This is a genomic window from Pandoraea sp. E26 (assembly GCF_000681415.1).
Lineage (GTDB): Bacteria > Pseudomonadota > Gammaproteobacteria > Burkholderiales > Burkholderiaceae > Pandoraea > Pandoraea pnomenusa.
Window position 1 is genome coordinate 57,672 of the sequence record NZ_AYXJ01000013.1, and the last position, 57,671, is coordinate 115,342.

Below are 57,671 nucleotides of genomic sequence, written 5' to 3' on the forward strand. Positions count from 1 at the left end.
GATGCGTTGGGCGCAGCCGAATTGGGCGCGGCAGCGGCATTGGATACGCCGGGTACGTTCACGGCACCCGACGTGCGGGGCCCACCCTGGGGCGCTGCTGCCGGCGACGCGGTACGCGTATCTCGTGCGGGCAAGCCGGGTTCGCGACGCACGAACTCGGACACGCGCAGGGCATCGCCAACGCTGTCGTCCGATGCGTAACTGCCTCGTGACGGCACAGCACGCGCGCCTGCGGAGGCTGAAGCACCGACACTCGCCACTGCGCCGGTCACCGCCGCGACGCCCGGTCGAGTCGCGGACACGCCCTTGCCCGGGGTGGCCACGCCCCGAGGTGTCCTTGCGAAGGCGGGCTCCGCACGCGGCGCGCCGCGCGGCGCCAACGGCGGTGGCTGCATCGCGTCCAGACGCGCGCGCTCTTCGTCGGAAAGCTTCCATCGCGGCTGCGCGGCCAGACCGCGACGACGCGGCACCGGCGCTTCCGTCAGGCTGCCGACGTTGTGGTGCCCTTGCCCGAGTGTCGGTTGATACCGCTGCGCGCGCTCGCCCCGCTCGCCGATATCGAACGCCGCGCGCGACATACCGCGCACCGGTTCACGGGTCGCGCCGTCGAGACGTGTTTCGTAGGACGGCTCGTCGACGCCGCCGTCATCGGGACGACGGCGCATGAACATGCCCCACCAGGTGGTGCCGAAGACCATCGGAATGGAAAACAACAGGACGAGGCCCGCAACGCCCATCGCGAGCGTACCGCCCAATGCGACGTGCAGGCCGTGAGAGAGCGATTGGCCGACGCTGCCGCCAGCCGTATTGCCGTCGCCGCCCGTGAGCGCGGCGAGCGTGGCGCTCGACACCATCGCGAGCGGAACGCCAAGCAGCATGCGGAGTGTGCCGGGGCCGAAGATCCGTATCTCACCGCCAAGCAGACCCCGTACGCCAGGCCAGCAAAGTGCCAGCAACCAAAACGTCGACAGTCCGAACCAGCCAAACCCCATAATCGCTCATGCTTCAGGAAAACCCGGAGTGCGATTGTATCAGGTAGGCCGCGGCGCGGCGGCCCTGTCACCCTGGGGCGGCAACATGGCTGAGCCCGCAGCACTTCGTTACGCGTGACCGTGCGTGCCGGTGGAACGACGGGGCGATGTCGTGCCGGCGTCCGTCGCGGCCATCGAGGCCAGTACCGCCTCATTCGGCACGACCAGGCTCAGATTGCGACGACGCAGCGAGCGCCAGTCGACCTTCGCAAAAATGTCTTCGCCCAGGGCGCTGGTGCTCGAGAGATTCTCGACGCGCACGCCGCGCGCACGCAGAATTTCCGACGCATGACGGAAGGACGGTTCGATAAGATCGGCGAATTCGGCGTCCAGCTGGGTCGGTGCGCGGGTTTGCATCGTCTCGTAGAAGCGCGGCGTTTGCGCGGCCTGCCGCAAGTCAACGCCGTGGAGATAGATTTCGGTAAAACCGAGCCACGTCGCCACCTGAAGCGCGAAATACGCCACGGTGCCGCCATGAAAGAAACCGTTGTCGATGTCGAAGCTGAAGCCGAGACGGCCGTCGTCGCCGAGAAACGTCGAACTCGCGGCGACCCGCGCATTCGCGCGTAGCGTGCGGGGGGTACTCGCCGCCTCCATGCCGCGCTTGAAAATATCGTCCACGAGATAGAAACGGCACCCGAATGCCGACGACGGAAACATTTCCAGCAAGCGGGCCAACACCACCGGCGTGACGAACAGCACGAGATCGCGTGCCACGATGCGCCGCGCAAGATCCGGGCGCTGGCGCACGAAGCCCGCATCGAGGATGCAGTAGTAATCGAATTTGACCGCGGCGCGCTCGGTAAGCGCGATGGCGCCATTCACGCCCATGACGTGATGCATCGGCAACGCGTCGTAATCGATCTCGGCAATCGACGGACCGCTGGCGATGAGATGGCAGGGAAAACGTCGCAGGCGCTGCAGTTCGGCGCGCCGCGCGAGCGGCACATTGCGCCCGCGCCACGTAAAGCGCTCGATGGCTCCCATGGCGTCGCGCTCGATACGCGCGTGCGGCCACAGCCGCTCGTTATGCCGCCACTGCGCCGAATGGCTGTAGCGGTAAACGAGCTTCAGAAAAGTCGAGATCATTGTCATTGTTCTTGGTTAGGTCATCCGTTTGCGCCAACGCCATCGCATGGATGACGCCGGTCCTAACCCCGTTGCATATCGCGTGTCTGTCTTGATGGAACCCCCGACGAGCCTTGTCGAATTTCACGTTTCCCCCCGCATGCGGAAACGACTCGTCGGTTCATGGAGCGTTGCCCCATCACGTCGATGGACAAATTCTGCCACCCGAGCTTCGCCCCGGACAAGATTTATTCCAACTGGAAATCTTACTTCGGGTTACGTCCCAACGACGTCCACGGCGAAATCGCTTGACACCGAAACCCTGTGTACATGCGGGTTTTCGCCAGATTGTACGGCACGTCCCCACGCAAAATGGGCAATTGGCGGTGAAATACAGCATTGTGGGAAATACAGACAATTCGCCACGCGGATCACCGATCGATGCACCAAACGACGGGATCCGCGGGGTCGCTCAATGCAGCGTTGCGCTGCTGCCAGGGCGCGGATAGAACGCCTGACCCAGTTCGACGAGCAATGTGGCGAGTTCCGGATCGCGAACGAAACTCGCCGCCGAATCCGCCGCCAGAATGGCCTCGGGCGTCTGCGGGCGGGCGATGAGAAAGCCCTGCACATAATCCACACCGAGTTCCGAGAGGGCTTCGAGCGTCGCGGCGTCTTCCACCCATTCCGCCACGCTTCGGATCCCCAAATTCTTGGCCAGCGCCACGATCGCCTCGACGATGGCCAGGTTGGCCGGGTGCGCCGCCATGCTCTTGACGAAGGCGCCGTCGATCTTGATGGCGTCGACCGCGAGATCCTTGAGGTAGGAAAACGAACTGAAGCCCGCACCGAAGTCGTCGAGCGCAATGCGCCCGCCCAGTTGATGGATGCGGTCGACGAAGCGGCGCGTATTGTCCAGATCGTGCAACGCCACCGTCTCGGTGATTTCGATGCACAACAGGGCAACCGCGCGCTCGTGCGCGGCCAGCGTGGCGAAGATGTCGCGTACGAAATGCTCGTCGTTGAGCGATGCACCGGACAGGTTCACACAGACGAACCGCGTCTTGCCCAACTGCTCGCGATGCGTATCGATCCAGGTCAGCGTGTTCGTGAGCACCCATTTGTCGATCATGCCGATGGTGCCGTTCTCCTCGGCCGCACTGATGACGCGCGAGGCAGGCACGATGTTGCCGTCGGCGTCACGCATGCGCAGCAACACCTCGAAGTTGAGGGAGTCGCCCGGCGACGCCATCTCCATGATCGGCTGCATCTCGAGAAACAACGTGTTGGGCGTCAGACCGGCGTCGAGCGCGTCGATCAGACGCAATTCGGCCAGCCGCTCCCGGAACGCCGCGGCACCGCGCTCGTACACGACCAGTTCGCGACGCCCCTTCTTGGCTTCGCGGCAGGCCCGGTCCGCGGACGAAATCGCGTCCGGCACGCGCATGTCGGCAGTGAGCTCGATCACGCCGGCCGACGCGCGCACCTGGAACGCGCGTTCGCCGATTTGATAGGGCTCTCCCGCGATGGCATCGACCAGACGCCGGGTCACGGCCGCAGCTTCCTTGATCGTCGCATCGCGAAACACCACGATGAACTCGTCGCCGCCGGTGCGCCCCACGCTCTGATCCAGCGACAACCGTGCCCGCATCCGGTCGCAGGCCTGGCGCAGCACTTCGTCGCCCGCCGCATGCCCGAAGAGGTCGTTCACCAGCTTGAAGCGGTCGAGATCCAGATACGCCAGCGCCGCCGGTCGCGTATCGGACAGCGTCCGGATCGCCTCCGCAAGCGCCTTCTCGATCCCGCGCCGGTTCGATACCCCCGTGAGCGGATCGTTCTCGGCGAGATACCGCAACTGCTCCATCGTGCGGGCGCGTTCGGTGATGTCCTGCAACGAGCCTTCGATGCGTCCGGCGGAGAAGATGGCCTTGACGAGGTACCGGCTCACCCGCCCGTCGTCGCGCGGCAGCGACAGGATCTCGAGCTCGGACTCGTCGCTGTTCTGCGCCATGTCGAGCAGCATACGCCATGTGTTCTGGCCGAAGTACTGGTCCCAGCGATACGCGCGCCCCTCGGTGTTCGGAATGCCCAGCATGGTGTGCAAAGCGGCGTTGCCACGCACGAACACGCCTTGATCGTTGAGCGTGAACAGACCGACAGGCGTCACGTCGTAGGCATTGCGCAGTTCGGTCTGCGCCTCGAGCTTGCCCTTGTGTTCCAGTCGCATCTGCTCCGCGATGGCGAGTGCCGCCATCAGGCTCGAGAACAGGGCCGCCGTCACGCTGTTGAGCGCAGACGACAGCGCCCGCGCGTTGAATGCGGCGGCGATCACTTCAGAGAAAGTGGCAAACAGCACGATGGCCAGCGACGCGCTGTACCAGACCGCCACGCGAGAGCGCGTGAGCACCAGAATGCGCACGAGCAACGCCAGCACGATCGCAATGCCAAGCGCCGCCACGGTCCAGAGCACGGGGATGAAGTGTGCGTAAGGCAGCGCAATGGCAGCGCAGCACAGCACCACGCCGGCCCATTGCAGCACCATCACCATCCAGCGCAGCCCGATCACGCGCAGCTCGCGTTTGAAGAGCTGCGTGAACAGTGAGTACGTCAGGACGTAGTAGATCGCGAAGGTCGCCTTGCGCACGAGGGCGTCCCAGTCCGTCGGGATCGCGCGCTCGAGCCATTGCGTGTCGGCGCCGAGCGAGTTGGCGGCCAGCCGCAGGTTGCCGATCAGCCAGGCGGCGAAGAGCACGTACAGCCATTCCTTGTTGATGATGGCCGTGACGAGCACGAATGCCGAAAGTGTCAGCAAGCCGCCTTCGAGCAATCCGTTGCTGCGATGGAACTCCCGCTCGGACACGCGCAGTTGCGACGCCGGCCACGCGACCAGCGTGAGATGCGCCGGACCGGAGAACGTGCCCTCGCAAAGCAGCGACACCGGACTGGCGAGACGACCGAGGTCGATCGCGAACCCGGCCTTGGACATGCGGATCGCCCCGCTCACTTCGCTTCGGTCGGCGCGGCCGATCGGCGCGGCCGCCGGATCGCGCCAGCAGGCCAGCGTCTGCGCGTGGCGCGACGGGAATTCGATGACAGTGTGTTCCGTGTCGCCCACCGGCGGCACGCTCACGCGGAACCAGACCGGGGCCTCGGACAAATGCGTGCTGAATTGATGGACCGCGCCCGCACGCTCGAGCGAGCCAAGCACCATGGGCGGACCGAGCGTGGCCGGCACGTCGCCGAGCGCCTGGAAGCTCAGTGGCGTCGCGCCGCGCACGGCATATTGGCTCTCCTGGAATAGCAACACGATCCCCGAGAGCAGCATGATCGCTGCGGGGACGGCGTAAAGGGAAATGCTGCGAAAGAGTTCGTCGAGCCGCGCGGTGATGCGCCAACGGCGTCGCTTACCGGTGAGCTCAGCCAACTCGTCGGCGAAATCGTTCGCATTGCGGCCGTGATCGTCACGCTCGTTGCCGAGTTCCCCCGCCATATGACTCTTATGCCCTTATCTCGTTGGTCACCCCCGCCTTCGGTGCCGCGCAAGGCCTCACCTTTCGGCAAGTCCGCCGGCCGGGCCCGCCCTGTCCCGTGCCGCCGGGAATCCCCGGCAGGCACGGGCAGGTGTCTCTTGCCCGTACTGCTCGCTACCGCCGTCGCCGCAGAAGTTGCCGAACGCATGCGACGGGATAACGTTTTGTCGTATAACGGCATTACACCGCCAGGCTGTAGCCTGCTGCTACGCATCGTACCTCGTCGGCACTAAAAGATAAATCCCGCAAATGCGCGCCAACACTGGCTTCAACCGGCGATGCCCCGTCGCCACGAACGATGCCCGGCAGTCCCAGGCGCAAGTCGGGGTGATGGGTGAGACACATGTAGGCGAACAGCGGATGCTCCGCCGCCTGCCAACGTGCGCGCGCCTGCCCCACGTCGAGCGCCAGGACCCGGTGCCCGATGTCGCCCACGTGCGCCATCGGAATCAGTCCCTGTGAGGGGAAAACATCGACGAACATCAGCGCTTCGTACTGCCGATGCAGCGGCGGACGCGCCGTGATCACCATCCAGTCGATGCCGGAAAGCAGGCAGTACTGATAGAACGCCTTGAAAAGCGCCGTCTTCACCACCCGCCCGACCGGACCTGCCACCACACCCAGGCGGGTTGCCTCGGCCAGCGCGGCCGAGCCAAGCCATGCCGGCAGCGGTGCCGAGTCTTCGAGGTGCAGCGGGGCAAAACGGTTCGTCTGGATACGCATGGTCCCCAGGACTGCGCCGTCGAGTCGCGCCCGAGCCACCAGCACGATGGCTCCCGGCTCCCGGTCGCTCTGCTCCGGTTCGCCAAGCGTGGCCGCAAGCGCCGGCAAGTGCCGGCCGTAGGCCGCCTGGCGCATGGCGACGGCATCACGCAACGACGCTTCGTCGCTCGCAATGGTGATGGTGAAAGGCAGACGCTCCTCGCGCATCGCGTCGAGCGACGCCGCGGCGACGGGCGTGTGCACCGGCGCGCGCGCGGCGGCCGGCGAAGCCACCGGGCGCACGTCGGCGTCGGTGATCGACAGGACATCCGAGGCTTGTGAAAGGTCAAACATGAGTGACACTCCTTAGTAAGGTCAATAGAGGGCTGGTGCCATGTCCCGGCGTTCTGCCGGTGCATCGCACAATGCCTTTCTTGATCCGCCGAGGCGAAGTGTCAAGTGCTTATTTTTGCTGGCTTTTTCACATTTTCCCGGACGGACCCGCCGGGGCGGGGTGGCCGCCGTGTCGCTGCGCCGGCCAACCACCCGGGAAAGCGCATCGCGTCAGGCGAAACCACCTTCCCGCCGCGTCCCGCGGCCGCCCCCGCCCCTTCGGTGTCACCTATTTGCGACAGTTGCCGTCCGAAGAAAGACTCTGGCAAAATGATAAACCTGTTTATCAATTAACCCTGCCGACCGGCCCGAATGTCCCGAATGGCCCGGCCGGCATGCCATGACCTCATGCCGAAAATCGATTGGTCTTCCCGCTTCGGCACGTTGGTGCACGACGTGGCGCGCGTGTATTCGCGCCTGTTCGACCGGCGCGCACGAGGCAATTTCGATCTCACCCGGGCGCAGTCCCGCGTGCTCGTCATGCTGCACCGCTATGGGGTTCAGACCCAGGCCGAGCTGGCCGAACGCATGGAGTTGACGCCGATGGCGCTGGTCAGACTGCTGGACCGACTCAGGGAAAAAGGACTCGTGCGCCGTGAGCGCGATCCGAACGACAAGCGGGCCCACCTGCTCTACCTGACCGAGGCGTCGGAGGCAAAGATCGACACCATCGTGGCCTTTGCCAATGTGACCGAGCGCGAAGCGCTCGCGGACCTCACCCCCGACGAACGCGCCGAGCTGGCGCGCCTGCTGGGCAAGGTACTGGTCAACCTGACGCGTGCCGAGGCGCAATGCCCGACGCCCGTGCGGCGTCAAGAGCCCGGTCCGGAATAAGGTCGCCAATAAAGACGCAAAGACCGACGCGACAATGCGCGGCGCGCCCGGACGCGCCGGGACAGGTGCCCGGGCGCGAACGCGATGTCCGCCGCCCCCGCAATAACGACAAGCACTACGACCCACCAGAGGAACTACCGTGGCATCCCCCGAAAAGGCTGACGATCCCGGCAAGCACCGGGCGCTCGTCAGCATGTCCGTCATGCTTGCGACAATCCTGCAGACGCTCGACAGCACCATCGCCAATGTGGCACTGCCTCACATGCAGGGCAGTCTGGCCGCCTCGCAGGACTCCATCACCTGGGTACTGACCTCCTACATCGTGGCGGCCGCCATCGCCACCCCGCTCACCGGCACGCTGTGCGCGCGCTTCGGCCGCCGTCGCGTGTTCCTGTGGTCGGTCGCCGGCTTCACGATTGCGTCAGCGTTGTGCGGCATGGCGCATTCGCTGACGGAGATCGTGGCGGCGCGTCTTCTGCAAGGCATCTGTGGCGCGGCGCTCGTGCCGCTTTCGCAGGCGACGATGCTCGACATCAATCCGCCACACAAGCACGGGTCGGCCATGGCGGTGTTCGGCATGGGCGTGATGGTCGGCCCGATCCTGGGTCCGTCGCTCGGTGGCTGGCTTACCGACAGCTACAACTGGCGCTGGGTGTTCTATATCAACCTGCCGATCGGGCTGATCGCGTTCCTCGGCATTGCCGCCTACCTGAAAGAACCTGCCGAGCAGAAGGCGGGGAAATTCGACGTGCTGGGCTTCGTCACCCTGAGCCTGGCAATCGGCCTGCTGCAATTGCTGCTCGATCGCGGGGAACAGCAGGACTGGCTGAACTCCACCGAGATATGGCTGGAGATGCTCGGCGCGATTGTCTGCTTCGCCTACTTCATCGTCCATACGTGGACGGCCGGCGAACACTCCTTCTTCAACCGCGCCTTGCTGCGCGACCGCAACTTCAACACCGGTGTCGTCTACATCTTCGTCGTCGGGATTATTCTCTACGCAACGCGTGCCCTGCTCCCACCGATGCTGCAAAGCCTGTTCGGCTATCCCGCGATCCTGACCGGGCTGGTGACGGCGCCCTCCGGCGCAGGCACGATGGCGGCCATGCTGATCGTCGGGCGGCTGGTGGGCAGGGTCGACGTGCGTTACCTGCTGGGATTCGGCTTCGCGCTGACCGCGTACTCGCTATACATGATGGCGGGCTATCCGCTCACGCTCAGTCCGTCGGACATCGTGTGGCCCGGCGTGATTCAGGGTTTCGGGCTGGGCTTCGTGTTCGTACCGCTGACGACTGTCACCTTTGCCACGCTGCCCGGCCAGTTGCGCGCCGATGGCGCCGCGATCTACAGCCTGTCGCGCAATATCGGCAGCAGTATCGGCATTTCCGTCGTGCAAACGCTGCTCACGCAGAACACCCAGGTCAATCACGCCGTGCTGTCCGAGCGAGTCACGCCGTTCACGCAAGGACTGGAGAGCTACCTGCAGACGTACGGCAACGCGGCAATGGCCGCGATCAATGCCGAAGTGACCCGTCAGGCGGCGATGATCGCGTACCTCGACGATTTCCGGCTGATGATGGTTCTCACGATCGTGGTCATGCCACTGCTGCTGTTCATTCGCATGAAGAAGAAGGTGCCAGGCGAAGCCGAGGAGATGGTGCACATCGCAGCCGATTGAACGGATCGCGGCGAAGGGTGGCGGATGGCGGCGGACGTTGGCGCATCGCCGCGTCGGCGTGCCGCCATCGCCGGGTGCCGGCCCGGCCTGGCCGCGCGCCCGCGTTCACGGCAACGGCCGCGAACGCCTCGCAGCCTTGCGTGGCTTGCGTGGCCGGGGCTCGATGCCGATGCGCGGGTCGCCCGCCAGCACCAGCGCCACGACATGCTCGGCCACGGCCTCGAAATCCGGGTCGGACTGCGACACGTAGAGCCATTTCCCCAATACGGGATGCGGACGCAACGTCGGTATCTCCTCGCGCAACGACGCATGGTGCTCATGCGACGTGCAGACCAGCAGGCCATCCCACGGCGCATCGCGGTCGATCACCCCAAGGCATTGCAACCCGTTCACATACGCGGCGTCCGAGCCGAACATCCGCTTTCGCAAATACGTTTCGTTGCGCTCGAGTGGGTCGAAAACCCAGAGAAGTGAATTGCGAACGGTGGGCGGCATGGCGAAAAACGTCGGCGGCGGCGCAGGGAAAGCGTTCACTTTACACGACGCTCAGGCCGCTTCTCCGACCGCGTCGGGCACTTCGTTTGGAACACCACTGAAAACGGCCCGAATCCAGCCGATCCCGCTGAAATCCTGAACGCAACACACCTATCTCGAGACGCGAGCGAACCGTAACAATTTATTACATTCGTCGATAAAACAACGTCGATATTTGTCCAGGAGTCATTCAATCCCTTATTTCAACGCAATTCGGATGAATCAAATGAATTAAAACCGTCATCCTCAGGAGCGCAAAATGAGAAGACCGATGCGCACAGCGGCATCCGCGAATGCCGCCCCCCGCCCGTTGCCGCTCAAGCCGTTGATCCTGGCCGCGTCGCTGTGCGTATCCGCCCAGGCCAGAGCCGTTTGCGACAACGTCGCCCCCGCGAGCAACACCACGGTCACCTGCACCGGCACGGATACGACCGTCACCGCGCAAGCCGGCAGCACGGGCGTCACGGTCAACGTGGCGCCGGGCGCGACGGTTTCGTCGGTGCGTAGCGCGGCAGACGTGGCGACGATCACGGTCGATTCGTCGAGCACCATCAGCAATTCGGGCACGGTCGGCATGAGCGGCACCAATACCGCGGGACGCGGCGCCGCCATGCTCGGCGCGCATGACGGCAATACGCTCATCAACACGTCGACGGGCGTCGTCACCACGACCGGCTACGAAAACGACGGCATGGCCATCAACGGCAACCGCGGCACGCTGACCAACAACGGCACCATCACCGTCAATGGCCCGAACGCCTTCGGCATGACCGCCGCGTGGGGTCAGTCGTCGGGTCTCGGCCTGAACAATACGTTCATCAACACCGGCACCATCACCGCCAACGGCGGCGGCGGCCGGGCCATCAGCGTCGTGGGCGGCCAAAGCACCGTCGCCAACAGCGGCACCCTGATCACGACCGGCGGCACCGCCTCGAATCGCTCGTTCACGGTTTTCATGCAGGGGAACAACAACCGGCTCGCCAACAGCGGCTATATCGAAGCCCGCGGCGTGAACAGCGACGCCGTCGTGTCGAACACCGCGTCGGGTTTCACGTCATCGATCGTCAATCAGGCCGGCGGCCAGATCATCAGCCGCCAGGGCTACGGGGTGCGAACCGTCAACGGCACGATCACGATCACGAACGCCGGGCTGATCGAAAGCGATGTCGGCACCGCGATCGCAATGAATGCGGCGGCGCGCTCGAATACGCTCATCCTGCAGACCGGCTCGCAGATCGTGGGCACGGCCAACGGGGGATCGAGCGCCGCGAGCCGACTGATCCTGCAAGGCTCGGGCACCGCGAGCAACGCATTCGTCAACTTCGGCAACCTGCTCGCACAAGGCGACAACTGGACATGGACAGGCAGCGGAGACTTCAACAACGTGCAGTTTCAAAGCGGCGTGTTCAACCTCGCGAGCACGCTGGGCGGCGCCACGACCACCGTCGCGTCGGGCGCTACGCTGACCGGCACCGGCACGCTCACTGGCAACGTCACCAATGCCGGGACGATTCACCCCGGCGACGGCAGCGGCAATGGCTCGCTCACGCTCGTTGGCAATTACACCGGCAACGGCGGGACCCTCGCCATCGATTCGGTGTTGGGCAATGACACCTCGCGCGTCGCGCCGCTGACCGTGAACGGCGGCACGATCGCCGGCAATACCACGCTCGCCGTCAACAACATGGGCGGTCTCGGCGCCCTCACGACGGGCAATGGCATTCCGATGGTCCAGGCGGTCGGCGGCGCCACATCGACGACGGATGCGTTCACGCTTGGCACGCCGGTGAGCGTGGGCGCCTATACCTACTATCTCTACAAGGGCGGTACCACGCCAGGCAGTACGAACAACTGGTTCCTGCGCTCGACGGTGCCGGTCGCCACCGCGCTCACGTACGTCGACCCTGTCACCGGACAGGTCGTCAGTACCGTGCTCACCCCGGTCGGTGCGGCAGGCAGTCCGCCCGCGGCCGCCCCAGGGTCGACCTCCCTGCCCATCTATCGTGTGGAAGTGCCGGTATATTCGGTGATGCCGGAGATCGCGCGCGCGGCAGGTTTCGCGCAAATGGGCACGTTTCACGAGCGGCAAGGCCAGCAGGGGCTGCTCACGGAACGTGGCTGGCTAAGCGCTGGATGGGCGCGTGTGTGGGGTCAGACGGAACAACTGCGCAGCAAGGGGGACGTATCGCCGCAGTTCGACGGCAACCTCGGCGGCGTGCAAATCGGACACGACCTCTTCGCCCGCCAATCCGACAGTGGGCACAGCGACCACATCGGGGTTCTGGGGGGCTGGACGCGCGCCTCGGGGGATACCCAAGGGCTGGCGCTGGGCGCGATGGATACGCACACGGGTTCGCTCGGCCTGGACATTTACAGCGCGGGCGCCTATTGGACCCACGTGATGCCGGGAGGCGCCTATACCGATGCCGTCGTCCTCGCCTCGAGTCTGCAATACGAGTCGAAGCCGATCAGCGGCGCCGCGCGCAGCACACACGGCAGAGCGCTTGCGGCATCGCTCGAGACCGGCGTGCCGATCCCGCTGACATCCACGCTTTCGCTGGAACCGCAGGCGCAGGTGGTGTGGCAGCACCAGTCGCTCGACGACCTGACGGATAACGTCTCGACAGTGTCATTCGACAGCACCAACAGCTGGCTCGTACGCATCGGCGCGCGGCTCGAAGGCAACTACGATGGCGCGCGCGGCCTGTTGCGCCCCTACCTGTTGTTCAATCTGCTGCATACCTTCGGCAGCGATGGGCGAGCCGTTTTCGGCGGCACCACTCCCATTGTCACCAGTGCGAACAGCACCGCCGCACAGTTCGGCGTGGGGGTGGCCGGGCGCTTCAACCGCCACGCAAGCGTATATGCCACCGTCGCCTATCTCACGCAACTCGACGACACGCGTCAGCAGAGTGTGTCAGCGACGTTGGGATTGCGCTGGCGCTGGTAAGGCAACACAACCTTGGTCACCCGCCCGCCGCGCTCCGCAACGGCGGCACATCGACGCGCGCTTCCACGGATGGCATGGCGGTCTCGGGCGTGTAGCGCACACAGCGGTTGCGGCCGTCTGCCTTGGCCTGGTACAACGCCCGGTCCGCGCGCTGCACGAGCGACGAGAGTTCGCCGCGCGAACGTTCTTCGCAGGCGATCCCGATACTGACGGTCGCCGCCACCGGCTCGCCTTGCACCGTGCGTGCCGCGCGCTCGAATGCTTCACGCACACGCTCGGCGATTGCCTGCGCTTCGGACGCGCCCACGCCCGGCAGGAACAGTGCGAATTCCTCGCCGCCGTAGCGGCCGAAAATGTCGTCGGCGCGCAGTTGCTGTGCGGCCGTGCGGGCGAACAACCGCAGCACGGCGTCACCGAACGGATGACCGTAGGTATCGTTGATTCGCTTGAAGTGATCCAGATCGAGCAGCAACAGCGCGACCGGCGCGCCATGCCGACGGATCTGCTCGCGCGCGCGGCGCGTAAACTCCGGCCGATTGAAGGTCTGTGTCAGACCGTCGCGCGTGGCGGCACGATGCAAGGCGATTTCGGAGCGCTCCTTGCCGAGCGAAACCATGAGAAAGCTCGCCACCACGATCAACACCAGCATTTCGGTCGTCGAGACCTGTGGGCCGAACCACGCGAGGAAAACCGGATCCGACGCACCGAGCCACACCAGTGCCACCGCGCGTGCCGTATAGAATCCGCCATGCAGGACAGCCACGACCGCCAATACCGCACTGCTCGGCAGGCGCAGGCCCGAGGCCTGCCAGAACTCTCTGGCCGCCATCAGGCTGTAGCAGGCCAGCAGCGCGTAGAACAGTACCCCGCCGCTCCAGGCATCGAGCGGACGCGCGAACAGCCAGGTCCCCCACAACAGCACCGCCGGACCGCCGAATACGGCCACCCACTGCACGTCGCGCGCGTAGAAGCGTCGTGCACCGCTCCATACCATGGCGAACGCGAGCGTCGCCACGGCATTGCCCAGCGGATACAGGATGGCAAGCCGTGAACTTCGCGCGGCGAGCAGATAGAGCACGGGAGAAAAGGTCGCGAGCAGAAATGCCAGGCTCCACCATCGCGGTGATTCGGCCTCATCGCGACGCAACGCGTCGAGCATGAAGAGAATGCCTGTGGCGATACTCAACAGGAAGGTCACGAACTGCAGTGTCGGCAGATCCAATGCCGGCAACGACAAACCAAGAGCCATGGCTCCGTCCCCCGTACGCATCGGCGAGCGACGAGCTGAACAGCCCTCGGCGCGACGCGCAGTTTGAAGTGCGGGGAATGAGAACCATTCTGAAAAATCAGCGGTTGCGTGTGCTGGATGGAATGTCTGGCAGTAACTCGCGCACCGTGTGCGGTGCACCGTCTGGCCGCCCCGGTCCGGCCATCGGTTTCTCCTGGAATCCGGCACCTCGTGCCCCAGCGCACGTCGTCCCTGCACACCCGGTTCAGAGGTGCCGTAACGCGCGATGTCCGAATTCCGGGAATCGGTCCTGCCCCATACCCATGCGGCGGGATTCTAGCACGTCGATTTGAGAGGGCAACCGGTCGACCAAATGATCGGATGGTTGGACGAAGCAAGGCCCGGGGCTGCGGGGCCCTACATCTCCTGGCGGCGCCGCGCGGACAACGCACCCGCCGTCTGGATGACGAGATCGGCGAAGCGGCGCTCGTCGCGCCCGGCGTTCCAGCGCACGCGCGGCACGGCGATGTTGATCGCCCCGATGGCACGGCCGTCCTGATTGACGACAGCCGCCGCAGTCGAAATATCGCCCATGAAGAACTCGTCTTCCGTATGGGCGTAGCCCTGCTTGCGAATTCTGGCCAAACGCTCCTTGATCTTGCGCGGTTGCGCGACAGTCGCCGGCGTGAACTGCACGAGGTTCGTGCGCGACAGGATGTCGTCGATCTCGGCATCGTCCAGTGTGGCAAGCATCGCCAGCCCGGGCGCCGTGCAGTAGGCCGGCAGGCGCGATCCGACGATGACGTTGGCATTGAACACACTGCGACTCACGATGCGCAGCACGAATACGATGTCGGTATCGAGGCGCACCGTGAGGTTCGTCGCCTCTTCCGTCTCGGCCGCCAGTTGCTGGAGATAAGGTGCCGCACGGCTCACCAACTCATTGGACACGAGGTAGTGGTACGTGAAGTCGAGCAACTTCGGCGAGAGTTCGTACTTTTTGCTCTGCGGATCCTTGAGCAGATAACCCAGCGCCGAGAGCGTGAACGTGAAACGCTGCGCCGCGCTGATGTCGAAGCCCGTAGCCGCCGCAATCTCGGACAGCGAGAGGTGCCGCTTCGAGCCGTCGAACGCCGTGAGCACCTTCATCGCCTTTTCCACCGACTGGACGTAAAGCGTGGATTCGGTGGACGCGGCAGCCGCCGTCTCGGCGGCAGCGGCCGCTTTGACGCGGGTGCGGGGGGTCTTAGTGGTGGCCACGGTTGATATCGGATTGAGGCGATTGAGGCAAATAGAGACGAATTATCTCATAAAAATAACCATCTATTTTTATACGATAAACCTGAAATCCTTGCTGTCATCGTTACCGACGCCTCGGCTGTCGCGCCCCCCCCTCCCCCCGGCTTGCACCTGCTCAACGATTCTACTTTGTCGACGACAACGCCCAAGCGCCTGCCGTCTCGCGCGACAAAAGGTGCTTCCGAATCCGCTCCGACGGCGTGGTCTCGAACCGCAACGCCTCGCGATAGTAGCGCGGCCGCTGGTAACTCGCGAGTTTGTCCGCCGCCCACGCCGATAACTCGTGCCAATCGACGGCCTCGCCCGCACGGAACTGGACGTACAGCATGACGTCCTGCTCACCGATCTCGCTGTCGACCCCCACGGCCGCGCACGCCGCCACCGCCGGATGCCGCGCGAACACCCGCTCGATCTCCCACGCCGAGACATTCTCCCCGCGCACACGCATGCTGTCCGTGCGACGGCCGATGAAGACCAGACTGCCATCGGCATTGCGCCGCGCGCTGTCGCCCGTGTACAGCTTGCCGCCCCGCAAGGCCTTCGCTGTTGCCTCCGGATTGTCGAGATAACCCGGCAGGAATACCCCTTCCACGTCGCTCGACAATACGATTTCGCCCGGCTCGCCGTCGGCGACAGGCTGCCCCGCATCGTCGAGCAGTTCGACGGTGAGCCACGGCAAAGCCCGGCCGATGGAGCCCGGCACGTCGGCGTCGTTCAGCGTGGCAAAGCTCGAGCATTCGGTCATGCCGTAACACTCGCGCAAGGCGCACTGCAGACGCTCGCGCGTCGCTTGCCAGGCGCTTGCCGACACGCCAGCCCCCCACGCCACGCGCAGAGAATTCCGTACCGGCTGGGACTCGCGCGGCAATTGCATCAGGATGTCGAGAATGCCGCCGAGATAGTGCAGATGCGTGGCCTGCGCCTGCTCGCATTGCTGCCAGAAGCGGCTCGCAGAGAAGCGCTCCACGATGTGCATCTCGAGGTCCGCGAGAAACGGCAGCAAAAGCATCTGAGCCCCACCGATATGGCATAGCGGCTCCCACAGGAACAGGCGGTCGCCATCGTGAGCATCGGCCACGCGCAACGCGGCTTCGCTCGCGATGCGCATCATTCGATGGGTGAACAACACACCCTTGGGGGCCCCCGTCGTGCCGGAGGTGTAAATGATACAAAGCACCGAAGCCGGCGTGAGCGCCGCCGCGACCGGCTGCGCACCGTGGTATTCGCCCGCCTGCGCCATCACGTCCGCGAGCCAGTGACGCACCACCCTCGTGCCGTGATGGTCTGCCTGCTGGGCCGCCAGCGCAATCCCCGCGTCAAGCACGTCGCCGAACGACGGTTCGGCGATGAGCAGCCGGGGCTTGGCGTGGCCGAGCAGGTATTCGATGCCGTCGCCCTTCAGGCGCGTATTGACGGGCACCCACACCAGACCGGACAGCATGAGCGCGTAGATCAATGCGACCTGCGCCGAACTGTTACCGAGCATGACGGCCACGCGATCGCCGGGCACGAGCCCCTGCGCCGCCAGCCAGGCCTGCATGGCCCCCACACGCGCGGCCATCTGCGCGCGGTCGATGGCCTCGCCCTCGAACACGACGACCGGCTTGGCGCAAACGCCGCGCAGGCCCGCCATGAGCAGGGGGGCGACGTCGAGCCGATCGCCCTCGGCCCGTTGCGGAAAATAACGCGTGAAGGCGTGAGGGGCCGGATGAGAGGTCGGGCGGGAGGCCGGATTTGAGGCGGAACCCGCCCCCTGACGCGAATCTGACATCGACTGCGCGCCTGCCGGCGCGCATCGGGCAACGTTGGACTTGGACATTCGGTAATCCGCGGATATCAATAGCTTTTACGTTTGAAGATGGAAGACAGCCATACGATGAACACCATCAGGAAGACCAGCGATGTCGCCACGGCCGCCAGCGTCGGCGTGACCGCGAGCTGGATGTCGTCCCACATCTGCTTGGGCAGCGTGGTGTTGATGCCGCCGGAAACGAAGATGGCGATGGTCAGGTCGTCGAATGACACGATGAAGGCGAACAGGAACGCCGACCCGAGGCTCGCGGCAAGCAACGGCAGGAGCACGGTGCGAACCCGGGTGAAGGCCGACGCGCCGAGCATCTTGGCGGCATCGTCCAGACGCCAGTCGAAGCGCTTGAAGCTCGCGCTGAGCGTGACCACCACGTAGGGAATGGCCAACACGGTGTGGCCGATGACAAGCCCTGCGTTGGTGCCCGCCAGCTCCCAGCGGGCGAACAGATACAGCAGGCCGACGGCCACCACGATGCGCGGCACGATCAGCGGGGCAATGAATACGGCGAACAGCGGCTTGCGCCAGCGTGACGGCAGACGTACCAGCGCGAGGCTGGCGCCGAAGCCGAGCACCAGCGCGAGGGCCGCGGTCGCAAAACCCACGCCGAGCGAGCGCAGCAACGCCGCCTGCCACACGCTCGACTCGAGGAATGCGACGAACCACTTCATCGTGAACAACTGGGGCGGAAATGCCACGAACGACTGCTTCGTGAACGCCAGCGGCACGATGAACGCGATCGGCAAGACGAGCGCGAGCACCACGGCCCACGTGTAGGCCTTGAGCCCGAAGCCGCCATCGGCGCGTTCACGACCACGCGAGAATGAGAAGCGGCCCGCGAGACGCCCGATGGCAATGAGTGCGGGCAGCATGCGCCCCCCTGCCCCGGCGCGTCGCTCGGGCGCTTCGCCAGCGAGCGACGACAGCCCGACCACGCGGTCGTACACGTAGAACACGACGATGGAGCACAGCAGCAGCACGGTCGAGAGCGCACCGGCGAAGCGCAGGTCGAACAGCTCCAGCACCGAGGAGATGACGAGCTGCGCCACCATGGATTCGCGCGGCGAGCCGAGCAGCGCAGGCACGATGAAGAAGCCCAGACTGGAGATGAATACGAGCAGCCCGGCCGCCGCCGCGCCGGCACCCGACAGCGGCAGGAACACGGTGAAGAAGCCGGTCGCGCGATCTGCGCCGAGCGTCTGTGCGGCCTGAACGAGCTGCATGTTGATGCCGCGCATGATGGGCAGCATCGTCATAACCGCGAGCGGCAGCATGGCGTGCACCATGCCGATGAGCACGCCGGTGAGGGACGGTGCGAGCGTACCCGCACTGTCGATCAGCCCCAGATGGGTTGCCACGACGGTGAGCAATCCGGTCTTGGACAACAGCAACATCCAGGCGTAGGTCTTGACGAGATAACTCGTCCAGAACGGCAGCACGATCCAAAGCAACCAGCGCTCGCGCGAACGCGCCGAGAGCCGCGCGAGCAGATAGGCCACCGGATAGCCGAGCAATACTGAAAGCGCGGCCGTCAGAAAGGCGATCCAGAATGTGGAGGCCAGCACCTTGATGTAGACGGCCGAGTGCGTCATGCGCGCGAACTGCGCGACCGAGAGCACGCCGTCGGCATCGTAGAGCCCGCCTTGCAGGATCTCGACGACCGGCACGATGAAGAACACCGCAAGAAACAGCAACGCGGGCACCGCCGGCAACCACCGGGCCAGGTGCTGCGGCCAGGCAATACGGGGCCCCGCCTGAGGCAGGCGTTGAACAAGCCACATGACAAATACTCCTGAAGCGGATGACTGGGCGTCGATTACAGCGATGCGTCGTGACGCGTCGTGGTGCGTGATGGCGCGCCGTGATGCCGGCGGGCCGACTCAGCGCGTGAGCAACGTCGCGCGCCCGTGGTCCCACGCCAGCCCGACCTGCTCGCCGACGCGCGGCGTGAGCTCGCGCGGACAACGCACGGTGAATTCGGCAACGCCGTCGGCCTGCATGTCCGTCGTTCCCAGCGACACGATGGCGCGCGTGTCCGAGCCGAGGAATACGACTTCGCGAATCGTGCCGGCCAGCGCGCCCGCCTCGGGCGATGTCAGTCTCGCGGCCTCGGGACGCACCAGCAGACTGGCGTTGCCGGCGGCCGGCAGATCCGGGCTCGGGCCGATGGGCACCAGACGGCTGCCCACGCGCAGCGCCACACGACCGTCGGCCAGTCGCTCGACCACGCCGTCGAGCAGATTGGAATGACCGAGAAAGTCGGCGGCAAAACGCGTCGCCGGCCGGTCGTACAACTGCGCCGGCGTGCCGATCTGTTCGATGCGGGCCTGGTTCATGAGGCAGATGCGGTCTGACAGCGTGAGCGCTTCGTCCTGATCGTGCGTGACGTAAATGAACGTCGCACCCAGCTCCTGATGCAACCGCCGGATTTCCAGTTGCATGTGCTCGCGCAGCTTCTTGTCGAGTGCGCCGAGCGGCTCGTCGAGCAGGATGATCGAGGGACGGAAGGCGAAGCATCGCGCCAGCGCGATGCGCTGCTGCTGGCCGCCCGAAAGCTCCGAGGGCAAGCGCTGTGCGAAGGCCTGCATCTTCACCATCGCGAGCGCCGCATCGACAGCCGGCGCGAGTTCGGCGCGCGGCAGCCTGCGCATGCGCAGGCCGTAGGCCACGTTGTCCCACACGGTCATGTGGGGAAACAGCGCGTAGCTCTGGAAGACCATCCCGATGCCACGTTTGCCCGGCGCGTCGTGCGTGGCGTCGCGTCCGTCGATCAGCAATTGGCCGGCGCTGGGCTCGACCAGCCCCGAGATCATTTGCAGCAGCGTGGTCTTGCCCGAGCCGGACGGCCCGAGCAAGGTAAGGAATTCTCCGGCCGCGACCCGCAGGTCGGTCGGCAGGAGCGCGGGGGTCTCGCGATACGTCTTGGCAAGCCCGATGGTTTCCAGTTTGGTACTCATGTCTCGACTCATCCTGCTCTGTGGCTCCGACGGTTTACGACAACAGCCAGGCGTTGAAGCGCTCGGTGGCCTTCGTGCGGTTCTCGGCCCACCACTGCGGGCTCGGCAAACGCATGCCCTTCAGGTTGGCCGGCGCGGTGGGCAACAGCGGTACGCGATCTTTCGGAATGCCGTCGAACGCCTTCAGGTTGGTCGGACCGTACGCGAGGTCCTGCGTAATGAGCGCCTGACGCGCCGGATCGCCGCAGAAGCGCACGAACTGCTTCGCGAATTCGGCACGCGGGGTGCCCTTCGGAATGCCCCACCCCTCAATGGAATACAGCCCCTGGTTCCACACGATCTTCACCGGCGCCTTGTTGTCGATGGCCGCCTGCGCGCGACCGTTCCACGTCGACATCATGTCCACGTCGCCGCTCTGGATGGCCTGCATGGCCTGGGCGCCGGACGTCCACCAGAGATTGATGTGCGGCTTGATCCTGTCGAGCGACTTGAACGCGCGGTCGAGATCGAGGGGGTACAGCTTGTCGATGGGCACCCCGTCGGCCATGAGCGCCTGTTCGAGCGTGTCGAGCGGACTGCGACGCAGCGAGCGGCGGCCGGGGAAGCGCTTCACGTCCCAGAAGTCGGCCCAGGTCTGCGGCGCTTCCTTGGGGAACTTGTCGGTGCGATACGCCAGCACGGTCGAATACACGTCGACACCGAGCCAGTCGGGCGTGACGGCCTCGGGCATGATCCCGGGGAAGTCGGCGGCCTTCATGCCGACGGGCTCGAGAAAGCCCTTCGACTCGAGATACGGAATGTCGGCGGAGAGCGTGAGTGTCGTCACGTCCCACACGAAGTTCTTCGTCTGCACCATGGCGGCAAACTGCGCCACCGGCTGCGAATCACGCGCCACGCTCACCACCTTGATGCCAGTGGCCTTCTCGAACGGGTCGTAGAACGCACGGCGGTAAGCCGAGGTGTACGGCCCCCCCGGGTCGGAGACGATCAACTGGCGCGCCTGCGCGAAGGCGGTGCGCGAGGCGGCCAGCGGCAAGGCGGTGGCCAGCGCGGTGGCGCCAGCCATTTGCATCAGACGGCGGCGGGACGGATTGTGCGGGTCATGCGAGTGGGACATGGGGAAACTCCGCTAGCGTGTGGACAGACGCGGCGCGCTTGTCCTGTTCTGGTGACCGCCCGGTCTCACGCGAAGCGAGACGAGGCGGTGGGCATCGTCAGACGGTACCGGCCGCGGCTCAGGCCTTGACCGCCTCGGCCTTGGCCGCGCGCTTGGCAAAGAATGCCGCCATCATGCGCGCCGGCTCGCCCGACTCGTACGACTCGCGCTGGATGCGCATGCCGGCTTCGATGGCGTCCTGGAACGTGGCTTCGGTCATTTCGCGGAAGCGTTGCTTGTCCAGGCGCATCGCCACCGGCGGCTTTTCCGCCAGCTCCGAGGCAATCTCCATGGCCTTTTCGAACACCTTGTCCTCCGGCACGAGGTGATGGATGAGCCCGAGGCGATGACACTCCTCGGCATCCATCAGCCGACCGGTGAGCGTGAGCTCGATCGTGCGCGACAGACCCAGCATGTGATTCATGATCCACGGGCCGGTGGTACTGGCGATCCCGGCGTTGATCTCCGGTTGTCCCATGCGCACGCCCGGGTGTCCCACGCGAATGTCGCCGAGCAGCGAAACCTGGAACGCCGACCCCGCGGCGGTGCCGTTCAGCGCCATGACCAGCGGCTTCTTCAGGCTGCGGATCACGTCGTAGTAATGCTCCCAGCCCTTGATCCATTCGATCGCAGTGTCGCCATCGAAGTGCTTGGCTTCGGCCAGATCCTGACCGGCCGAGAACGCGCGCCCGGCGCCGGTCATGATCACGGCCGCCACGTTGTCATCGGCGTTGAATCGCTCCAGCGCGGCGATGATCAGCTCGCGCATGGCGATGGTCCAGGCGTTGAGCGCCTGCGGACGATTCAATGTGATCACGGCGACCTTGCCGACCTGCGTGAACAGCACTTCCTGCTCGGTTTGCTTACCTGTCTCGCTCATTTCAACTCCAAGGACCCGCACGCGTGACCTCACACGTGCATTGAGAAGGCGACGATGCGACCGATGCACCCCGGGAGGTACGGCTCGATGCACCTTCGACGATTTATCGCTAAACAGTTATCTCAGTGCAATAACTGTTATTTGACTGAAATATAGTTATTTCAAAAAAATGGCGCAAGTCGAATCGCTTCAGGGTTTACCTCATGGGGTTGCACCTTCGACGGCCAGGGACGCATGGGGCCAGGCAAGGTGCTTCGCGTGCCCTGCGTTCGATGGACGAAAAAAAAGCAGCCCATCAGGGCTGCTTTTTCGTCTTGCTGCGTGGCCGCCGCGGAACGCGGCCGACGGTTCAGCGCACTTCTTTCTGCTTGCGCATGCGACGTATTGCCTGCAACTGGGCGACCGCCTCGGCCAGCTCCGCCTGCGCCTTGGCATAGTCGATATCGCCCGACTGCTGTTCGAGCAGTGCCTGGGCCTCCTCGCGGGCGCGTTCGGCACGGGCGTGATCGAGACTGTCGGCGCGCATCGCTGTGTCGGCCAGCACGGTCACACGATCCGGCTGAATTTCGACGAAGCCCCCCGCGATATACAGATAGGTCTCGCTGCCGTCGGCGGCCTCGATGCGCACTGTCCCCGGCCGCACGCCGGTGAGTAGCGGCGTGTGTCCGGGGAGCACCCCAAGTTCACCCTGTGCGCCGGGGACTTCCACGAAACGCGCTTCGCCCGAAAAAATCGAGCGCTCGGTACTGACTACATCCACCATGAGCAATGCCATGTATTTCTCTTCTCCCTGCGATGACGCAAATCTGTCGGTGATTTCGCCTGCATCGCGAAACGCGTCGGCGCATCGTTGGCGCGACGGATCCGGCGAACGGGGTGCGGCAGCCGCCGCAGTCCCGGACGTTACAACGTACGCGGCGGCGCCACGCTCAGGTCGGCAGCCATTTTCATCAGCGACTCCCAGATCGGGAGTGTCAGATCGACATGATCGTGATGCTTCCTGCGATTCTCCGCTTCGTACTCGCCCGGATACTGCACCCGGTCGAAGCCCGGTTGCGGCGGACACGATGTCAGATAGTCGATGAACGCCTCGACCTCGTGCGAGCGCCAGGTCGCCGCGAAGTCGACTTGCGGGTTGAGCACGATGGCGAACATGTTGTTCGTCGCCACGCCCGCACGCGGATGTTCCGGCTGGATCGTGCCACCCCCGGAGAGCACGCCCGCGAGCAGTTCCGTCACGATCCCCAGCGCATAACCTTTGTGTCCGCCGAACGGCAGTAGCGCACCAAAGGGTTCGGTGAACAACGCACTCGGATCGGTCGACGGGTTACCGTAGCCGTCGATGAGCGCCCCCGGCGGCGCCTGCCTGCCTTCGGCGGCCAGCACTCTCGCCTTGTTGATCGCGATTGCGCTGGTTGCCATGTCCACCACCAGCGGCGCACGGTTGTTGGGCAACGGGCCCGCAAAGCAAAGCGGATTGGTCGTGAGCCGCGGCTCGGAGCCACCGTACGGCGCCACCATCGGCTGACGGTTCGTGACGTTCGTGAACGCCATGAACACCAGCCCCTGGTGCGCGCACATCTCGCCGTACTGGCCCATGCGGCCCAGGTGATGGCTGTTGCGCAACGTGAGAATCGCCACGCCCTTGTCGAACGCACGGGCAATGGCGCGCTCCAGCACGACCTTGCCCACGTGCTGCCCGAAGCCGCGATTTCCCTCGTACAGCAGCAGGTTGCCGTGGTCGGTCAGCACGCTCGGGCGTCCGATCGGATTGACCTGGCCGTCCTCGAGCACCTTCCGGTAGGTCGGCAGGATCGAGAGTCCATGGCTCGCGTAGCCCACCCGGTCGGACTCCACCAGGTGCTGCGCGACGTCGACCGCAATGTCCTCGGGTACACCTTGCGCGAGCAGCAGCCGTTGGCCGAACTCGACGGCATCTTTCAACGGGATTCGCATATCGCCTCCTTGCGCTTCGGCGCCGGTCACAACCAGCCCAGCCAGCGCCAGTAAGTTGCTGCGAAGGCCAGCAGCAATACGTAGCCCACCAGGGTGATCACGATCCCCACGCGCGCGAACTGCTTCGCCGTGAAGGTATCGGTCCCGAGACACACCATGTTCTGCGGCGCATTGATCGGCAGGATGAAACCGAAGCTCACGGTGAAACCGAGCAGCATCGTCATGCCCAGCCGGTTGAAGTCGCCCGGCAATGTTTGCAGCACCGAGATCAGGATCGGCAGCATCGCGGACGTCAACGCCGTCGCGCTGGCGAAGCCGAGGTGAATCAGGATGAGGAAACCGGCGAGAATCGCGAAGACCCACAGCGTGGAGAGCGAATCCAATCCGGTGGCGGCGACCACGTGGTTGCCCAGCCACTGCCCTGCCTGCGTGGTCAGCAGCGCGGTGCCCAGACTGATCCCCACGCCGAACACGATCACCGTGCCCCAGGGAATGCGCGTCTGTACCTCCTTCCAGGTCATCACGCCGAATCGCGGCAGCATCAGCACCACGAGACCGACATAGGTCACCGAAGTGGTATCGAAGCGGTGCAGCTTGCCCTCGGTCGCCCAGAACAGCAGCAGGCCGATCGACACGGCGAGCAGGCGCTTCTGGGCGCTCGTCATCGGGCCCATTTCACGCAACTGCGCTTCCACGGCCTCCTTGCCGCCGGCAATGGCGTCGGCTTCCGGGGGCATCAGCTTGAGCACGAGCACGACGAGCACGATCGACATGATGATCGCCCACGGCGCGCCGGCGACCAGCCACTCGGCCCACGTGATGCGATCGCCGAGCATTTTGTCCATGAACCCGACGGTCAGCAGGTTTTGTGCCGCCGCGGTCTGAATCCCCACGTTCCAGATACTCGTGGCCTGCGCGACGATGATCATGATGCCGGCGGCGATGTTCGAACGCTTGTCCACGCCGAAGGCGGCAATCACGCCCATCATGATCGGCACCACACACGCGCTGCGGGCGGTCGCGCTGGGCACCACGAGCGAGAGGAGGATCGTCACGGCGATGGCCCCGACCATGACGCGTCGGGTGCTCGTGCCGATTCTTGACAGCGTGACCAGTGCGATGCGGCGGTCGAGCCCGGTGAGCGTCATGGCCGCAGCAATGAACAAGGCGCCGGCCACGAGCGCGAGCGCGGAGTTCGAGAAGCCCGCGAGCGCCATGCTGATCGCGCGCGAGGTCCCGTACTCGACACCGGGATCCTGGATCGTGGGCGCCGTGCCCACGAGAAACGCCATCAGCGAAGTGATGATGATGGCGCTGGCTTCGTACGATACGGCTTCCGTAATCCATACCACCACGGCAAACGCGAGAATCGCGAGCATGCGATGACCCGCGACCGGAAGGTCGTCGGGCATGGGAATGAGGAGCACCGCAATCATCACGATGACACCGGCAATCAATCCGATGGGAATCGCTTTCTTCTGGGGAGGGGTTTGCACAGTCACGTCAGGCGTGCTCATAGGGGGCTCCGGAACGGAATGGCATGCCGGCAGCTGGCATGTCTTGAGGAAAGGCCACGCTTGAACTGCGGGTTAATCCTAACCGCATTGATCTTGGCGAGGCAAGCGCGAGAGAAAGTACGGGAGCGCGACGCGGCCCGGCAGACCGCCGCACATGCCAGGCACGCGGCGATGGGTCATGCGGGAGAGGTATCCGGCAGACGTGCGTACGGCGCCGGACCAACGCGCGGAACAACGACTCAGGACGGCCTAGAAACGCAGTCCGAAGTATTCGGGCGAGCCGATGAAGAGTTGTGTGCTGAGGATGGGATTGGACAACGCACGATGCCAGACGGTCTGGTACAGGCCGGTCAGCCCGGCACGAGGCCCGGTGATCGCACCGTCCGTTGCGCCCGCGACACCGGCGCTGCCAATCGTGTGCCCGAGCGTGCTGCCATTCACGATGATCGGTTCGGACGCCCACGCCCCCGCTTCCTCGAACACGTCGCGCCAGGGCGCCGGCGCGGCGCCGGCAATGGCTGCGGGAGGGGAACCCGGTGGGGCGAAGGCCGGCGCTCGGGCCGCACGCTTCACGCGCGCGGCCCGCGACGGCCGGGTGCCGTGCCGGGCGCTGGCCGACGTGGTCTTCTTGCCTGCCGAAATCCCCGAACGCACGCCGGGGTCCGGCAGATTCGCGGCATGTGCCGATGCCGGAATCCAGAAGCCACACGCGATCGTCAGCGCCACCGTGGCACCCATCAGACGGGAGAGCGACTTTGTCATGACATCCTCGTGTGCCGGCGGTGCGTTCCGCCTGTCTTGCGATGGACGACGCAACTTTCGGGCCACGAGCGGCAACTTGTTGATTCTTATGCACTTCCAATTTCACCATTCGCGCAACACCGAGCGTATTCCCGAGAAGTGTTTCATTTCAGAAACGTCCGGCCGTCGCGCGTGACCCGGCGGCGACACCTCGTGAACGGCCTCGTGGGCCGCGCATCCCGTGCGCCGACGGCGTCCTGTTCGACTTTCGACGTCTCCGATTGTCGACTTGCGTTTCATCTGACGCATTGATGTGAGTCAACAAAAATGTACGACCGTGCGAAAACACCGATTGACGAAAGCATGTGGATCCATGTGTCCCCGTAGGGGCAACATCCGACGCGGCTTCGGACAGATCCGAAAGCGCGATGCGCCTGCCACGCGGGGCCCGCGTCTCTGGCACAATCGGTCAAAGTCATCAGCGACCCACATTGCGGCACCTCGGATTGCTTCGAGGCCCGACACATGTGTCGCAGACCTTCAGGAGTCAGCAATGCCCCAGTTCGATGTGGATCTGTTCGTGATCGGTGCCGGTTCGGGCGGCGTGCGCGCCGCGCGTGTTGCCGCGCAATATGGTGCCCGCGTGAAAGTGGCGGAGGAATTTCGCGTCGGCGGCACCTGCGTCATTCGGGGTTGCGTGCCGAAAAAGCTACTCGTCTACGCGAGCCGCTTTGCCGACGAATTCGAGGACGCTGCCGGCTATGGCTGGCAAGTGCCGCCGCCGCGCTTCGACTGGAGCACCCTCATCGCCCGCAAGGACAGCGAGATCGCACGACTGGAGAACATCTATCGCACCAATCTCGAACGTGCGGGCGCGGCGCTCGTCGAGGCGCGCGCCGTGGTGGAGGGGCCGAATACGGTCGTGCTGCCGGCCACGGGCGAGCGCATCACCGCACGCCACATCCTGATCGCCACCGGCGGCAAACCGGCCGATCAACCGCACTTCGTCGGCCGGGAGCATGCGATTTCATCCAATGAGGTGTTTCATCTGGAATCGCTGCCTGAGCGCATCACGATCATTGGCGGCGGCTATATCGCGCTGGAATTCGCGGGTGTGTTCGCCGGCCTCGGCTCGAAGGTCACGCTGGTGCACCGTGGCCCTCACCTGCTGCGCGGCTTCGACGAAGAAGTTCGCACCTCGCTCGAAGCCGCCTATCGCGAGCGCGGGATCGACGTGCTGCTCGAACGCACGATCGAGCGCGCGGACAAATCGCACGACGGCCTGAAAATCACCCTGTCCGATCGCAGCACGCATGTCACCGATGTACTCCTGAGCGCCGCCGGCCGCGTGCCCTATACACAGGGATTGGGATTGGCCGCGAGCGGCGTCGCACTCAACGACAAGGGAGCGGTCATCGTCGACGAGTTCTCGCGCACCAACGTGCCCTCGATCTTCGCCGTGGGCGACGTCACCGACCGGGTCAATCTCACGCCGATGGCGATCCGCGAAGGTCAGGCGTTTGCCGATACGGTATTCGGCGAACGCCCCACTCGCGTCGATCACAGGCTGATTCCGACGGCGGTGTTCAGCACGCCCGAGATCGGCGTCGTTGGGCTGACCGAGAGCGAAGCACGCGCGCTCCATCCACAGCTCAAGGTCTACAAGGCGTCGTTCCGTCCGCTCAAGGCCACACTCTCGGGCCGCACGGAGAAAACGCTGATGAAGCTGCTCGTGGACGGAGCGACAGACAAGATCGTTGGGGCGCACATGGTGGGTGACCATGCGGGCGAACAAGTCCAGTTGCTCGGCGTGGCATTGTCGATGGGCGCCACAAAGGCCGATTTCGACCGCACGCTCGCCGTGCACCCCACGGCCGCGGAGGAATGGGTCACCATGCGCACGCCCGTGGCCTGACGTGCCGTCGCGCTCATAGCCCCTGGTACCACACGCCGACAATCGCGACCGGCGTGAGCGCCAGCAGCAGCAAGCGCCATAGCGGTGCAAACCACTGCGAGCGCGAGCCGTCCAGGACGCTGCGCGCCGTCGGCCAGATACACGCCCCGACGAAGTAAGCCACGCATAGTCCGCCCGCGGGCATCAGCAGATTGACGGTCACGTAGTCCATCAGGCCGAAAATGGTGCGGCCGAAGATTCGGATGTCCGACCAGACACCGAACGACAAGGCCGCCGGTGCACCGAAAACCAATGTCGCGCCAAGGACCGCGGTGACCGCGGACCGACGATGCCAGTGATATTCGTCGATCAGGAAGGCAGTCACCGGCTCGAACAGCGAGACGGCCGACGTGAGTGCTGCGAAGAGCAGCAGCAGGAAGAATGCGATGGCCACGAGATGGCCGAACGGCATCTGCGCGAAGATCGCGGGCATGGTGATGAACGTCAGCCCCGGCCCCGCATCAGGCGCAACGCCGAACGCAAAGACGGCCGGGAGAATCATCAGGCCTGCCAGGCAGCATGCCAACGTGGCCAGCGTTGCGACCCACACGGCCGACCCTACCAGTCTCGCGTCGCTGGGAAGATAGGACCCGTAGGCGACGATCATGCCTGCGCCGAGCGACAGCGAGAAAAATGCCAGCCCAAGCGCTTCGATCAGCGTGCCGCCGGAAATCGCGGAAAAGTCGGGCGTCAGGAACCAGGCAACGCCGGCCATCGCTCCCGGCAATGTCAGCGCGCGCGCGATCACCAGCAGCATCAGCAGGAAGAACGCCGGCATGAGCCACTTGCCCGCCCGTTCTATGCCTTTTTGGACACCCGCCGCGACAACGACGGCCGTCAGCCCGAGAAACGCCCCCATGCTGCCGAGCGATGCCGCAGGGTCGGAGATGAACGCGGAAAATTCGCCGACGAGCCGATCCGTATCGTTGGCCAGTATGCCGCCCGTGACGGCGCGCCACAGATAAGCCACGGTCCAGCCCCCCACGACAACGTAGAACGACAGGATCGCGAACGCATTGAACGTGGCAATTCGGCCGACCCACGCCCAGCGCCGACCACCCAGCGCTCTCAACGCCGTGGTCATCGACTTGCCTGTGAGGCGTCCGATGGTCATCTCGGCGAGCAACAGCGCCACGCCGAGCGTCAGCACGCAAGCGAGATAGATCATGAGGAATGCCCCGCCCCCGTGCGCTCCCACCACATAGGGAAACTTCCATACGGCGCCGAGACCGACGGCCGAACCGGCCGCAGCCAGCACGAAGCCGAGCCGGGATCCCCAGGTAGCGCGGACGGTGGTGTCGTCGGTCTCCGACGCCATGGACGATGGCGCCGGACTCGCGGGCGGACGGATGGGCATATGGGACACGTATTTCCTCCGGAAACGGACGTACGCGCCTCGCGAAACGTTGTCCGCTGAGGTCACGACATGGCATGGAACGTGGCGTCAGGCAGATTACCGGCACGACGCGGCATCGCCGCCAGCGTGCTGCGGCGCGTGTGCATCGGTGCGCGACACCATGGGGTGGCCGAAGAGTCTACGCGGGAAGGGTTGCGCAAAGCTTTAGGAAAGCCCCCAAAAGCAGGACGGCACCCGGGCACTGTGGGCTCACGCCCTTCCCGCCAGGCGCCCGCTGGGCGGCAACGCCGGGGCGCTTCGTCAGAAAGCGGGCGACGTCAATGACCGAGCGGAACTTCGCCGGCCGACGCGGAACGGGTACCCGGTGTGGGGGGATTACTTTCGCCGCGATACGCGAACACGACGGAGAACTTCGTGGTGTCGCCTTCATTGCGACCTGCGGCATGGAAAAGCCCGCTATGGAACAGCACGACGTCGCCCTGCGCGAGCTCGACCTGTTTGCCGCGCGCAACGAGCGCCTGGTTGGCGGGCTCGTCGGGACGCAGAAAGTCGAGCGAATCGAGTTGATGGGGCTGCAATTGCTCGCGGTGCGAGCCCGGAATGAAGCGCAGTGCACCGTTGGCACGTGTTTCCGGTCCCAGTGCGAGCCATACCGAGACCAGCGAATTGTGCGGAAACGACCAGTAACGGATATCGCGATGCCAGCCGGTCGCCGTGCCGAAATGCGGATGCTTGGTCATGACGCAGTTGTGGTGTGCCAGTGTGAGCACTACGTCTTCGCCGAAGATCTGGGCGAGCGATTCGATCAGGTCCCGGCGCGTCGCCCAACGTCGCAGCGCATCGCCCCGATCGTAGGCCTTGAGCAGTCGCCGCACGGTCTGTCCGCCCTCGGCTTCCCGCGACGACGGCGCGCCGGCATAGCCTACATCCGCCTCGAATTCCAGCGGCGGCGTCGCCGACGCCAGTTGCGCTCGTGCATCGGCCAGAATCGCCTCGCAGTCGGCCTGCGCCACATAGTGCGGGAGAATCAGATAACCGTCGTTACGGAAGGTTTCGAGCTGCGATGCGGTAAGCGCCATGATGGTCGGCGAAGCGGAGGGAAAACTGGACGTTGAGGGGGATTCGCTGATGTTACCGGGTAATTCGAAAAGACGTGCGCCGCCTGGGTCGGGACATGGTGTCTCGATGCACGCTCACGCCGCGCGCTTGCGTCGTCGTGGCGGCAGTTCGGCAGCGCGCTTGCGTGCCGACTGGAGTTCGGGCTGAAGTTCGGGCTGCGGCACGTCGGTGCCCGGCAGCGATGCCTGAGGGTTGCCGGTGGGGCGCGGCGTGTCGACCACACTGCGCAGACGGTCAAGCTCGCGAGTGAGTTTCGCCAGTTGGTATTCGAGCTGGCAGTTCCGTCGGTACAACGTGCGCATCTTCTGGCTGAGCGCCTGCGTCTGTGTCCAGTACTCCGGATACATGACGAAGCGCCCATCCGGACGCTCGACGACGCCCAGCCCGCTCTGCCCCATCACATCGATGGTTTCCAGCGCGTAGCGTCGAACCTTTTTAACCGTACCTGCCGCCATTTGTGTCCTACAGTCCCAGCCTGAGAAAGTCAGGCGCGGCATTTTGCCATGAATTCGGCCCGGCCGGGCGTCAAACCCGGGCTGGGCCAGAGATATATTTCCTGGTCGACGGCCCCGTCAGGCGGGGCTGTGCGCCCAATCCACCGGGATTGGCGCGCAATCGGCCGACATTGCCTGCCAATACGCGGCAACTGCGAGCGCGGCAACGGCGAGCGCGGCGCCAAACCTGCCGGCACCGTCGTCGCATCATGGCTTCGGCGTCTTGCCGGTATCGATCGATACCGGATCGCTCGCCGGGAACGTTTCCTCGAGTCCTTCGTCGAGCCGTCCGGACGTTGTGGGTTTGCTCGCCGCCGGATGCCTGGGCTTGTCGATCTCGATGGACACGGGGTCGCTCGCCGGGAACGTTTCCTCGAGCGCTTCGTCGAGGTCGCGTTCCACTTCATCCTCCTTGTGAGGAGGCTGCTGCCCGGGCTTGCGCGTAGGGGTATCGCTCATCAAGTCCTCCGCTCGTTAAAGGCCGCGCCGCAGCACGGCCGACACCCCTACTATACCGCGAGCAGCGTACCCTCGGAGCCGAAGCGACCGTCGCTGGCTCAGGCGGCCGGCGCTAGCCGATCGCGATAGCGCGCGAGCGCTTCGCGCACCAGCGGATGCATGTCCTCGGCCTCGGACGTCTGCAACATCGCCAGAATCTGAGCGCGCATGCGGGGGTCCCAGAACTTGCGCAGATGCGACGCCACTTCGCTCAGCGCTTCCTCACGATCCGGAAGCGATTCGAAAAAGTCGGCGATGCGGTTGGCCATGCGCACGAGGTTGTTGCCGTCCATCTCAAATCTCCCTGTCAGACACGCTCGTCGAGCGTCGCACCGCCCGCATAGATCACACACTGCTCGCCACGCACGAACCCCACCAGCGCCACGCCGGCCGCAGCCGCCGTGCGCACCGCCAGCGCCGTCGCGGCAGACACGGCGGCGACCATCGGAATCCCGACCTGCGCCGCCTTCTGCACGATTTCCACGCTGGCGCGACTCGTCATGAGCACGAACCCGCTATCGAACGCCGTTCCTTCTCGCGCGAGCGCACCGATCAGCTTGTCGAGCGCGTTATGCCGTCCCACGTCCTCGCGCAGGCAAAGGATTTCCCCCTCAGGCGAACACCACGCCGCTCCATGCACCGCCCCGGTCACGCCATTCAGCGGCTGGCGTCGCGACAACCCCTCGTGCGCCGCGGCAAGCGCCGCGTGCGTCACGCGCAACGGCTCGCCGGCCGCGGGCAGCGGGCGCAACACCTGATCGAGGCTCTCGGTGCCGCACAAGCCACAGCCTGTGCGGCCAGTGAGATTCCGGCGACGTTCCTTGAGTCCGGCAAACGCGCGCGACGACACTTCGAGATGCGCGGTAACGCCCAGCGACGTCGCCGAGACATCCACGCCATAGCACTCGCGCCGGTCGTTCAGAATCCCCTCCGACAACGCGAATCCCAAAGCGAAATCCTCGATATCGGCGGGCGTGGCCAGCATCACCACATGCGAGATCCCGTTGAACTCCAGCGCCACCGGGACTTCCTCGGCCAATTCGTCGCTCGCGTGTTGCCATGCGCCGCGCCGGAAACGGCGCACGGCAAAAGTCGCGTGCGACGCAAGACTCTCGGGAGCGATGGCGGCAGGCGCCACATCGCACACCGGCGCGGCAATATCGTCGACGCCCGCGACGCGGGCAGTATCGCCCGGGCCGGATTCACGTAATGCGTTGGTGGTGCTGGACATCGTCTGACGCTGACTCCCTGCGGTTTGACCGACCCCACCCTACTTCGCCGGTGCCGGCTCGGACGCCCCGGAGGCGCTGCGAGCCGCATCGAGCAATTCGAGCTGCGTGCGGTTGAATGTCGAATATTTCGCCTGCCATGCGGAGGGTTGCACCACCGGCAACACCTGCACCGCGGTCACCTTGTACTCCGGGCAGTTGGTCGCCCAGTCCGAGTTGTCGGTCGTGATCACGTTCGCCCCCGACTCGGGGAAATGGAACGTCGTGTACACGACGCCCGGCTGCATCCGTTCGCTGATGACCGCGCGCAAGACCGTTTCGCCCGCCCGGCTGCGAATGCCGACCCAGTCGTCGTTCTTGATCCCCCGCTCCTGTGCGTCGTGCGGGTGGATCTCGAGCCGGTCCTCATCGTGCCAATGAACGTTGTGCGTGCGTCGTGTTTGCGCCCCGACATTGTATTGCGAGAGGATGCGACCCGTTGTGAGCAGCAGCGGATAGCGCGGCGTGACCTTCTCGTCCGTGGGCACGTAGCGTGTGATGATGAAACGCCCCTTGCCGCGAACGAATTCGTCCACGTGGATGATCGGCGTGCCGTCCGGTGCCTCGTCGTTGCATGGCCATTGGAGGCTGCCCGCCTCATCCAGACGCCGATAACTCACGCCACGGAACGTCGGCGTGAGCCGCGCGATCTCGTCCATGATCTCCGACGGGTGCGCATATGGCATGTCGTATCCCAGCCGCTTGGCCAACGCGATCGTCACTTCCCAGTCGGCCATGCCCGGCAGAGGTGCCATCACGCGTCGCACACGCGAAATCCGGCGCTCCGCATTGGTGAACGTGCCATCCTTTTCGAGGAACGTCGTGCCCGGCAGCAGCACGTGCGCGTACTTGGCGGTCTCGTTGAGGAAGATGTCCTGCACGACGATGCACTCCATCGCCTCCATCGCCGCCGCCACATGCTGGGTGTTCGGATCGGACTGGACAATGTCCTCGCCCTGGCAGTACAGCCCTTTGAAGCTGCCGTGGATCGCCGCATCGAACATGTTCGGAATGCGCAATCCCGGCTCGGCCTGTAGCGCCACGCCCCATGCCGCCTCGAATTCCTCGCGCACCAGCGTGTCCGACACGTGGCGGTACCCCGGCAATTCGTGCGGGAACGAGCCCATGTCGCACGAACCCTGCACGTTGTTCTGCCCGCGCAGCGGGTTCACGCCCACACCTTCCCGTCCGACGTTGCCCGTGGCCATCGCCAGATTGGCAATGCCCATGACAGTGGTCGAGCCCTGCGCGTGCTCCGTCACACCCAGCCCGTAATAGATCGCGGCGTTGCCGCCGGTGGCATACAACCGTGCCGCGCCGCGAATCTGGTCTGCCGGCACACCGGTCACCACGCTCACGGCTTCCGGCGAATTTTCGGGCAGCGCCACGAAGTCGCGCCACTGAGCAAACGCCCGATCCTCGCAGCGCTCTGCAATGAACGCCTCGTCGAGCAGTCCCTCGGTCACGATCACATGCGCAAGCGCGTTGACCATCGCCACATTGGTGCCCGGGCGAAGCGGCAGGTGGTAGGCGGCCTTCACGTGCGGCCCATCGACGATATCGATACGGCGCGGATCGATCACGATCAGCTTCGCCCCCTCGCGCACGCGGCGCTTCAGGCGCGAGGCGAAAACCGGGTGCCCGTCGCTCGGATTGGCGCCCATCACGAGAATGACGTCGGCGTGCTCGATCGACTTGAACGTCTGCGTGCCGGCCGACTCGCCCAGCGTCTGCTTGAGCCCATAACCCGTGGGCGAGTGGCACACGCGCGCACACGTGTCGACGTTGTTGTTGCCGAAGGCCGCGCGCACGAGCTTCTGCACGAGATAGGTCTCTTCGTTCGTGCAACGCGAAGACGTGATGCCGCCGATCGCGTCGCGTCCATACTTGGCCTGGATGCGCCGGAACTCCGACGCGGCGTGGTCGAGCGCCTCGTCCCACGACACTTCACGCCACGGGTCCGTGATCTTGCTGCGAATCATCGGCTTCGTGATGCGCTCCTTGTGCGTGGCATACCCCCACGCGAAGCGCCCCTTCACACAAGCGTGCCCCTCGTTCGCACGACCGTCCTTGTAGGGCGTCATGCGCACCACTTCGCCGCCCTTCATCTCGGCCTTGAACGCGCACCCCACGCCGCAATACGCACACGTCGTGACCACGGCGTGCTCGGGCTGCCCCATCTCGATCACGGTCTTCTCCTGAAGTGTCGCGGTCGGACACGCGCTCACGCACGCCCCGCACGACACGCATTCCGAATCCATGAACGGCTGGTCCTGACCGGGCGAGACGCGAGCCTCGAAGCCCCGCCCCGAGATCGTCAGCGCGAAGGTGCCCTGCGTTTCCTCGCAAGCACGCACGCAGCGGTTGCAGACGATGCACTTCGACGGGTCATACGTGAAGTACGGATTCGACTCGTCCTTCGCGCTGTGAATGTGATTCTCGCCGTCGAAGCCGTAGCGTACTTCGCGCAGTCCGGTCACGCCGGCCATGTCCTGCAATTCGCAATCGCCGTTGGCGGCGCACGTCAGGCAATCGAGCGGGTGATCGGAGATGTAGAGCTCCATCACGTTGCGCCGCAAATCCTGGAGTTTCGGCGATTGCGTACGCACTTTCATGCCCGCTTCGACCGGCGTGGTGCACGACGCCGGGAAGCCGCGCCGCCCCTCGATCTCGACGAGGCACAGACGGCACGACCCGAACGGCTCCAGGGAGTCGGTCGCGCACAGTTTGGGGATGTTGACGTCGGTACCCGCCGCCGCGCGCATGATCGACGTGCCGGCCGGCACGGTCACGGTCTGACCGTCGATCTCCAGCGTGACCTCGACCTCGCTCTTGCGCGCCGGCGTGCCCATATCCGGGCCATGGCCGGGCATGACTTGTACATTCGGATGGATCATCTGTCGTCCTCCTCTTGGGCCGCACGTGCGTCAGGCGGCTTCGGCGCATCCCGCGCCATCGGGCAGACCGAAGTCCGCCGGGAAATGTTCGAGCGCCGAGCGCACGGGGAACGGCGTCATGCCCCCCATGGCACACAGCGAGCCCGAGACCATCGTGTCGCAGAGATCGTGCAGCAGCCTGACCTGACGCGGCGAACTGTCGCCGTGCCGGATCCGATCGATTACCTCGACACCGCGTGTCGACCCGATGCGGCATGGCGTGCACTTGCCACACGACTCGATCGCGCAGAACTCCATGGCGTAACGAGCCAGCCCGGCCATGTCCGCCGTATCGTCGTGCACGACCACGCCGCCGTGACCGACCACCGCGCCCAAAGCCGCGTAGGCCTCATAGTCCATCGGCACATCCCACTGTGCGCTCGGCAGATACGCGCCTAGCGGACCACCGACCTGAATGGCCTTGGCCGGACGCCCGCTTGCCGTACCGCCGCCGAAGTCGTCGAGCAGCGCTCGCAGCGTCACCCCGAACGCCAGTTCCACGAGCCCTCCGCGTCGGATGTTTCCGGCGAGTTGCACGGGCAGCGTGCCCTGCGAGCGGCCCATCCCGTACGAACGGTAAGCCTGCGCACCGTGCGCAAAGATGAATGGCACGCTCGCCAGCGTAATCACGTTGTTGATCAATGTCGGCTGACCGAAGAGGCCGGACAGAGCAGGAATCGGCGGCTTGGCCCGCACCACGCCCCGCTTGCCTTCCAGGCTCTCGAGCAACGCCGTTTCCTCGCCGCAGATATAGGCGCCGGCCGCCTTCGCGACCCGCAATTCGCAGGCGCGTCCCGAGCCAAGCACGTCGGCGCCGAGCCACCCTTCGCGGCGGGCGACGGCGATCGCGGCTTCCATCGCGGCAATGGCGTGCGGATATTCACTGCGCACGTAGACGATGCCTTCGCTCGCCCCCACGCTCAACGCCGCGATGATCATCCCTTCGATCAGGACGAACGGGTCGCTCTCCATGATGAGCCGGTCGGCGAACGTTCCCGAGTCGCCTTCGTCGGCGTTGCAGACCACGTATTTGCGCGACGAGTCGGCGCGGCGCACCGTCTGCCACTTGATGCCCGCCGGAAACGCCGCTCCGCCGCGGCCCCGCAGACCGGAGTCGAGTACGGTCTGGCACGCTGCCTGTGCGTCGAGAGCAAGACAGGCGCGCAGGCCGGCCAGCCCGCCATGAGCCTCGTAGTCCGCCGGGTCGAGCGGGTCGGTCACGCCCACGCGGGAGAATGTGAGGCGCTGCTGGCGCGCCAGATAGGGAATCGCGTCGACCCGCCCGACACACGCGGGCATGGGCGCCTCCCAACTTCCGTCGGGATCGCCGGCCAGCACCGTCTGCGCGGCGTCCTGCGTCGCTCTCGCGGGCCACCCACTGTCAAACAACGCGGCGACCTGCGAAGCCTGCACGTTGCTGTAGCCCACCCGTCCCGCCGGCGTCTGCACCTCCACGAGCGGTTCGAGCCAGAACAAGCCGCGCGAACCGTTGCGCACGATGTCGAGCGCCACGCCGCGGCGCGCCGCTTCCGCCGCGACGGCGGCGGCGAGCCTGTCGGCCCCCAACGCGAGAGCCGACGAGTCGCGAGGTATATAGACGCGGTACGGGCCGCTCGCAGCCGCTGCACCGGCGCTTTGCATGACCGAATCAGGCATCACGAGTCTCCTCCTTCGCGGAAGCGAGCAGCGCGTCGAATCGGACCGGACTCACGCGCGCGTGCAATTCGCCGTTGATCGTCACTGCCGGCGACAGGGCGCATTGCCCCAGGCAATAGACCGACTCGACGCCGACGCCGCCGCATGCCTCACCGTCGATTCGCGCACCAGTGCACGCTTCGACATGCGCGACGAGCGCCTCGCCGCCGCGACTGCGGCAAGCTTCCGCGCGGCAGACCTGCACCACCGTTGCCGGCGGCGGCGCGCTTCGAAAGTGGTGATAGAACGTGATCACGCCATGGACTTCGGCGCGAGAAAGATTCAGGGCGGCGGCGATCGCGGGCACATGGGCCGGATCGACATAGCCTTCGCTGTCCTGCAACGCATGCAGCAGCGGCAACAACCCATGTGCGCTGCCGGCGTGGCGAGCCAGCAGCGGCGCGAGCGTCGCGTGGGGTGTGGGCACCATCTCGAGTATCTCCTGGGGCGAACCGCGTCCCATATGTTTCTCATTGCATATGATGACCGCCGGTTCCTGGGGGCTCAACACTTAGGACAGTAGTCCAAATGGCCCGCGCCAACAAGCCTCGTGGAAACACCGATGGCTCGGCGATGGCCCGGCGATGGCTCGATTATCGAGCCTTTGCTGCGCAGCACCATGCAACAACCTCGCAACCCGCGCGGACCGGAGCTTTCTCACTCGGAATTGTTGTGCACACAATATGCACGACAATTCATATGAAAAACTTACCCCAGCGAAGGAAACGCTTCGGACAACGGCGCCACCTGTCCGGTCGCGGCCTCGCTGTATCCCGGTATGGCATGCACCGCCTGCCGGTACTCGCCACTCTGAAGAATCTCGAGCAACGCCTGAAGGTGCGGCGATTCGCTGCCGCTCTCGGGGAACATGAGGCAATACCGTTCCGTGAGGATCGGCAGAAAGTCGAGCCCGAACTGGCTCGCAGCCGCCTCGATGGCCAGACCGGCGTCGGCGCGACCGCTCGCGATGTAGGCGGCGACGGCGGCGTGCGTGAACTCGATGTTCTCGGCGCCCGCGATCGCGCCCGGATCGATCCCTTCGCGCGCGAGCAACAGATCGAAGATGATGCGCGTACCCGACCCGCGCTCGCGATTGGCGAAACGCGCACCGGTGCGGGGCAGATCGGCCAGCGAGTGAATGCCCAGCGGGTTGCCGCGCGCGACGATCAGCCCCAGGCGTCGCGACGCGACGTCCGCCACGCGATACGCCTTGCCCTTGAGCAGCGGGCCATAGTGATCGAGCACCGGCGCGGCCAACGGTCCGATGGGCACATGAAAGCTCGCCACTTCGCATTCATGCTTCGCCAGCGCCGCAATTGCCTCGATGCTGCCCCGATAGCTGACGTCGATCGGCAGACCGGCCCGCCCCGCGAAGTCGACCAGCGCCGCCACGGCCAGGCCGTGGCTGGCAAACAATCGCAGTTGATCGCTCTCCTGAAGCAGCAGATCGTCGAGTTCCGATTGCAACTCCGAGGCCATCGTCTCGAGCAGCGGGCCGAGCCGCGCCTGCAATCGCTTTTGCCCCCACAGCAGACGCTGCGCCAACGGCGTAAGCACCGCCCCCCGCCCACGCGCCATGGTCAGCAGCGGCGCACCGATGAGCGCCTCCACCTCCTTCACGTGCCCCCATGCTCCCCGGTACGACTGCCCGAGCGCCTGACTGGCCGCCTGAAGGTTGCCGTGCGCCTGGACCTGCGTTAGCAACGACAGCACCTTGTCCAGCGCAAGATCGTCCGCGTCGTGACGCAAACGCAGTTGCGGTGCAATCGAAATGCGCTTCATCGAGCCCCCTTATATGCTATTAATTGCATAAATCAATTTATGCGAATTCCTGATAAGATGCCAACAAACACCGAATTTAAAGGGATTCATGCTTGCGCATCGAGATGAATTTTACGTTTCGATGCAATTAATTATGCATTAATTTTCCTATTTCGGTACTCATCGTTTGCCCTGAGATGCGGCGCCTCCCCCGATATCGACGCCGCGCGCCAACCACTCTGCCCGAATACGCTTCATGTCCACCCCGAAGATTTCTCCCTACGATCGCCCCGCCGGTGGCTGGGGTGCGCTCAAAAACGTCGCCATTCAACTCGTTACGCAGGGCATTCCGCTCAAGGGCGCGCGCACACTGCTGAGCGCAAATCAGCCGAGCGGCTTCGATTGCCCGGGGTGTGCCTGGCCGGACCGCGAGCACGCCTCGACCTTCGAGTTCTGCGAAAACGGTGCCAAGGCGGTTGCCGCCGAGGCGACCAAGCGTCGCGTTACCCCCGAATTCTTCGCCGCGCACAGCGTGACCGACCTGCTCGCGCTGGACGATTACACGCTGGAAGGCTATGGCCGCCTCACGCATCCCATGCGTTACGATGCCGCAACCGACCGCTATCGACCGGTTGCCTGGCACGACGCGTTCGCGCTCATCGGCGAACACCTGCGCGCCTTGCCCGATCCGGACCAGGCAGCGTTCTACACGTCGGGACGCACGAGCAACGAGGCCGCATTCCTTTACCAGCTTTTCGTTCGCCAGTTCGGCACGAACAACTTCCCCGACTGCTCGAACATGTGCCACGAACCGACCAGTGTCGGCCTGCCACCGGTGGTTGGACTCGGCAAGGGCACCGTCACCCTGGACGATTTCGAGCATGCCGACACGCTCCTGCTGTTCGGGCAGAACCCCGGCACGAACCACCCGCGCATGCTCGGCGAACTGCGCGAAGCCGCGCGACGCGGCGCGACGATCGTCTCGGTGAACCTGCTGCACGAGCGCGGACTGGAGCGCTTTGCCGACCCGCAGAGCCCGACCGAAATGCTGAGCCTGGGCGGCACGCCGATCAGCGCGCACTACGTCACGCCCGCGTGCGGCGGCGACTTCGCGTTCGTGAAGGGGGTCGTCAAGCACGTGCTGGAGCGCGACGCCGAGGCCCGCAACAACGGCGAGCCCGCCCTGCTCGACGACGCCTTCCTGGCGGAACACACGCATGGATTCGACGCCTTCGCCGCCGACGTACGCGCCGAGCGCTGGGACGATCTCGAGCGCACCTCGGGCGTGTCGCAGGCGCAGATGTGCCGCATCGCCGACGTGTACCTGCGCGGCGAGCGCGTGATCGCCACCTGGGGCATGGGCATCACGCAGCACAAGCACGCCGTGGCGACCATCCAGATGATCGTCAACCTCATGCTTCTGCGCGGCAACATCGGACGCGCAGGCGCCGGACTTTGTCCGGTGCGCGGCCATAGCAACGTGCAGGGCGACCGCACCGTCGGCATCAATGAGAAGCCCTCGGCCGCGTTCCTGGCGCGGCTCGGCGAGGTCTTCGGCTTTGCGCCGCCCCAACGCGAAGGACTCAGCGTCGTCGATACGATTCCCGCCATGCTTGCCGGGCGAATCAAGGTCTTCATCGGGATGGGCGGCAACTTCGCGATGGCCACGCCCGATACGCCGCGCACCTGGGAAGCTCTGCGCCAGTGCGCGCTGACGGTGCACATTGCCACCAAGCTCAATCGCAGTCATCTGGTGCACGGCCGCGACGCGCTGATCCTGCCCTGTCTCGGCCGCACGGAAATCGACATGCAGGGCGGTGTGGCGCAAGGCGTCACCGTCGAGGACTCGATGAGCATGGTGCACCTCTCTTACGGGATCAACGCCCCGGCATCGGCGCACCTGCGCTCGGAGCCGGCCATCGTTGCCGGCATGGCGCAGGCCACGCTGGGGCGCGCACCCGCGGGCCACGCCAACTGGCATTGGTACGTCGAGGACTACGACCGCATCCGCGACGCCATCGCCGCGACTTTCGACGACTTCGCCGACTTCAATCGCCGCGTGCGACGTCCAGGCGGCTTCCGTCTGGACGTGCCGCCCGCCGAACGCCGCTGGCTCACCCCCAACGGCCGCGCCAACTTCACCACGCACCCACTGCCCGACGAAATGCCGATCGACAGCGCGCGTCGACATGCGGGCGCGCGCGGCGCCGAAGTCCTGCAACTTGCCACCATTCGCTCGCACGACCAGTACAACACCACGATCTACGGCCTGAATGACCGCTATCGCGGCGTGTTCGGTCAGCGGCGCGTCGTCTTCGCGAACCTCGAAGACCTCGACGCGCTCGGCTTCCGCGCGGGAGAACGGGTCGATATCGTCGGGGTGTGGCATGACGGGATCGCGCGCCGGGCGGATGACTTCCTGCTCGTGGCGTATGACATTCCGCGCGGCTGCGTTGCCGCCTACTATCCAGAGACCAACGCTCTGGTGCCGCTCGATGCGCTCGCCGACGGTGCGGGCACGCCTACCTCAAAATCCGTTCCCGTACTGCTGGAGCGCCGTCATGGCTGACGTGGCCGCCGCGTTCGCGCAGTGCTCGGGCGCAACGCCCGCCGATCCGTGCCTCGATCCGTGCCTCGATTCGCGTCCGGATTCACAGGCCGACCCCCTCGCCCGCGCCGAAGCAGAACTGGCGCGCGTGCTCGCGACGCTGGCAGAAGGGCAGCGGGAGGGGCGGGATTCGCTCTCGTTCGCCCGTCTGGCCAAGCGCAGCGCACTGCCGATGAGCACGTTGCTGCGCTACCTCGGCGTACTCGCCGACGCGCGCTGGGTCGTCATCGAGACATCCGAGCCCACACGGCAACACGTTCGACTCACACGTGCCGGCCTCGCACAGCACGACAGCCTTGCGACACATGCACCGCTCGCCACGTCGTCACCGGGATCGGAGGGGCTTGCACCGTAAGGAACCGCAACGCGGCTGACATATTTCCATCCCATGACGCGACATACACTCTCGTCGCAACCGTGACGCGCCATCCTCGCCAGGCGAGCATGCGGCGCCCGGCACGGCCTTCACGTCACGGAGACCTCATGGAGAATGTCGTCATCGACACCGCCTCGTGCGCCGCTGTTTCGATCGCCCCAGGACCGATGGGCGAGCCGGCCTCCCTGGCCGGCGACATGACACCCTCCCCGGCGCTATGGCGCCACGCCCGGCCTTCGCGCTGGAATCCATGGCTTATCGGCGTCGCCGGATTCACCGGCCTCTGGCAATGGCTCGGGCTTGGCTGGGCGCTGCGCCACTGGGGCGACACGGCCGCGTGGTCGCTGCTTCCGGTCCTGCTTCTCACCCCCATGCACTGGGGGTTGATTCACGAATCGATCCACGGACAGTTGCGTCTGAAGCCACGCGCCAACGAGCGCGCCGGCCGAGTCCTGGCCTTGCTGCTGGGGCTGCCGTTCGAAATCATGCGGTTCGGCCACCTGCTGCATCACCGCTTCACCCGCCAGCCATACGATCGCCCCGACATTTCGGCGTTGCCCGCCGACGCAACAATGGCAGCGCGCGCGCGCCGGTGGCTGGGCTATCAACTTCGGCTGCTGGGCGGCATGTGGCTGGCGGAAGTCTTCGCACCGCTCATCGCCTGGGTGCCCGCTCGGCACTTGCCCGAGCTGGCCGCGCGCACGCTCGGCACCGATCCGCAGGACGCCGACGTGCGCCGCCGCGTGGTGATGTTCGCCGCCGATCCGGTACGCCGACGCCGAATTCGACGCGACTTCGCCCTCCTCGTCGTCTTGGCGATCGCTGCCCTGTGGGCCTACGGCGCGTGGTGGCCAGTGTTCGCGGCGACGTTCGTGGCGCGCGGCGTTTGGCTATCGATCGCGGACAACCTGCCGCACTACGGCGTATCGATGGACGAACCCGCACGGGCTCGCAACTTCCGCGCGTGCGTCCCGGTACGGGCCCTGCTGCTCAATCAACACCTGCATCGCGTGCACCATCTTTATCCGACCGCGCCGTGGCACCTCCTGCCGGCGATCGATGCCGCGCAACCTCCCGGCGCGCCGGCGATACCTTACTGGCGTGGCGCCTTGCGCCAATTCGGCGGACCGCTTCCGGCCAGCTCGCTCATGGACCACGCCGAACGCGTCTCATAACAACCACTCGCCCCTCGCTTCGCACACCTTGCGAACCGACGCTCGGCACACGGCGCATCGGGCGCCGTTGTCCCGATACCACGCCGATCATGCCGTCGCCTGTCGTGTAACGCTCGGAATGCTTCGGGAATTATCCGAATCGTGATATAAATGCGAATCGTTTTTGTTAACGTTTGCGTTCACACGATTTGTCGTGCGAAGCGTTTGCACAGGGTTCGCATGTTGATTGGACTGGCCATCGCACTGGCATGGCTTGCGGGCGGCGCCTGCTACCTCACCTCGGAACACCAGCGTCTGCGAGCGCAGCGTCTGGCGACGCAGCCCGCACGCGCGGTCTCGCTCCTCGCCGCGATCGCATGTCTCGTTTGCTGGTGGCTGGCGGCGGGTCCGTCGGCAGGTGTCGCTTCCGCGTTCATGTCGCTGTGCTTCGGTCTGCTGTTCTGGCCCTACGCCGCTGGCGGCTGGCACTGGCTGCGTGGAGACGTGCATGTGGAGTAGAACCGTCGCCGGCCTCGTGCTCGGCTTTCTCGCGGCCATCGCGCTATGCGGCGCGATCGCCTATCTCACGCCAGCGGGCTGGCAAACGGCCGTCATTCCGGTGATCGCGCTTTTCCCGCTCTTGTGGCTCGGCCTGTTCGCGGTGGTCTACGCGAGCCGCACTGCGCGGCGCGCATGGATCGGCCTTGGCACCACCACGGTCGTTGCCTGGGTCGCGCTGCTGCTCGCGCGCGCCGTTTGGTGAGTTTCGCAAGGAGTCTTCGATGCGCGCCCAAACCCTGCGCCAATACCTGAGTGTCCACACGTGGGCCGGCATCGTGGCCGGTTTTGCACTGTTCGTCGCCATGCTCGGCGGGGCACTGACCGTCTTCCATCACGAAATCGAGCGCTGGGAACAACCGGCCACGCGTCATGCGCCACTCACGCTTGCGCAGACGGAGCAACTCGCCGAGATGGTTCGCGAGAAATACCCGGCCGCGCGCGAGCAAATGGGGGTGGTGCTCCCGAATCACTCGCCGACCCCGTTCGCCTACTGGCAGCAACCCGACGGCGAATGGATGCAGGCGCGGCTGCGGCTCGACGCCGACGGCTCGGCGCCGTCGCTGGTCACCGGCGACGCCCGCCCCGGCCTGTCCGCCACGATCAACGCGCTGCATTACTCGCTGTCGATTCCGACGGTCGGCCTGTACCTGATGGGGGTCGTGTCGCTGTTCTACGGCATGGCACTGATCTCCGGGGTGATCGTGCACCTGCCGCGCGTCACCCGCGACATCTTCGCGTTGCGCCCGGGACGCAACCTCAAGCGCTTCTGGCAAGACGCCCACAATGCCATCGGTGTGCTCAGCCTGCCGTTTCACATCGTCTTCGCCGTCACAGGCGCCCTGCTCTGCCTGAGCCTGCCGCTCATGATGGCGTTCAACGTGATCACGTTCGAGAACAAACTGATGTCGCAGATCCCGCAGATCACGGGATCCGTACCGGCAAAGGTCGCCCCCGTCGACGGCAAGCCGCTCGATCTGCCGGCCATCCTCGCGCACGCCGGCCGCGCCGCTCCGGACATGGAGGCGACCGCCGTTGCATGGTCCCGCTATGGGAAGCCGGATGCCGTCGCGGAGGTCTATGGCGAAGCGACCGATTCGCTTGGCGTGTTCGCGGCCGTTGCCGTTCGTCTGAACGATGGGCAAATCGTTGGCCAGCACAGCCCCGGCACACGCGACGCCAACCATGCCGTGCTCAGCATGATTTACGGTGCGCACTTCGGCAATTTCGCCGGCGACGCGATGCGCTGGGTGTACTTCGTACTCGGCCTGATGGGCGCAGTGCTCGTCTACAGCGGCAACCTGCTCTGGCTCGAATCGCGACGCAAGCGCAACACGGCCATCCAGCCCGCCAATCTGCGCTGGATGGCGAAGGCCACCGCCGGCGTTTTCCTGGGGACCTGCCTGGGGATCGCCGTAGCGTTTGTCGGCGCCGTCGTCGCGCCGGGCGCGACGGCACTGTCGATTTTCGTGGCCACGCTGGCCGTCTCGCTGGGCATCGCCGCCGTTGCCGCACCGGCCGTGGCCGCCACCGGCCTGCTCGCGGCGACAGCGCTTGCCTGCCTCGCGATCCCGGTGGCCGATGCCGCGTTCACGTCCGACAACCTCGTGAACTCGATGGCGGCCGGCGACTGGGTGCTGGCGGGGATCGATCTCGCCGCCGTTGCGTTTGCCGTGGCTTTTGCCCTGTTCGCCCGCGCCACGTGGCGACGCGCGCGGCACGGCGACCCCAACAGCGTTTGGGCAAACCCGGCAACCGGCGCGGCGCAAACGACGTCGGCCGCCAGCGCGACGAACAACGCGGCGACGCGGTAATTCGTCGCCCGCGCCCCCTAACGTCAGGGCTGCCCGAGCAGTCGCCCGCGTGAGCCGCCTGCGGCTCACGCCTCCCCATGAAGCATTCGATCGTTTTCAAAACGTACCCGTCGGCACACGACGCAACACAAATAGGGAGAGTCACTCCGATGTCGCACCACCGCCCCCTCGCAGGGCGCGCCTTCGCCTGCTCCGCACGCGAGCGCACCACGCATGAACCGCTGTCTCGTTTGACTTCGTCGCGCCTGCCTTGCGAACCGTCATCGGTCACACGCGCCGTGACCGGCGTATCCCCCGCGCGGGCGGTTGGCGTCATTTGGGCTGCATCGCTCACGCTGGCCGCTGGCAATGCGATGGCGCAGCAGGCACCGGCCACGGCTGACGTGGCGCAAGGCACCGCCGCCCTGCCTGCTACCAGCGTGTCGGCCGGGCGCGATGACGACGTGCGCGTCGAGCGGGTTTCGAGCGGCGCGCTAGGCACGCGCCGAGCGGTGGACACGCCGTTCTCTGTGGTCGCGGTCAACAGCGAGCAGATCAAGAACCAGATGGCGCAGACCGCCACGGACGCCTTCAAGTGGGACCCCGCGGTGAGCACCCTGTCGGAGAACAAGCGAAACGAGAATGCGTATTTCGCGGTGCGCGGCATGCGCGTCGACATGCTCGACGGGACCAAGGTCGACGGTCAGAATTTTGTGTCGTGGCAGGCCGACATTCCGCTCGAACCGTTCGAGCAGGTCGAGCTGCTCAAGGGCCTGTCGGGATTCATGTATGGCTTCGGTGCGCCGGGCGGCATCGTCAACTATGTGCTCAAGCGCCCGACGGACGAACCGCTGCGCCAGTTCTCCGTCGGCTACGAAGCCAGCAACGTCTGGAGCCAGAAGCTCGATCTGGGCGGACGCTTCGGCCCGGACAACCGTTTCGGCTATCGCCTGAATCTCGTGAACGAAGAAGGCAACACGGCCGAACCCAACAACCACGTGCGCCGCAAGACGATCTCGTTCGCGACGGACTTCCGCATTACCCGCGATCTCACCTGGTCGGCGGACGTGGCGTACTGGAAGCGCCAGACGACCGGCACCCTGTTCGGCCTGAACTTCGCGGGCGCCGGCGCGGTGCCCGATGCCAGCAAGGTCGCGCGCAATCTTGCCCAGCCCTTCTCGTATTACGAGACCGATGCCCTCACCGCGGGCACCGCGGTCGACTACCGCATCAACGATCGGTGGAAGGCGAACTTCAAGTACCGCTTTGCCCGGCAGAACCGCCTGAACGGCGACAGCTTCCTTTCGGTGCTCAATGCCGCGGGCGACTATGCGGATACGCAGTACAAGTGGAAGACGGCCTATTACTACCAGGCCTGGGACGGCATGCTGCAAGGCAAGTTCGACACCGGCCCGCTCAAGCACGACGTGGTTTTCGGGGTCTCGTACCAAAGCCAGGTCAAGCTCAACGACAACGGTCTGGGCGGCAATGGCATCGCCCTTGGCACGAGCAACATCTACAATCCGTCGCTGCTCCCCAACCAGGACATCGGACTCGATTACGAGCCTTACCGCAGCGAGAAGATTTCGCAGCGCGCGATCTTCGCGAGCGACACGGTGGGCATCACGTCGCGCATCTCCGCACTGGTCGGGCTGCGTTATACGCAGTTCAATGACGATCTGTACGACATTGCCGGGCAGACGAGCACCTCTTATCGCGCGAAGCCGGTCACGCCCACGCTCGCATTGATGTACAAGACGGACTCGGATTCCACGGCTTATGCGAGCTACGTCGAGTCGCTCGAACCGGGCGGCTCGGCAGGCGTCACCGACAATAACTATCCGCAGACGTTTGGCCCGCTCAAGAGCAAGCAGTACGAGGTGGGCTGGAAAGCAGACAAGCAGCGCTGGGGCGCGAATCTCGCGCTGTTCCGCGTGGAGCGCGGCTATGCTTACACGAACCAGGCGAACGACTTCGTGCAGGACGGCACGCAACGCTTCCAGGGGCTCGATGCGAGTGGCTGGGTACGTGTTGCGCGCGACTGGCGGGTTCTGGGCGGCGTACTGCTGCTCAACACGAAGGCCGTGGGCGTTGACGATCCGAGCGTGGCGGGCAAGCGCATCTTCGCCACGCCGAAGTATGTGGTGACCGGTCGCGTCGAATACGACACGCCGTTCGTGCGCGGCCTGACCCTGGCCGCGGGCGTGAAGGTCACCGGCCAGCAGGAAGTCGATGCCGCCAACACGCTGTCGATTCCGGCCTACACCACCATGGATGTGTCGGCGAAGTACGCCACGCGCATCGCCGGCAAGTCAGTCGTGTTGCGCGCCGCCGTCAACAACCTGACGGACAAGCACTACTGGACGACGACCTACAACGGCTTTGTGCTGCCGGGTTCGACCCGCACCTTCCTCGCCAGCGCCACGATGGACTTCTGAGCGTCGGCCGGAGAAACGACAAAGCCCCCGTGGGCTGGACTCGCGTCCGGTTCACGGGGGCTTTTCGCTGACAGCGGCGCGCTTGCCCGGCGGTCACGTCACGACCGGGCAACGATGCGGTGACGACCACGCCGCGATCAGGCGATGCTCGTCACCGCGTGAGGCAACGTCCCTGTCAGCCGACGAACGCGCGCTCGACGAGGTAGTGGCCCGGCGCGTGGTTGTGACCTTCCACAAAGCCGCGCTTTTCCAGCAACTCGCGCGTGTCCTTGAGCATGGCCGGGCTACCGCACAGCATGACGCGGTCGTTTTCCGGAGTGAATTCCGGCAGGCCGATGTCGGCGAACATCTTGCCCGATTCCACCAGCTCCGTAATACGGCCCTGGTTCTCGAATTCTTCGCGCGTGACGGTCGGATAGTAGATCAGCTTGTCGCGGACATACTCGCCCAGATACTCATGCTCCGGCAGGTGCTGGGTAATCAGATCGCGATACGCCAGTTCGCTGGCGAAGCGGCAGCCGTGCACCAGAATGATGTGCTCGTAGCGGTCGTAGACTTCCGGATCTCGAATGATGCTCATGAACGGCGCGAGGCCCGTGCCCGTCGAGAGCAGATACAGATTCTTGCCCGGCAGCAGATTGTCGTTGATGAGCGTGCCGGTCGGCTTGCGGCCGACGATGACCTTGTCGCCCGGCTTCAAATGTTGCAGACGCGAGGTCAGCGGACCGTCCTGCACCTTGATGCTCAGGAACTCCAGCTCTTCCTCGTAATTCGCGCTCGCCATGCTGTAGGCGCGCAGCAGCGGCTTGCCCTCCACTTCCAGACCAATCATCGTGAACTGGCCATTGACGTAACGGAACGAAGCGTCGCGAGTGGTCTTGAAGCTGAACAACGTATCAGTCCAGTGGTGGACTTCCAGCACGGTCTGTTGATTCTGAGTACTCATATTGGCTTGACGTTAGACAAAGGGCGACGCGGCACATCGGCAAAAACGGCGGCGCTGACGGCCGGGAATGCCTGCGTTGCGTGTGCACGGGCCGTCCTTGATGGCCCCGATGCCCGAGCGCCTGGTGCATCGGATCGACGCACTTTCGGTTTTGGGCGGGAAAACCCGACTATTTTACCCGAATTGGGAATTGCTTTCATTTGTCCGTGCGGGCCGCCAGGGGGCTCGGGCGGGGGGGGCGATGGCGACCCGGCGCCTGCCGCGGCCGGCGGCGGGCTGCCCGATATAGGGTCGTATCCCTGCGCGCCAAGATGCCAGGCCAACCGGCGAGCGCCGAGCGGCGGCGCGCACAGCAGGGCCGCCGCGAAGCCGGCCCCGTAAAGCGGCGACCCGTTAAGCTGGCTGATCCACGTGAAGCCCGCGTTGAGCACCACGAGCAGCGCCTTGATGGGAATGCGCTTTACACACGGCGGGTCCCAGCGCGCCCATTGTTCTCGCCGTTGCGCCGTGCAAAATCTGTCAGGAAACCGACGCACCGTCGAAGCGGTACGGCCCATCGAACGGGCCGACAAAGGCGTGATGTGTTCGCACGCCGGCCCCGGGTTGCCAGAGATGCAATGCGAAGCCGGGCGGTTCGAGCGAGATCGTCTCTGGAGCGCCAGGTGCCAGACCGAGCGAAATCTGATGCGCGGTGGACACGCACGTGCTGGCCATGACGTTGGGCGCACCGGGGACCTGGGCCTGGATGCTGCGGTGCAGGTGCCCGCAGATCACGCGCTCGATATGACCGTGGCGCGACGTCACGCGCGCGAATCCCTCGCGCCCGGCGCTGGACAATCCGTAGCCGTCCATGAATTCGATGCCCGTCTCGAACGGCGGATGGTGCATCGCAATGATCGTCGGGCGTCCGGCGCAGGCGTGCAATTGCGCGTCGAGCCAGGAGAGCCGCGACTCGCAAAGGTGGCCGCTCGCGCCCGGCGGGTCCTGAGTATCGAGCGCCAACACGGTCGTCGGGCCCAGGTCGACACGATATTGTAAAAATTCGTAACCGGTTCGCAGATAAACGTGCTCGGGAAACGCGTCGCGCAACGCCTCACGATGGTCATGATTGCCCACGACCAGGTACAACGGCATGGTCAGTTCCGCGAGACACTCCCGGAGTACTTCGTATTCCGACGGATGCGCCGTATCGATGAGATCGCCGGTCGCGATCACGGCATCGGGACGCGGCGTCAGGTGATTGATGGCGGCGATCGCGCGACGCAGCGCAAGTGCGGTGTCGACACGCCCACACGCCAACGCGCCGGGACGCGTGACGTGAAGATCGGTGATCTGGCAGAGCAGCATGAGACTTTCCTTGATGACGAATGGCGCCGCCATTCGAGTGTAGGACGCGCACGCTCGCGCGCGGTCCACAGGCCGCGGACACGCTAGACGTCGCAGATGACAAGCCAGTGACGCCCCGACGATCGCCGCTGCCGTGCACGCGCGGTACAACCAAAAGTCGCCCCGCCGCGCAAGCCCCGATCAGCTAGGGAAACTCCCAAAGCCCGCCCGGCAAGGGATTGCGGGCGGGCATGACCGAAGATGCTTGCAGTTACCGGGGTTTTGCCATCAAGAACAAGAAAGTACGCGGCATAGCGCAACAAAATCGCCGCAAACCATTGTCAGGACTGGCCCTCAGCGCGCCGATGGCTCTATAATGCGGCTGCCCGGCCAGTGCCAGCGCCCTCACGATATGTGACGAAACCGATCCCCGGATCGGGTTCGCGTAACGTGCCGCGAAGGCGACATTCTGGCGTGAGCCGCGTGCCTTATGGCGCGGATACAACACCGGCACTCGCCAAATGGCGAAAGTGTTAGAGTTGTCGCCGGTATTCACCACCTCTCAAGGGAAACACACATGAACAAACAGGAACTGATCGACGCCGTCGCCGGCGCTACGGGTGCCAGCAAGGCTCAAACCGGCGAGACCATCGATACGCTGATCGAGGTTATCAAGAAAGCCGTCGCCAAGGGTGATACGGTTCAGTTGATCGGCTTCGGCTCGTTCGGTTCGGGCAAGCGTGCCGCGCGTACCGGCCGCAACCCGAAGACCGGCGAAGCGATCAAGATCCCGGCCGCCAAGACCGTGAAGTTCACGGCTGGCAAGGCGTTCAAGGACGCTGTGAACAAGAAGTAAAGCCAGTTGCGCGCAGGCCGGCCTTCGTGCCGGCCTATCTTTTTTGCTCGCCCGGCCATTCGCGGTAGGCGGCAACAAATGGACGTTGCATCATCCTCTAGCGAGGTCCACGACTGATGTAACGCTGCGCGCCTCGCGGGTGTCCTGCGCACCGATTCCCGGAGATCCGGGCGCCCGCGACAAATTCCCCTCGGTAGTTCAAGGGCCCGCGGCCCGCAATCCCTCTTCCCGCTCTTCCCGCTCTTCCCCCTCTTCCCCGCGTACCGATCCACGGCATCGTGTCGCAGCGTATTTTTTCGTCACGCTTGCCCCCGAGTGTTCTATGCTATGTTGCGTGACATGACACGCGCGACGACTGCGGCCATTGCCGCCTCTGCCGAGGGATCGCCCGCCGATGGCCATACCGAAGCGGCTGCGACGTCCCCGCCCGGCGCCAAACAGGCGCGGCGCACGTCGGCCGCACACCTGCTCGTCGCCCTCGCCGCGCTTGCGCTGACGCAATGGCCGACATCGCGGGGGGCACACGCCGGCGCCCCACCCGCCGAATCGATCGATCCGGAAGCACTGCACGCCTTGCGAATCACCGCGCGCCGCCTGCGCACGTTGCTCGACGTCTTTTCGCCGTGGATCAAACCGCGGTGGCGCCGCGAGTTGACGGAAGAATTGCACTGGCTCGGCGAGTCGACCGGCCTGACACGAGACGCCGATGTGTTCGCCACGTCCACGTTGCCCGCACTGCGCATCGAACATCCGGCTATCGACTGGCCCGCCATCGACGTACATGTCGCGAAACTGCGTGGCGACGCCAACAGAAAGGCCGCCGAAGCCTTGACGAGCGATCGTCAGCGTGCACTGCACTCGTGCTTGCGCGACGCTTTTGGCATACAGAACGACGGCAGTGCCGACCCGCGCGCCGCCAAAGCCCTGCGACGCCCGTCGCGCACTCCCGGCAAGCGCCCTCGCGCGCTGGCCAAACATGCACACAATGTGCTGCGCGCGCGATACATCGCATTGTTTCCGCAAGCGCGCCAGCTGGCGATGCTCGACACCGAACAACTGCACGCCTTGCGCGTGAAGCTGAAGCAAGCTCGCTACAGCACCGAAGCGCTGGCGCCATGGATGCGCAAGGCGGTCCGCGCGCCGTATCAGGATACGCTTCGCGTCGCGCAGGAATTGTTGGGGCAAGTCAACGACGCGGTCGTCGCGCAACGTCTTCTCGAAGCCATGGCCCTGAGCGCTGCCCACCGCGACACACTCACGGGTCGCCTCGACAGCCTGATCGTGAATACCACGAGTCGTGCGGCCCATGTGCTGTGTCATCTACCGGACGCCCACACCCTCGAACGCGGCATGCGTCCGGGGCGGAGATGAAGCGGGCGTCGGCAAGGTCGCTCGGCCCGCGCCGTGCGTCACACCACTTTCATGCGCAGCAGACGCATGCCGTTGGCGATCACCAGCAGGCTCGCGCCAACGTCGGCGAACACGGCCATCCACAATGATGCCAGGCCAACGACAGCCAATGCGAAGAACACGACCTTGATGGCCAGTGCCATCGCGATGTTCTGCTTGAGCACCGTCGCAGACCGTCGGGACAACATCAGGAATGCCGGCAGCTTGCGCAGATCGTCGTCCATCAGAGTGACGTCGGCCGTCTCGAGCGCGCTATCGGTCCCCGTGACCCCCATCGCAAACCCCACGTCGGCTGCCGCCAGTGCGGGCGCATCGTTGATGCCATCGCCGACCATGCCCACGTGACCGAACTTTTCGCGAAGCGACGACACTGCCTGCCACTTGTCCTCGGGCAGCATCTCGGCACGCACATCGCTCACGCCGGCCTGCTCGCCGATCACCTGTGCGGTCGCGCGATTGTCGCCCGTCAGCATGACGGTGCTCACGCCCATGGTCGTCAATCGCGCAACGGCCTCCCGGCTTTCTTCCCGCAACGTGTCGGCCACGGCCAGCACCGCGAGCGCCTGCGTTTCGCTGGCCAGCACGATTGCCGTGCGCGCCTGCGCCTCGAGACGCGCGAGCTCGGCTTCCACGGTCGCATTGCACACGCCCAGCGACTCGATCAGACGATGATTGCCCAGGTAATACAGCGCCTGTCCCACGCGCCCCTTCACGCCCATGCCGGCAAGCGCCTCGACATCGGTCACTTCCGGCAGATCTCCCAGCTTCGCCTGCCGGAACCCGTCGACGACGGCGCGCGCGATGGGGTGCGTGGTCTGGGCGTCGAGGGCAGCGGCGAGCGTCAGCACGTCGTCGTGCGACGCACTACCCAGTGGCACCACGTCGGTGAGGTGTGGTTCCCCTCGCGTGAGGGTGCCCGTCTTGTCGAGCGCCACCGCCCGAATCAGACGGCCGCTCTCGAGGAACGCGCCGCCCTTGATCAGAATGCCGGCGCGCGCCGCAGCGGTCAGACCGCTCACCACGGTCACTGGCGTGGAGATCACCAATGCGCAGGGACACGCGATGACCAGCATCACCAGCGCCTTGTAGATCCACGGCGACCACGCAAGACCGAAGGCCAGCGGCGGCACGATCGCCACCAGCAATGCGCAGAGCACGACGACCGGCGTATAGATGCGCGAGAACTTATCGACGAAACGCTGCGTGGGCGAGCGTTGCTGCTGCGCCGTCTCGACGATGCGTACGATGCGCGCGAGCGTCGTGTCACCGGGCGCCACGTTGGTGCGGTAGACGATCAGCCCGCTCTCGTTGATGCTGCCCGCGTAGACGTCGTCGCCCACGGTCTTGTCGACGGGCACGCTTTCGCCCGTGATCGATGCCTGATTGAGCGCCGAACTCCCTTGCTCGATGACGCCGTCGATGGCGATGCGCTCTCCCGGACGAGCGCGCACGCGCGCACCGATCGGCAGCGTCGCCGCAGGCACCTCGCGCCAGCTGCCGTCAGGCTGCTCGACCGATGCCTGATCAGGTGCCAGGCGCATGAGCGCCTCCACGGCGCGCCGTGCACGCGAGAGCGACGCCGCTTCGAGCTTCTCCGATAGCGCGAAAAGCACGATCACCATCGCCGCTTCCGGCCACTGCCCGATGACCATCGCGCCGATGACCGCGAGCGACATCAGGAAATGTATGTTCAGCGTGAGGTGGCGCAGTGCGATCCAGCCTTTCTTGAGCGTCGGCAGGCCGCACGCGAGAATCGCGGCGACCACCATGGCGCCGACCCATGGGCTATGCTCCGGCACGCCCGACCAGACGACGATCTCGCTCGCCGCGGCGAGTACGCCGCCAGCAACGAGACCCGCCACGTCGGAATTGCGACCGGCCGGCGGCGGCGGTGCGGCTTCGCCTTCAGTGAGCGGAACCGGCGTCATGCCAAGTTTGCGCAGGGTGTCGGCCACCGCGTCGCCATGACGGCTGACGTCGTCCGTCGAGCTACGGGCGTCGAACACGACCGTCAATTCACGTTTCAACAGGTTGAAGTACAGGCCGTCGACCCCCGGGCGCCGCTCCAGTTGGTCACGGATCAAACGCTCCTCCGTGGGGCAATCCATCTGATCGATACGGAAGCGCGCCTGCGGCGCGTTGGCGTCGGGCGTGCCTGTCGGCGCCGACGGGGCGAACGCGGCGCCAGCGGCACAACACGAAGCCGTCGAATGGCCGTTTGCCCCACCCGGCGCGCAGGCATCGCCATGATCATGCGCGTGATCATGCGAATGGCCATGCGAGGCGTCATGATCGTGCCGATGCGCATGCCCGTGGTCGTGGCCATGCGCGTGGCCGGAAACGTCGCCGCGGTGACCCGGCGCCGCGCCATCCGTCACGCTCGCGCCCGCCAGACGTGTCACATCCGAGGGATCCGAGGGTTTGGACATGTGAACTCCTGGTTTACTGATTCGTGTTACTCTCCATTGAAAACCCTGTAGTGACTACGGAGTCAAGCATGAAAATCGGAGAACTGGCCCGGGCGGCGGGTACCGATGTCGAAACGATCCGCTATTACGAGCGTGCCGGCCTCCTGTCGGCCCCGCCGAGGACCGACACGGGCTACCGCGCCTACGGCGAAGACCATCTGGAAGCGCTGCGCTTCATTCGCCACTGCCGCTCGCTCGACATGCCGCTCGCCGACGCGAAGCGTTTGAGCGAACTCGCCTACGATACGAACGTGACCTGCGAAGACGCCAACCACCTGATCGAGGCACATCTGGCCCGTGTCCATGCCCGCATCCATGAGTTGCAAGCGCTCGAGCAGCAGTTGCTGCATCTGCAGGCACAATGCCAGAGCCGACACGAAACGAGCGATTGCGGCATCCTGCGCGCGCTCATGCAAGGGGCTCATGGCGAAGCCTGCGCCTGCCACAGCGAAAGCGATCCCGTCGACGTCGCCTGCGACCACGATCCTCTGCATGCGTGAACCAGGCGCGCGCCGCCCGGTGCCTGACCAGCGCCGTCCCGCGTCCATAGGCGAGTGACGCCCGCCTCGTAAACCAATCGACGTCGCCTGCGCGAACGTCGCTCCCTCCATCGCCCCCCCTGCGCTGCCAGGGTTGCCCGCGCGGGCGCCGATGCGTCGGACATCGCTTGCCGAACGCGACATCCCCCGACGAACGGGGTACGCCACGCGCTCCCTGGGATGATCGCCTCGACCCAACGCACCGGGCGATCGTGGCGATTCACCGCGCCCGCCCTGAAAACAGGGGCAAAACACCGCAGTTTCTATACAATGTTCCGCACGCGTCGCGACGCAGGCCTTTCGTTCGTGCAAGGCCCTGCGGTTCGATGCTCAGGATGCGCACGAATATGTCGTAATCCGTTCCAATTCTTGCTTCTTTGTCGGAGATCTTATGTCCAGCGATGTATCCGCGACGCCCGTGCCCGCGACGCAAAGCAGCGCCGACATCGTCATCATGGGTGCGGGGGCTGCCGGCATTTCCGTCGCGGCCAGCCTGCGCCGCCGCCGGCCGTCCCTGACGATCACGATCGTGGACCCGGCCGACACGCATTACTACCAGCCGGCATGGACGCTTGTGGGTGCGGGTGAATTCGATCCTGCGCGCACGGCCCGGCCGATGGCAAGCGTCATCCCCGAAGGCGTCGATTGGATTCAGGCGGCCGTCATGGCTTTCGCGCCGGAACGTTCGCAGATTCTTCTCTCCAACGGACGTCCGTTGACCTACCGCTACCTCATCGTGGCGCCGGGACTGCAACTGAACTGGGAAGCGATCGACGGCCTGACCGATACGCTCGGGCGCAATGGCGTCACTTCCAACTATCGCTTCGACCTCGCACCGTACACCTGGTCGCTGGTACGCGACTTCAAGGGCGGCAACGCCCTGTTCACGCAACCGCCCATGCCGATCAAATGCGCGGGCGCACCACAGAAGGCGATGTATCTGTCGGCCGACACCTGGCGCCAGCGCGGCGTGCTCGACAAGACCAAGATCGAATTCCATCTGGTGGCGCCGGCGCTGTTCGGCGTGAAGGAGTACGTTCCCGCGCTGATGGCGTATGTGAACCGCTACGGCATTTCGCTCAACCATCTCTCCCATCTGCGCGCGGTCGACGGTGAGCGCCGCGTGGCTCGCTTCGAGATTTTCGATGCTGACGGTCAGTCGCAGTTCGTGGACAAGCCGTTCGATCTGCTGCATGTCGTGCCGCCACAAAGCGCGCCCGACGTATTGCGTGCAAGCCCGCTCGCCGATGCGGCGGGTTGGTGCGAAGTCGATCACGCCACGCTGCGTCATCCGCGCTACGCGAACGTCTTCGGGCTCGGCGACGCCATTTCGGCGCCCAATGCCAAGACCGCTGCCGCAGCCCGCAAGCAGGCTGTCGTCGTGGCCGAAAATCTGCTCGCCACCATGGACGGCCGCCCCCTTACCCTGCATTACGATGGTTATGGCGCTTGCCCGCTCACGGTGGAACACGGCAAGATCGTGCTCGCCGAGTTTGGCTATGGCGGCAAGCTGCTGCCCACGTTCCCGATCGACGGCACGCGTGCGACCCGCACCGCCTGGGTGCTCAAAAAGTACGTACTGCCCAAGGTCTATTGGGATTACATGCTTCGCGGGCGCGAATGGCTGGCACGACCGAGCCGCCCCCGACCATAGGTGAAACCCCAACTCAATTTTCAGACACGGGTGCCGTTAAAAACGAAAGAACCCGGTTTCGCGACCGGGCACGAGCTTCTAGTCGGGCCACGCCTTGCGCGCGGTCTGCCGGAGCGCGGGAGGATGGCACGTGGTGGCGCGACGGCGCTCACGCGCCCCCCGTTCCCCGCACGATGGCCGACACATTTACGCGTCTTATGCA

Annotated in this window: 44 protein-coding genes (1 of these 44 only partly in view); 15 read left to right on the forward strand and 29 right to left on the reverse strand. The window is 65.3% G+C overall.

Annotated features, from left to right (window positions below; all coding sequences use genetic code 11):
- The 4 genes from W930_RS30810 to W930_RS26860 all read right to left on the reverse strand — a co-directional run.
- Positions 1-878 carry the 5' end (the start) of a DNA translocase FtsK gene (locus W930_RS30810; protein ID WP_023874226.1) on the reverse strand. The gene continues 2,719 nt to the left of window position 1, outside the view, so only the first 878 of its 3,597 coding nucleotides appear in the window; the start codon lies at positions 876-878; its stop codon lies off the left edge, out of view.
- A gap of 222 nt (positions 879-1,100) precedes the next feature.
- Complete coding sequence (locus tag W930_RS26855) at positions 1,101-2,120, reverse strand: hypothetical protein (protein ID WP_023874224.1); 1,020 nt, start codon at positions 2,118-2,120, stop codon at positions 1,101-1,103.
- Between the two features lie 451 nt (positions 2,121-2,571).
- Positions 2,572-5,589 (reverse strand): bifunctional diguanylate cyclase/phosphodiesterase, encoded by a 3,018-nt coding sequence (locus tag W930_RS0109700; RefSeq protein ID WP_023596124.1) that lies wholly within the window; start codon positions 5,587-5,589, stop codon positions 2,572-2,574.
- Between the two features lie 220 nt (positions 5,590-5,809).
- Positions 5,810-6,685 carry a hypothetical protein gene (locus W930_RS26860; RefSeq protein ID WP_023596125.1) on the reverse strand — a complete coding sequence of 292 codons (876 nt, stop codon included), beginning with the start codon at positions 6,683-6,685 and terminating at the stop codon, positions 5,810-5,812.
- Between the two features lie 387 nt (positions 6,686-7,072).
- Here W930_RS26860 and W930_RS26865 point away from each other — a divergent pair, with 387 nt between their 5' ends.
- Both W930_RS26865 and W930_RS0109715 read left to right on the forward strand, forming a co-directional pair.
- On the forward strand, positions 7,073-7,558 hold the full coding sequence (locus W930_RS26865; RefSeq protein WP_023874220.1) for a MarR family winged helix-turn-helix transcriptional regulator: 486 nt from the start codon (positions 7,073-7,075) through the stop codon (positions 7,556-7,558).
- 193 nt (positions 7,559-7,751) lie between these two features.
- The gene (locus tag W930_RS0109715) at positions 7,752-9,236 is read left to right on the forward strand and encodes an MDR family MFS transporter (protein WP_051610642.1); all 1,485 of its coding nucleotides are present in this window, start codon (positions 7,752-7,754) and stop codon (positions 9,234-9,236) included.
- 105 nt (positions 9,237-9,341) lie between these two features.
- On the opposite strand, the gene W930_RS0109720 is transcribed toward W930_RS0109715, so the two are convergent.
- Positions 9,342-9,731, reverse strand: a complete 390-nt coding sequence (locus W930_RS0109720) for a hypothetical protein (RefSeq protein ID WP_023874219.1) — start codon at positions 9,729-9,731, stop codon at positions 9,342-9,344.
- A gap of 298 nt (positions 9,732-10,029) precedes the next feature.
- Between W930_RS0109720 and W930_RS0109725 the strand changes: the two genes are divergently transcribed.
- The gene (locus W930_RS0109725; protein WP_235195532.1) at positions 10,030-12,720 is read left to right on the forward strand and encodes an autotransporter outer membrane beta-barrel domain-containing protein; all 2,691 of its coding nucleotides are present in this window, start codon (positions 10,030-10,032) and stop codon (positions 12,718-12,720) included.
- Between the two features lie 16 nt (positions 12,721-12,736).
- Here the strand turns inward: W930_RS0109725 and W930_RS26870 are convergent, their stop codons facing one another.
- The 11 genes from W930_RS26870 to W930_RS0109780 form a co-directional block, all read right to left on the reverse strand.
- Positions 12,737-13,969, reverse strand: coding sequence for a GGDEF domain-containing protein (locus tag W930_RS26870; protein ID WP_023596131.1), 1,233 nt, complete (start codon positions 13,967-13,969; stop codon positions 12,737-12,739).
- Positions 13,970-14,365: 396 nt separating this feature from the next.
- Entirely contained in the window at positions 14,366-15,208 is an 843-nt protein-coding gene (locus W930_RS0109735) for an IclR family transcriptional regulator (RefSeq protein WP_024788687.1), read from the reverse strand.
- A 163-nt stretch (positions 15,209-15,371) separates the two neighbouring features.
- Positions 15,372-17,066 (reverse strand): AMP-binding protein, encoded by a 1,695-nt coding sequence (locus W930_RS26875; RefSeq protein ID WP_024788686.1) that lies wholly within the window; start codon positions 17,064-17,066, stop codon positions 15,372-15,374.
- Positions 17,067-17,083: 17 nt separating this feature from the next.
- Positions 17,084-18,835 carry an ABC transporter permease subunit gene (locus tag W930_RS0109745; protein ID WP_024788685.1) on the reverse strand — a complete coding sequence of 584 codons (1,752 nt, stop codon included), beginning with the start codon at positions 18,833-18,835 and terminating at the stop codon, positions 17,084-17,086.
- Positions 18,836-18,934: 99 nt separating this feature from the next.
- Positions 18,935-20,011: an ABC transporter ATP-binding protein gene (locus W930_RS0109750; protein WP_023874213.1), complete on the reverse strand. Its 1,077-nt coding sequence runs from the start codon at positions 20,009-20,011 to the stop codon at positions 18,935-18,937.
- A gap of 34 nt (positions 20,012-20,045) precedes the next feature.
- The gene (locus tag W930_RS0109755) at positions 20,046-21,128 is read right to left on the reverse strand and encodes an ABC transporter substrate-binding protein (RefSeq protein WP_023596136.1); all 1,083 of its coding nucleotides are present in this window, start codon (positions 21,126-21,128) and stop codon (positions 20,046-20,048) included.
- Between the two features lie 118 nt (positions 21,129-21,246).
- Complete coding sequence (locus W930_RS0109760; protein ID WP_023596137.1) at positions 21,247-22,047, reverse strand: enoyl-CoA hydratase/isomerase family protein; 801 nt, start codon at positions 22,045-22,047, stop codon at positions 21,247-21,249.
- A gap of 349 nt (positions 22,048-22,396) precedes the next feature.
- Positions 22,397-22,822 carry a F0F1 ATP synthase subunit epsilon gene (locus W930_RS0109765; protein ID WP_023596138.1) on the reverse strand — a complete coding sequence of 142 codons (426 nt, stop codon included), beginning with the start codon at positions 22,820-22,822 and terminating at the stop codon, positions 22,397-22,399.
- Positions 22,823-22,950: 128 nt separating this feature from the next.
- The gene (locus W930_RS0109770) at positions 22,951-24,003 is read right to left on the reverse strand and encodes an Ldh family oxidoreductase (RefSeq protein ID WP_023596139.1); all 1,053 of its coding nucleotides are present in this window, start codon (positions 24,001-24,003) and stop codon (positions 22,951-22,953) included.
- Between the two features lie 26 nt (positions 24,004-24,029).
- On the reverse strand, positions 24,030-25,520 hold the full coding sequence (locus W930_RS0109775) for a DASS family sodium-coupled anion symporter (protein WP_023596140.1): 1,491 nt from the start codon (positions 25,518-25,520) through the stop codon (positions 24,030-24,032).
- A 249-nt stretch (positions 25,521-25,769) separates the two neighbouring features.
- A complete protein-coding gene (locus W930_RS0109780; RefSeq protein ID WP_023874211.1) occupies positions 25,770-26,282 on the reverse strand; it encodes a hypothetical protein in 513 nt (170 codons plus the stop codon).
- 532 nt (positions 26,283-26,814) lie between these two features.
- Here W930_RS0109780 and gor point away from each other — a divergent pair.
- Positions 26,815-28,176, forward strand: a complete 1,362-nt coding sequence (gene gor, locus W930_RS0109785; protein ID WP_023596142.1) for a glutathione-disulfide reductase — start codon at positions 26,815-26,817, stop codon at positions 28,174-28,176.
- 13 nt (positions 28,177-28,189) lie between these two features.
- Here the strand turns inward: gor and W930_RS0109790 are convergent, their stop codons facing one another.
- The 10 genes from W930_RS0109790 to W930_RS0109835 all read right to left on the reverse strand — a co-directional run bounded on the left by W930_RS0109790 (position 28,190) and on the right by W930_RS0109835 (position 39,364).
- Positions 28,190-29,572, reverse strand: a complete 1,383-nt coding sequence (locus tag W930_RS0109790; protein ID WP_025249226.1) for a sodium-dependent transporter — start codon at positions 29,570-29,572, stop codon at positions 28,190-28,192.
- 317 nt (positions 29,573-29,889) lie between these two features.
- Positions 29,890-30,651, reverse strand: a complete 762-nt coding sequence (locus tag W930_RS0109795; protein ID WP_023596144.1) for a phytanoyl-CoA dioxygenase family protein — start codon at positions 30,649-30,651, stop codon at positions 29,890-29,892.
- A gap of 114 nt (positions 30,652-30,765) precedes the next feature.
- Entirely contained in the window at positions 30,766-31,146 is a 381-nt protein-coding gene (locus tag W930_RS0109800) for a hypothetical protein (protein WP_023596145.1), read from the reverse strand.
- 246 nt (positions 31,147-31,392) lie between these two features.
- Positions 31,393-31,644 carry a hypothetical protein gene (locus W930_RS0109805; protein WP_023596146.1) on the reverse strand — a complete coding sequence of 84 codons (252 nt, stop codon included), beginning with the start codon at positions 31,642-31,644 and terminating at the stop codon, positions 31,393-31,395.
- 98 nt (positions 31,645-31,742) lie between these two features.
- Positions 31,743-31,976: a formate dehydrogenase subunit delta gene (locus tag W930_RS0109810; RefSeq protein WP_024788684.1), complete on the reverse strand. Its 234-nt coding sequence runs from the start codon at positions 31,974-31,976 to the stop codon at positions 31,743-31,745.
- A 14-nt stretch (positions 31,977-31,990) separates the two neighbouring features.
- A complete protein-coding gene (gene fdhD / locus W930_RS26880) occupies positions 31,991-32,914 on the reverse strand; it encodes a formate dehydrogenase accessory sulfurtransferase FdhD (protein ID WP_023596147.1) in 924 nt (307 codons plus the stop codon).
- Between the two features lie 39 nt (positions 32,915-32,953).
- Complete coding sequence (gene fdhF, locus W930_RS0109820; protein WP_023874206.1) at positions 32,954-35,848, reverse strand: formate dehydrogenase subunit alpha; 2,895 nt, start codon at positions 35,846-35,848, stop codon at positions 32,954-32,956.
- Between the two features lie 30 nt (positions 35,849-35,878).
- On the reverse strand, positions 35,879-37,528 hold the full coding sequence (locus tag W930_RS0109825; protein ID WP_051399356.1) for an NADH-quinone oxidoreductase subunit NuoF: 1,650 nt from the start codon (positions 37,526-37,528) through the stop codon (positions 35,879-35,881).
- Between the two features lie 7 nt (positions 37,529-37,535).
- Positions 37,536-38,012: an NAD(P)H-dependent oxidoreductase subunit E gene (locus tag W930_RS0109830; RefSeq protein WP_023874204.1), complete on the reverse strand. Its 477-nt coding sequence runs from the start codon at positions 38,010-38,012 to the stop codon at positions 37,536-37,538.
- Positions 38,013-38,290: 278 nt separating this feature from the next.
- Positions 38,291-39,364 (reverse strand): substrate-binding domain-containing protein, encoded by a 1,074-nt coding sequence (locus W930_RS0109835; RefSeq protein ID WP_023874203.1) that lies wholly within the window; start codon positions 39,362-39,364, stop codon positions 38,291-38,293.
- Between the two features lie 235 nt (positions 39,365-39,599).
- On the opposite strand from W930_RS0109835, the gene W930_RS0109840 reads away from it, so the two are divergent.
- The 7 genes from W930_RS0109840 to W930_RS0109870 all read left to right on the forward strand — a co-directional run bounded on the left by W930_RS0109840 (position 39,600) and on the right by W930_RS0109870 (position 48,270).
- Complete coding sequence (locus W930_RS0109840) at positions 39,600-41,912, forward strand: FdhF/YdeP family oxidoreductase (protein ID WP_023874202.1); 2,313 nt, start codon at positions 39,600-39,602, stop codon at positions 41,910-41,912.
- On the forward strand, positions 41,905-42,306 hold the full coding sequence (locus tag W930_RS26885) for a helix-turn-helix domain-containing protein (protein ID WP_024788682.1): 402 nt from the start codon (positions 41,905-41,907) through the stop codon (positions 42,304-42,306). Before W930_RS0109840 ends, W930_RS26885 begins: the two co-directional genes overlap by 8 nt.
- 128 nt (positions 42,307-42,434) lie before the next feature.
- A complete protein-coding gene (locus tag W930_RS26890) occupies positions 42,435-43,502 on the forward strand; it encodes a fatty acid desaturase (protein ID WP_023596154.1) in 1,068 nt (355 codons plus the stop codon).
- Positions 43,503-43,721: 219 nt separating this feature from the next.
- The gene (locus W930_RS0109855) at positions 43,722-44,000 is read left to right on the forward strand and encodes a hypothetical protein (protein ID WP_023596155.1); all 279 of its coding nucleotides are present in this window, start codon (positions 43,722-43,724) and stop codon (positions 43,998-44,000) included.
- Positions 43,990-44,244 carry a hypothetical protein gene (locus W930_RS26895; RefSeq protein WP_023596156.1) on the forward strand — a complete coding sequence of 85 codons (255 nt, stop codon included), beginning with the start codon at positions 43,990-43,992 and terminating at the stop codon, positions 44,242-44,244. The genes W930_RS0109855 and W930_RS26895 overlap by 11 nt, the downstream gene beginning before the upstream one ends.
- A 19-nt stretch (positions 44,245-44,263) precedes the next feature.
- Positions 44,264-45,853: a PepSY domain-containing protein gene (locus W930_RS26900; RefSeq protein ID WP_023874199.1), complete on the forward strand. Its 1,590-nt coding sequence runs from the start codon at positions 44,264-44,266 to the stop codon at positions 45,851-45,853.
- Between the two features lie 149 nt (positions 45,854-46,002).
- Positions 46,003-48,270 (forward strand): TonB-dependent siderophore receptor, encoded by a 2,268-nt coding sequence (locus tag W930_RS0109870; RefSeq protein WP_023596158.1) that lies wholly within the window; start codon positions 46,003-46,005, stop codon positions 48,268-48,270.
- A 175-nt stretch (positions 48,271-48,445) separates the two neighbouring features.
- On the opposite strand, the gene W930_RS0109875 is transcribed toward W930_RS0109870, so the two are convergent.
- Both W930_RS0109875 and W930_RS0109880 read right to left on the reverse strand, forming a co-directional pair.
- Positions 48,446-49,216: a ferredoxin--NADP reductase gene (locus W930_RS0109875; RefSeq protein ID WP_023596159.1), complete on the reverse strand. Its 771-nt coding sequence runs from the start codon at positions 49,214-49,216 to the stop codon at positions 48,446-48,448.
- 519 nt (positions 49,217-49,735) lie between these two features.
- Entirely contained in the window at positions 49,736-50,563 is an 828-nt protein-coding gene (locus W930_RS0109880) for a phosphodiesterase (RefSeq protein ID WP_023874198.1), read from the reverse strand.
- Positions 50,564-51,119: 556 nt separating this feature from the next.
- Between W930_RS0109880 and W930_RS0109885 the strand changes: the two genes are divergently transcribed.
- Both W930_RS0109885 and W930_RS0109890 read left to right on the forward strand, forming a co-directional pair.
- Positions 51,120-51,398, forward strand: a complete 279-nt coding sequence (locus tag W930_RS0109885; protein ID WP_023596162.1) for an HU family DNA-binding protein — start codon at positions 51,120-51,122, stop codon at positions 51,396-51,398.
- A 339-nt stretch (positions 51,399-51,737) separates the two neighbouring features.
- Entirely contained in the window at positions 51,738-52,769 is a 1,032-nt protein-coding gene (locus W930_RS0109890; protein WP_158516332.1) for a CHAD domain-containing protein, read from the forward strand.
- Between the two features lie 38 nt (positions 52,770-52,807).
- Here the strand turns inward: W930_RS0109890 and W930_RS26905 are convergent, their stop codons facing one another.
- Entirely contained in the window at positions 52,808-55,237 is a 2,430-nt protein-coding gene (locus tag W930_RS26905) for a cation-translocating P-type ATPase (RefSeq protein WP_023874196.1), read from the reverse strand.
- A gap of 68 nt (positions 55,238-55,305) precedes the next feature.
- On the opposite strand from W930_RS26905, the gene W930_RS0109900 reads away from it, so the two are divergent.
- Together W930_RS0109900 and W930_RS0109905 are read left to right on the forward strand one after the other, a co-directional pair.
- Entirely contained in the window at positions 55,306-55,776 is a 471-nt protein-coding gene (locus W930_RS0109900; protein ID WP_023596165.1) for a Cd(II)/Pb(II)-responsive transcriptional regulator, read from the forward strand.
- 430 nt (positions 55,777-56,206) lie between these two features.
- Positions 56,207-57,469 (forward strand): FAD/NAD(P)-binding oxidoreductase, encoded by a 1,263-nt coding sequence (locus W930_RS0109905; RefSeq protein ID WP_051610641.1) that lies wholly within the window; start codon positions 56,207-56,209, stop codon positions 57,467-57,469.
- The last annotated feature ends 202 nt before the right edge of the window (positions 57,470-57,671 follow it).

Bases quoted from the DNA above. Each gene is read 5' to 3' on its own strand.
- W930_RS26855 (WP_023874224.1), bottom strand. From the start codon at position 2,120: ATGATCTCGACTTTTCTGAAGCTCGTTTACCGCTACAGCCATTCGGCG.
- W930_RS0109890 (WP_158516332.1), top strand. From the start codon at position 51,738: ATGACACGCGCGACGACTGCGGCCATTGCCGCCTCTGCCGAGGGATCG.
- W930_RS0109870 (WP_023596158.1), top strand. From the start codon at position 46,003: ATGTCGCACCACCGCCCCCTCGCAGGGCGCGCCTTCGCCTGCTCCGCA.
- W930_RS26900 (WP_023874199.1), top strand. From the start codon at position 44,264: ATGCGCGCCCAAACCCTGCGCCAATACCTGAGTGTCCACACGTGGGCC.
- W930_RS0109880 (WP_023874198.1), bottom strand. From the start codon at position 50,563: ATGCTGCTCTGCCAGATCACCGATCTTCACGTCACGCGTCCCGGCGCG.
- W930_RS0109720 (WP_023874219.1), bottom strand. From the start codon at position 9,731: ATGCCGCCCACCGTTCGCAATTCACTTCTCTGGGTTTTCGACCCACTC.
- W930_RS0109780 (WP_023874211.1), bottom strand. From the start codon at position 26,282: ATGACAAAGTCGCTCTCCCGTCTGATGGGTGCCACGGTGGCGCTGACG.
- W930_RS0109775 (WP_023596140.1), bottom strand. From the start codon at position 25,520: ATGAGCACGCCTGACGTGACTGTGCAAACCCCTCCCCAGAAGAAAGCG.
- W930_RS26890 (WP_023596154.1), top strand. From the start codon at position 42,435: ATGGAGAATGTCGTCATCGACACCGCCTCGTGCGCCGCTGTTTCGATC.
- W930_RS0109805 (WP_023596146.1), bottom strand. From the start codon at position 31,644: ATGAGCGATACCCCTACGCGCAAGCCCGGGCAGCAGCCTCCTCACAAG.
- W930_RS0109755 (WP_023596136.1), bottom strand. From the start codon at position 21,128: ATGTCCCACTCGCATGACCCGCACAATCCGTCCCGCCGCCGTCTGATG.
- W930_RS26875 (WP_024788686.1), bottom strand. From the start codon at position 17,066: ATGTCCAAGTCCAACGTTGCCCGATGCGCGCCGGCAGGCGCGCAGTCG.
- W930_RS26895 (WP_023596156.1), top strand. From the start codon at position 43,990: ATGTGGAGTAGAACCGTCGCCGGCCTCGTGCTCGGCTTTCTCGCGGCC.
- W930_RS0109900 (WP_023596165.1), top strand. From the start codon at position 55,306: ATGAAAATCGGAGAACTGGCCCGGGCGGCGGGTACCGATGTCGAAACG.
- W930_RS0109745 (WP_024788685.1), bottom strand. From the start codon at position 18,835: ATGTGGCTTGTTCAACGCCTGCCTCAGGCGGGGCCCCGTATTGCCTGG.
- W930_RS26905 (WP_023874196.1), bottom strand. From the start codon at position 55,237: ATGTCCAAACCCTCGGATCCCTCGGATGTGACACGTCTGGCGGGCGCG.
- W930_RS0109840 (WP_023874202.1), top strand. From the start codon at position 39,600: ATGTCCACCCCGAAGATTTCTCCCTACGATCGCCCCGCCGGTGGCTGG.
- W930_RS26870 (WP_023596131.1), bottom strand. From the start codon at position 13,969: ATGGCTCTTGGTTTGTCGTTGCCGGCATTGGATCTGCCGACACTGCAG.
- W930_RS0109810 (WP_024788684.1), bottom strand. From the start codon at position 31,976: ATGGACGGCAACAACCTCGTGCGCATGGCCAACCGCATCGCCGACTTT.
- W930_RS0109765 (WP_023596138.1), bottom strand. From the start codon at position 22,822: ATGGCATTGCTCATGGTGGATGTAGTCAGTACCGAGCGCTCGATTTTT.
- W930_RS0109725 (WP_235195532.1), top strand. From the start codon at position 10,030: ATGAGAAGACCGATGCGCACAGCGGCATCCGCGAATGCCGCCCCCCGC.
- W930_RS26860 (WP_023596125.1), bottom strand. From the start codon at position 6,685: ATGTTTGACCTTTCACAAGCCTCGGATGTCCTGTCGATCACCGACGCC.
- W930_RS26885 (WP_024788682.1), top strand. From the start codon at position 41,905: ATGGCTGACGTGGCCGCCGCGTTCGCGCAGTGCTCGGGCGCAACGCCC.
- W930_RS0109800 (WP_023596145.1), bottom strand. From the start codon at position 31,146: ATGGCGGCAGGTACGGTTAAAAAGGTTCGACGCTACGCGCTGGAAACC.
- W930_RS0109750 (WP_023874213.1), bottom strand. From the start codon at position 20,011: ATGAGTACCAAACTGGAAACCATCGGGCTTGCCAAGACGTATCGCGAG.
- W930_RS0109855 (WP_023596155.1), top strand. From the start codon at position 43,722: ATGTTGATTGGACTGGCCATCGCACTGGCATGGCTTGCGGGCGGCGCC.
- W930_RS0109885 (WP_023596162.1), top strand. From the start codon at position 51,120: ATGAACAAACAGGAACTGATCGACGCCGTCGCCGGCGCTACGGGTGCC.
- gor (WP_023596142.1), top strand. From the start codon at position 26,815: ATGCCCCAGTTCGATGTGGATCTGTTCGTGATCGGTGCCGGTTCGGGC.
- W930_RS0109830 (WP_023874204.1), bottom strand. From the start codon at position 38,012: ATGGTGCCCACACCCCACGCGACGCTCGCGCCGCTGCTGGCTCGCCAC.
- W930_RS0109760 (WP_023596137.1), bottom strand. From the start codon at position 22,047: ATGAGCGAGACAGGTAAGCAAACCGAGCAGGAAGTGCTGTTCACGCAG.
- W930_RS26865 (WP_023874220.1), top strand. From the start codon at position 7,073: ATGCCGAAAATCGATTGGTCTTCCCGCTTCGGCACGTTGGTGCACGAC.
- W930_RS0109875 (WP_023596159.1), bottom strand. From the start codon at position 49,216: ATGAGTACTCAGAATCAACAGACCGTGCTGGAAGTCCACCACTGGACT.
- W930_RS0109770 (WP_023596139.1), bottom strand. From the start codon at position 24,003: ATGCGAATCCCGTTGAAAGATGCCGTCGAGTTCGGCCAACGGCTGCTG.
- W930_RS0109700 (WP_023596124.1), bottom strand. From the start codon at position 5,589: ATGGCGGGGGAACTCGGCAACGAGCGTGACGATCACGGCCGCAATGCG.
- W930_RS0109905 (WP_051610641.1), top strand. From the start codon at position 56,207: ATGTCCAGCGATGTATCCGCGACGCCCGTGCCCGCGACGCAAAGCAGC.
- W930_RS0109825 (WP_051399356.1), bottom strand. From the start codon at position 37,528: ATGCAAAGCGCCGGTGCAGCGGCTGCGAGCGGCCCGTACCGCGTCTAT.
- W930_RS0109790 (WP_025249226.1), bottom strand. From the start codon at position 29,572: ATGCCCATCCGTCCGCCCGCGAGTCCGGCGCCATCGTCCATGGCGTCG.
- W930_RS0109835 (WP_023874203.1), bottom strand. From the start codon at position 39,364: ATGAAGCGCATTTCGATTGCACCGCAACTGCGTTTGCGTCACGACGCG.
- W930_RS0109795 (WP_023596144.1), bottom strand. From the start codon at position 30,651: ATGGCGCTTACCGCATCGCAGCTCGAAACCTTCCGTAACGACGGTTAT.
- W930_RS0109715 (WP_051610642.1), top strand. From the start codon at position 7,752: ATGTCCGTCATGCTTGCGACAATCCTGCAGACGCTCGACAGCACCATC.
- fdhD (WP_023596147.1), bottom strand. From the start codon at position 32,914: ATGTCCAGCACCACCAACGCATTACGTGAATCCGGCCCGGGCGATACT.
- fdhF (WP_023874206.1), bottom strand. From the start codon at position 35,848: ATGATCCATCCGAATGTACAAGTCATGCCCGGCCATGGCCCGGATATG.